We start from the raw sequence: 57,671 nt of genomic DNA on the forward strand, positions 1-57,671 counted from the left end.
GCAGTTCCCAGCGCTTGGGGTCGGCTTTGCGATTCCCGCTTTCATGGACGGCCAATACCCGTTTTCGGGCTATATGGTATTCAATCCGCATGGTGAGATCGGTCAACGAAACTTTGTAAGGATAGGCTTGGTCAAAATCAGCGCGCTCCCAATCAGGTATACCATCAAAAATGAAGTCATCGGTCGTGAATAACTCGAAGTCTTCGGCAGACTCGACCCCAAGCGCTTCTATTTGCTCTCCTAACCACTCTCGCGCTTCCACAGACTGTGCTGCACGAGTACAGACGTCAGCTTGGTATTTACCCAGAGCCAAGTACAAATTCCATTGATGGATATCCGCTGTAATTTTCTCGCCCAACCCCGGCAAGATTGAGTCGCCGAGAATCATATCGATAAATGTATCGTGAGCAGAGGCCCCTTCCGGTGCCACCCAGTCAGATTTAATCACGCGTCCGGCATATACCTGCTGTTTTTCAACCAGACAACCTTCATCCGACACACGCGTTTCGCCGAAGAGCGCTTCCCCCATATCGAGCTGATTCATCAAATCAAAAGTGATTGGTGCCATACATGTAGCCAATACCAAATTTTGTTTAACCCCTTTACCTGGCAACGCAAACTGGTCAAACACAATCGCAGCTTCGGCATTTTCAGGGAAGCGACTCTCACGACCTGTACTCACTTCACTAAAACCATTGCCTAATGCCTGCCGCCTTTTCTGACGACAGACAAAAACCAACTCAGGTGCAGCTTTCATCACTGCCATCAGCCATACATCTCTTTTTACCGAAGACGCCACTTCAAGTGCTGGCAATCCAAGGGCCTCACGCATCTGCTCAGATAGCATTCTCGCTTCAGCCAACACATCTTTGTCAAACGTTAGCCATTCCGGCTCACTACCGCGTAACAGCTTAATTAGCGCCATAGCATCACAATGCTTCGGCTCCCATTGCGTCAGTTTTTCTCGGGCTTCTTCACCCGACGGCATCTGCCAAATCCGCTGATATACACTCAACGAGGCAGCAAGATCAACCATGGCTTCACGGCTGGCTTTATCTGGCATCGCCGTGATCAAATGGGCAAACAGCGTATCAATGGGTAGTGGATATAAAATTTGACCATGCTCTGTGGCCGCCCCGTCATTATCTATTGCCTGCATCTGGATGAGTTTATCCTTAGCAAGCAATAAAGACTTTTCAGGCACCGTATCAACAAAACTCAGCGTCTCGAACGGGTAGCCACAGCAGGCAGCGGCTAGCATAGGTTCGACGAGCTCTTCACGTTGCATTTCTGGCGGTGTAATGAATTCAAGCGGTGCTGCCTTGCCATATAATCTGACACACGTACCGTCCGTCACACGCCCTGCCCGCCCTTTTCGCTGCTCGGCACTGGCCTTGGAAATCGCATGTAATCCGAGCACTGTTCGGCCATTGCGCTGGTGAGTCCGGCGCTCTAGACCTGTATCAATAATCAAGGTCACGCCGGGGATGGTCAGCGATGTCTCCGCTACATTGGTAGCCAGAATAATCCGCTGTTTATCACTTTCGGTCAGCGCGCGATGACGCTCATCATCACTGACCGAAGCATGCAAAGGAATGATGTCGAGCACACCCAATTCAATGTGATCTCGCAAAGCCTGCTTCAAAGTCGAAAGGCATTGAGCGATTTCTTTTCGGCCAGGTAAGAACACCAAGATATCTTGATGATCTTCATACCGGGTTACGACTGCTTCTTTAACCTTCTTTTCAACATGGCGGCTGTCTGGCATGTTGCGGCTATCGGTCGCGATATGTTCAACAGTTACCTGGAAATTTCGCCCTTCAGCCCGTAAACACTCACCTTGAAGGTAAGTCGCTAGTCGTTCGCTATCCAAGGTTGCTGAGGTCACGACCAATCGGTGATTGTCTTTCTGCTTGAGCATCGACAACAGCAAATCAGTATCCCAACGCCTTTCGTGGAATTCATCAATAATAACCGTGGTAAAACTTGCTAACCCATCTTCACTCAGCCAACGCAATGCGACGCCGGGTGTGACAAACACAACCTGCGTGTCATCGGAAAAATAATTCTCAAAGCGGATTGCATAACCCACTGACTCACCGATATTCTCAGTCTTTTCACCAGCCACAAATTCAGCCAATGATCGACAAGCGACTCTGCGGGGTTCAACCACTAAAACGCGTCCGCGTTCTGCTGCCCAAACAGGCAATCGAGTGGACTTACCCGAACCCGTTTCGGCAGAAACGACAAGATGGGATTGATCAAGACGTTCGAGAAAATCCGCTTTAAGCGAATCAATAGGTAATGAGATAGACATAGTAGAGGTTTTGCATCAACAAGATAGCCAATATTGTGGCAAGAATTGCACATCCTGTCATTAAACTAAGGGTTAAAAAGGCTATGACAAGTTCTTCGCCAGCTCTAAACAAAGCGTGCGGAGTGACTCAACATCATCCGGCAACATACTGGATTTGGCTTCAAGCTGCGCTTTGAGATCCTTGGCTTTATCACGCAGAGCAAGACCTTCATTCGTCAGAGAAATAACTTTCTTTCTCTCATCCTCAGCCGAGACTTTGCGAGTCAATAGCGCTTTCGCCTCAAGACGCTTCACTATCGGCGTTAATGTGCCCGAGTCTAACTGGGTACTGATAGAGACCTCTTTGAGGCTTACCCCATCGTTGTACCAGAGTGACTGCATCACAATGTATTGCGGATAGGTCAAATCAAATTCGTCCAGCAACGGACGATAGGCCCTGACCAACGCATTCGAGGCGGTATACAAGGCAAAACACACGTTGTCAGAGAGCTTCTGGGCCATACTAAGATCCGAGTTAATTTATCTGTAGTTATCAATTCAGTTTCGATGATAACAGAATCGCTGAGGAACAAAATACATTGCGCGCAAATTATTTTACCGCAAAGCTATTGCATCTTTCCACTTCTATCAGTAACGTTATAGGCAGATAGTTTGCGCGCAAACATTTATCGCGATAAGTATTTACCTTCATACACTGTATTAAACAGAGCTGATAAGGATTGAGAATGAACAGCCAACAAATCCATCTTGCATCCCGCCCAGAGGGCACGCCAACAACAGATAACTTTGAGCTAGTAACCATCCCCCACCAAGAACTTAAAGCCGGTGACGTGTTAGTTAAAAACACCTGGATGTCCGTCGACCCTTATATGCGTGGCCGTATGATTGACCGCAAAAGTTATGTACCCCCTTTCCAAATTGGTGAAGCTTTAGAAGGTGGTGCAATTGGTGAAGTCACCGAGTCCAACAACCCTGACTTCCCGGTAGGCAGCAAGGTAAGCAGCATGCTAGGCTGGCGCACCCATTTTATCAGCAACGGTGAAGGGTTAACGCGACTGCCTGAAACGTCACTACCCGATCAAAGCTTCCTTGGCATCATGGGTATGCCGGGTATGACAGCTTGGACTGGTCTATTCCGTATCGCAGAGCTAAAGCCAACCGACACAGTATTTATTTCAGCGGCGTCAGGTGCCGTGGGTAGTATTGCCTGTCAAATTGCCAAGATGCATGGCTGTACGGTGATTGGCTCAGTCGGTTCACAGGAGAAAGCTGATTACCTGCTTTCATTGGGCGTCGATGCGGTGATTAACTACAAAGAGGCTACCAACCTAACTCAAGCACTTGCTGAGGCTGCCCCTCAAGGCATCGATGTTTACTTTGAAAATGTTGGCGGAGAACACTTGGAAGCAGCCCTTAACAATATGAATGACTATGGTCGCATTGCGGTATGTGGTTTGATTTCTCAGTACAATGCAACAGAGCCACAACCAGGCCCTACTAATATGTCGATGCTTATCATCAAAAAGCTAACAATGCAGGGCTTCATTGTCTTTGATCATTGGGCACATTATGGCGAATTTGCCAAGCAGATGACCCAGTGGATCACCGAGGGCAAAATTAAATGGGATGAAACCGTGTTCGAGGGTATCGCTCAAGCCCCCAATGCTTTCATTGGCCTGTTTGAAGGTAAAAACAAAGGCAAGATGCTAGTTAAGCTTTAATTAAATTAAAGTGATTGATTCTGCCACCAACGATACCTGTGTAATGGTTGGTGGCTATTTTACGGATAGCTCGCAGTAAAACCATACACTGTTGATGGATAAACACCCCACCGCACCCAAAACCTTCGCCATCTGGTCACATTCTTTCATAAACCATTGACATTTAGCTGTAACTCCCTAGCTTATAGCACACTGAGCATAATCCTAATGAGGCAATCGTCATCATGACTCGCAAAGAGATTTTTAATCCAGAACTTTGGGAAGAAGTCCCGGGGTTCGATTTTGAAGATATCACTTATCACCGTGCCAAAGACCAAGGTACAGTCCGTGTTGCACTCAACCGCCCAGACTGCCTGAACGCCTTCCGACCTAAAACCGTAGACGAGCTTTACACGGCTCTTGACCATGCACGCCAATGGTCTGATGTTGGCTGTGTATTCATCACAGGTAACGGTCCTTCGGAGAAAGGCCAATGGTCATTCTCTTCAGGTGGCGATCAGCGCATTCGCGGTAAAGACGGTTACAAATACGAAGGTGAAGGTGAAGAAGCAGGCAAAGCCGACGTTGCTCGCATGGGTCGCCTTCACATTCTTGAAGTTCAGCGCTTAATCCGCTTTATGCCTAAAGTGGTTATCGCAGTCGTTCCTGGTTGGGCTGTTGGTGGTGGTCATAGCCTGCATGTGGTGTGTGATCTGACACTGGCGTCGAAAGAGCACGCTGTTTTCAAACAGACTGATCCAGATGTTGCTTCATTCGATTCAGGTTACGGCTCTGCTTACTTGGCCAAGATGATCGGCCAGAAACGTGCCCGTGAAATCTTCTTCTGTGGCTTCAACTACAGCGCTCAAGAAGCTTATGAAATGGGTATGGTAAACAAAGTTGTTGACCACTTTGAGCTCGAAGAAGAGGCACTTCGCTGGGCCAAAGAGATCAACAGCAAGTCGCCGACAGCCATGCGCATGCTGAAATATGGCTTCAACCTACCGGATGATGGCTTGGTCGGCCAGCAACTGTTTGCAGGCGAAGCCACTCGCCTAGCTTATGGTACCGATGAAGCACAAGAAGGTCGTGATGCTTTCCTTGAAAAGCGCGACCAAGACTTTAGTAAGTTCCCTTGGCACTACTAATAGCGACACCATAGAAATATACAGCGTCCTCGACTCTTTTAAGATTCGAGGGCGCGTTTTTATACATAACCCAAGTAACTTCAAGCGCCCTGGCTCAGCGAGATTCAACCCAGTAACCATTACGCCCGTTCGACTTTACTTGATACATACATGCATCAGCCTCATCAAGGTAATGCTCTGCCGAATGGTAATCCAAGCCGGCATGAATACCTCCAATACTGACACTCACGCATTCTCGTAAAGGGTGCTTCAATGCTAACGCCCTCACCGCAGCACACGCTTGCCTCGCCTTCTCTTCCAGATCGCGTTTGGTGATTTCTGTTAGCATCACGACAATTTCCTCACCGCCATAACGGGCAACCAAGTCCGTTTTTCGTTTGAAAACACACCGTAAAGCGTGTGATACCGCCTTCAAGTACTCATCACCTTTGGAATGACCATATACATCATTGACCTGCTTAAAATGATCGATATCAATAAGTAATACTCCAAATTGACGTTGATTACCCCCTTGATTCAAAAGCGTCATTTTTTTTTGTAAATACCTTCTATTATATAAACCAGTGACCTCGTCAATATATGCATGATAATTTAGCATGACATTTTTGGCCTTTATTTCCCTATTTAAAAGAACCGCTCTTGCCATCAATGATTTTTCTTTCTGCTCATGCAAATAATCATTAACAAAACTCTTATAGCTATTGATAGATAAATAGTTCAACCAAATATATGTTGCGGTCAATGAAAAATAATAGTTAGAATATAAGACAATATCAGTGTGAAAAATAACAACCATCATATTAGCTTGAAAAACATAGTTTGCATAAACCAACATTGAAAAAGCGGGTGGAAAAACCAATACTTTTGCTACCAATGTTATCAGTATCAAGCTAATTATTGAAATATCTGAAAACATGGATATAGATAAGGTATGTATCGTCGCGACAATACTCACAACAACCAAAATCGATATTTTCTGATAGATAACAGTTTGCCCAAAATAACGACCAGCAACAAGTAAACTGACACCAACGCACGGAATCCCAAAAAGAAACAACTGCTTTACATGCTCCTTTTCAATTTCGTTATCGATAATGAGACTCTCATCCAGCCATAAATAAGTCACTTGGGACAAAATCACCGATATAGATATGACAGCAACAATGACCTGAAAGATTGACTTTCCATTATGCTTCTTTATATGTAGTTCTAACTTCATCTTTTCCGTAAAACATAAATAAAAAAAGCCTTTACATCAAAAACATAAAGGCAAATCCCTAGCATATGGTTATTATTCACTGTCGATCAGAGAACAGATAAAAGCACATTATCACCTTCACCACTCAAACTGATGAAGTGATTATATCTACCTCATTCACTCTTTTTGGAATTACCGATATTCCAATTTGGTTAATTTTTTCAAAATATCAACGCCTAAAACAGCTTCAATTTCTTCTATGATTAGTAGATAATCAACACTATGGAAATTAAAAATTATTGATTTATGAATGATTTAAATGCGCTCCATGTGTTTCTTGCTTTAATGCAAACCAACTCTACGACTCGAGCTGCTCTAAAACTAGGCCGTTCTCAATCCTATGTCTCCAAAGTGCTTGCTCAATTGCGTGTAGAGCTAGATGATCAGCTTTTCATTCGAACGGCAGAAGGACTATCACCGACATCCTATGCAGTGAGTATTGAACCAAAGCTTCGTGCTGCTTTAGAGCAAGTCAACCAAGCCCTTGAGCCTGAGGAGTTTAACCCCAAATTTATCGATAAAATTACTTTACATATTGTCGAACCCTACCTCATTACCATTGGTAAAGATATCATTGATGCCATTCGCAAAGAATGTGATGCAGTCATTGATATTCGTCAGTGGAATGCACTTAGCGAAACAATGATCCAACAAGAAGTTGTAGACATCGGGATACATCTCTTAAGTAATAAAGCACAAACACTACATCAAAAACCACTTTTCAGAGGCTGTGCTTATTTTGAAGGAAACAAGAATGGAGATTATATAAAATATGTTATTTCAGGCGTCAATGAGTTTGTTAACCGCTATGAGATGATAGACCCCGCCATTGAGCCGAAAATATACACCGACAATCATATTCTTACGACTCAACTGATGGATCAGCACTATACCCTGCGCTATGCCCCAGACAGAGAGCAAAGCTTTGAGCATGACTTAGATCTTACCGTCGCAATCATTACCAAAGCCTCTCGCCGTCAGTCTGAAAAGATTCAATGGCTTACAAAACTGCTAGTACCCATTATTGAAACCTTCAAAGGCTACTAACTAAATAGACTATTCTTATGGGAATTTCGGATATCATCAATTCCACAATAATCACTTATATAATCCTTTTAAATTTTCAACCTTTTAGATAAGTGATGAATTATTCCCAACGAGTGAAGTTTTTAGCCCAGCAACACCTAAAAAAAGTGCGGGATTCAGTATTAACACAAAAATCAAATAGCAATAAAAAAGCCAAATCATGATGATTTGGCTTTTTTATGCGCTAACTCACGTCATTTAATACGTGAAGCTTACCCCCAAAAAGTGAATACGACCGTCAAACGTACCCGTTATGTCATTGAGCAGAGGGTTTTGAAACTGTCGGTTGATATCAACGTCACCCAAATCAGCGTACTCGTAGAACATATCAATAGTGACATCATTCCACTTGGTCGCTGCACCGACCGAATAACGATATTGCTCACCGACCGGGACATCTACCCATTGCTTGGTTGGATCATCTTGTGGTGACGTCTCGTAGGAGAAACCAGCCTTCAGCCGCCACTGGCTATTGAGCTGATAATCGGCCCCCAGCGCAAACTTCCACACATCATCCCAATCTCGATCAATCGTAGCCGTCCTCGTTTGGTCGGCAACAAGACCAAACTCCATCACCGAGTTATCCCACTCACTCCACTGGTGCCACTGCACAGAAGCCAGTAGGTCTAGCTTTGGGTTAACCGCATAACTGGCGCTGATGTCGGCAATAGCTGGAACAGTTATATCTGTACGCAGGCTACTGATAAGTGGGCCATTTAATGGCCCCGATACGCGGGTACCAAATTCATGCTCCAACTTGGTTCGGTAACTCGCCCCCAATGCCAATCGCTCATCGTGCTGATACATCACACCAAAGTTCGCACCAAACGCCCAATCAGTGTCTTTATCAATTTCAAGTAAACTTGTTGATTGCTCTAGCGAAGCCCAGCTTAGCTGAATCCCAGCGCCAAGCGACCATTGCGGGTTGATTTGGTAACTGATGGCAGGGTTGATCTGCATTGCCGTCAAAGTGATTTCATCGAGTGCTGCGCGCCCTGCCCACTCCGTTCCGTAAGAAAGGCTCGAACCACCCACAGCACCAAGCGCAATGCCGACATGGAGATCATCGGTAATTTGGCGAGCATGAAATGCCCCAGCCGATGGCAGTACAGAATGGGCTTTACCGTTGCCATTATCAGCGTTATCACGATATTTCATTTCGAGATCAAAGCCGAGCACGTTGAACGTGGTTAAGCTCTCCCCCATGCCACTCATTGTTGCGGGGTTTACCCACATCGCCGCTGCTGAACCGGTATAAACACCATCACCCGCACCCGCTGTACCTGCGTTTGCAGTTACCGCTTCCTGTAAGAAAATGCCACTCGCTTGAACAGGTAAAGACAATACCGACATCACTGCCAGTGTCGATTTTAATGGTCGCATTAGCTCCCTCATTATTTTTTTAATAGTAAAATGAGACCCGCTAGCCTCGTTTAGATTTTAGTTCGTCAATCACAAACTCAGGGGCAACTTTAGCTAATAATTCCAAGCATGAATCAGTATTAAGATGGCCATATCTCACGTAAATATCACACACAGCGTATAACTGCTCTGGTGCCCCAGAGATCTCATAAGCTTTTTCGAATGATGTCGTTGCGTCATCGACATTGAAAGCTTCTTGCAATACACCGTTCAAATACCAGAAATAGCTATTATCTGGTGCTAGCTCTGTCGCTAGCTTTATAGCCGCAGCTGCCTGCTTTTTCTCGTCGAGCCTTACCAAAGTTAGTGCTTGGGCGTAAAACAAGTTGGCCTCTTCAGGCAATATTTCTTGTGCTTGTTCCAGCACTATATTGGCTTGGAGGTCATCCCCTTGAGCACGGTAATTATCTGCTAGGCCCAACCATATTTGAGGGTTACGGGTTTCAATTTCCTGCAAAGCAGTATATATCTCGTGCGCTTCGTCAAAATCTTGATGCCAACGGTAAACATCGGCCAATAACAGTTGAGACGGCAGATCTTTCTTACCTTTGAGGTATGAGGTTAACTCTGCTGAGGGTGGGTCCACCAATGCTTTTTGCTCAGCGTCCATTTCCCCATAATTTCGAATTAGGTTCGTGGTAGCGGTCAAACGTACATTTGCCTCACTGTCTGTCAGCAACGGAGAAAGCAAGCGCCAGCGGTGAGCAAACTGATACGGCTCGGCACCAACAACGGCAGCCTCTCTGACAATCGGGTTTTCATCCTGTATCCCACGGGCAACCGCGACCAAGCTATTTTGGTTAGGGTAGCTTGCTAACTGCCTCAGCGCATCGGCACGCTTTTCATCATTTTGACGATGATCTTGTGCAATCATGACCCACTGCTGTATTTGTGTAGCTTGAGCATCCTGCGTGATTTGCTGTGCTGCCTGAGCACCTTCGTCTGTCAGATCAGAACGTCCCATCTCTGCGGCAAGTGTTAAAGGAGATACCAAAAAAGAGCACAGAAGCATCGTCGCAATAGTACGTTTCATTACCACTACCTCAGATTAAAATCGGGTTGGAAAATACGGCTGACGTGGCACGGCTTTAGGCATCGTACTTTTCATCACAGCATCAGAATACTTACCGTGCGCAACTGGATTGCCCGTCGCTCTTAATACCAAAGCAAACGCTTTATCTGCGTGAGAGAAGAACTTTTTCCAGCCAGCACATAAATAGTTCAGCCCCGGCTCTCCATCTTTGGTACGAATAAAGCGGTTTTTAGGACACTCACCAAAACACGCAAACTTGAAGTCACATTGCTGGCACTGGCTGGTCAGCGAACGTGACTTGGCAAAGCCAAATTTCTGCTGTGTCTCTGAGTAAGCCATCTCATCAATCTTTTGGTGGTGGATGTTTCCTACCTGGTAATCCGGATAAACATAATGGTCGCAGGTATAGACATCACCGTTTGGCTCCATGGCCAATCCTTTACCGCAGATTTCACCGAGTGTACAAAGCGGGTTTTTTCGCCCCATCCAAGTTTCAACGCTCGCTTCAAAATATTGAACAAATACTTTGCCAATATCGTTTTGAACCCACTCATCGAACACAGCAATCAAGAAATCTCCCCAACCTTCTGCCGACACACACCAAGGCTCAACAACTGATTTTTTATGCCAAGGGTTCAGCCGCTTATCACCTTGCCGTAGTTGCTCTTGAGGCTGCCATTTCTGAGGTGCCGTTGTTCTAAACGACTTTTGCTCAACGATAGGAATAAACTGAATCTGGGGCGATCTCACTTCATCTCTCAAGAAACGATAAACTTCAAGCGGGTTCTTGCTCGTCAGGTTATTAATGCAAGTCAGGGTGGCAAACTTCACCTGATGTTTATGGAGTAACTCAACCGCCGCCATTACCTGTTTAAAGGTACCGCGTCCTGCTCGGTTGGTACGGTAAGCGTTATGAAGCATCTCTGGGCCATCAATGCTCAAGCCAACAAGAAAGTTATTCTCGGCCAGGAACTCGCACCATTCATCGTTGAGCAATGTACCATTGGTTTGAAGATCGTTAGATATCACGATACCTTCAGGTTGGTACTTCTTCTGCAGTTCAACAACCTTGCGGAAGTAATCAACACCCAGCATGGTCGGTTCACCACCCTGCCAGGAAAAGATGATTTCAGGGGTGTTTTGGCCTTCGATATATTGACGTATATAGGTCTCGAGTGTGGCCTCATCCATCATTGGCGAGCAGCCCTTCTTGTACTCGAGTAAGTCCTGTTTACTCAGGTAATAGCAATAGGTGCAATCGATGTTGCACGCGGCACCAATAGGCTTTGCCATGACATGTAGTCGCTTTGATGCCTTGCCATTGAACTGCGGGCCCTGAGTAATCAGCATATTTCACCTACTTATTAACATTTACGTTGGTCAATTTTAATCCGTGCTACACACCGACGCTTGTTATACCCCTTATAACCTTTAGGCATGAGGATTTTCATTACAATGAGCCTCCTATTGAGCTGTTTGTTGATTTACGGAGACTTTCTATGCCCTCACCAACGCTTAAGCGAACAGTAATTATCACCTTATCAGGGTTCACATTGATCGCCGCTACGGCTTGGTTCAACACGGTTCTTTTTGCCAGCGAACCCCATCCAGTCATGAAGCAAATAGAAGCGGATATGGTGCTAGTCGAAGGTGGACAATTCGAAATGGGCTCCAACCTAACAGAAGCTAGCAAAGCAGAGACTCCCGCCAGAACGGTGTCGGTAGATAGCTTCTACATCTCCAAATATGAAGTGACTCAAGCACTATTTGAAAGCGTGATGGGCTCTTCGATGAGCTATTTCAGCGATCCCAACGTCCCAGTGAATAACTTGAGCTGGCAGCAGGCCAATTACTTTATCGAGCATCTCAATACCCTTACCGGCGCAAACTACCGTCTACCGACTGAAGCTGAATGGGAGTTTGCCGCCAAAGGTGGAAACCAAAGCCAAGGCTATACTTATAGCGGCTCAAACAATATCGATGATGTTGCCTGGTATTCCGGCAATGCCAATAACCGAGCCCACCCCGTCGGCCAGAAAAAACCGAACGAACTTGGACTCTATGATATGACAGGTAACGTGGGGGAATTTGTTATCGATGCCTATGACGAAGGCTTCTATCGCTACGGTCCAACCGATAACCCAAATAACGCACAAGATTCTAACGTTGGGCTTGCCCATAAATCTGTACGTGGTGGCAGTTTTTCTTACGACGACACGTTATCTGAAAACTTTCGACGTGATTTTGCCAGCCAAAATATCCTTATGGCTGATATGGGACTGAGACTGGTGCGCGACACCGAATAAGCACTTTGTGCAATAGCAACTTGATTAATAGCCATCTGCTTAATGTTGAGGACTTTCTCTTCTACACTTCAAGTGTTCTTTATCCATAAAACGGAGCTTCTATCAATGAAGATAGCAACAGTACCCCGCCTGTTATGTCTTAGCTTAAGTTTACTCGCCGCAAATACCGTTGCAGCACCACCAACAACGCCAAAACTGGTTTTGCAAATTACCGTCGACGGTCTGCGTGGTGATTTGCTAGAGCGCTATAAGCACAACTTCGGCGATAAAGGTTTCCGTTATTTAATGGATGAAGGTACTTATTACACCAATGCCCATTACCAGCATGGTAATACCGAAACGATTGTTGGTCATGTATCCCTCGCAACTGGCGCGCCACCGAGTGTGCACGGCATGGTCGGTAACGTTTGGTATGACCGCCAAAAGGAAAGACTAGTCTATAACGTCGAGGATGGTGACTATGCCATGCTGACCCAAGGCGCAGGTGTTAACCAATCCACAGAAATCGATCCGACTCAAAGGACCGCCAAGCTTGATGGCCGCTCACCGGTACCGATTCTATCAACCACCTTTAGTGACGAGCTAGCCGTTGCCAGTAATGGCGAAGCAAAAATCTTTTCTGTCTCGGTCAAAGATCGGGGGGCCATTTCGTTGGCTGGTCAGTCCGGCAAAGCCTTCTGGTTCTCTAAAGCCCAGTCGGAATTCGTTACCAGTAACTACTATTATCAGGAATACCCGGCTTGGGTTACCGCCTGGAATGCCGAGGATTACCCTTCCCGCTACAGCAAGCAGAGATGGGACCTCAGTTTAGAAAGGGATAATTACACCCTTAAAGAAGGCCCACAAGAACATAAGGTCGACCTTGCTGGGTTTAAGCGTAGTTTCCCTCACCCTTATGGTCCATCAAGCTTTCAGTACTTCAGCACGATGCTGACGCTAAGCCCAGCAGGAGATGAACTAACCGCTGACTTTGCTTCTGCACTTATTGAACAAGAAAAACTCGGCCAGAGTAAATTCACCGACTATCTAGCCGTCAGCTTCTCATCCAATGACTATGTGATTCACATGTACGGCCCATCCAGCTTAGAGGCTGAAGATAACTTGATCCGCTTAGATCAGACGCTGGCCAACCTCTTAGCCAATGTTGAAAAGCAAGTTGGTCTGGATAACACCCTTATCGTGTTATCAGCGGATCACGGCGTACCGGAAGCGGCACCTACCGTGAATGCGCTGGGTTACAACACCGCGAAGTACTTCAACAAAGATACGATTATCAGCGAGCAATTGCTCAGCCGTTTAAACAAAGAATTTGGCTTAAACAAAGATGCCATTCGCTTATATGCACAACCTTACATTTACCTCAATCATGACGTTATAAAAGCAAAGGGCGTCTCACTCGAAGCAGTACAACGTGTGGTTGCAGATGAGGCCGAGATAATCAAGGGAATTAATCATGCGGTCACCAGTACCGACATCATGCAAAACAATCTTCCAGATACCCGTTTGATGCAACTGGTGAAGAATAACCATCACCCGCAGCGATCTGGTGATATTTACTTGGTATTTGCGCCTCGTACTTATATTAATGATATGGATGGCCTAACCATCGCTTCGACTCATGGCTCACCATGGCGCTACGATACCCATGTGCCGGTTATTTTTGCCGGTAATGGGATTAAAGCCAATAAAGTCACACGAGACATTACTCCTTATGATATAGCCCCGACCTTATCGAATGCACTGGGTATCACCTTGCCAAGCGGAGCAACCGGGAAAGTGTTGGTAGAACTAGAGGGAAATCGTTAACACTACATAGTGATAATTTAGCCCCAGCGAATGGGGCTAAATTATAATCTCTACAAGCTTTTCGAGTCATATATGTTTCATAAAACACACATATAATCTACCAGTACTCATCCATTATTTTTTTATTCAACCAGGACATGAGCAGACAAGGCGATTATCTTTCGAGGTATTAAGTCATTGTATAACTCGAAAGCAATACCGAGAAAGATAAAATCGTAAATAACATTTTACTTTTCAAATGGGTCGCATCTTACAGCCCCCGCTACCTTCCCGCTAAGTGTTGCAATCTATATAAGGCTATATATAGCAGTAGGCCATCAGTAACGATGGCCTATAAATGAAGTGAAACCTAACTTTCTTTGACGACTTTAAACAATAATTGCCGCAGCCAACGGTGACCGGTTTCGGAGGTTCGGCTCGGGTGCCAAATAGCACACAGGTCATAAACATCTTGGCCAAATGGTAATGGCAACGCTTTGATCGCATATTGATCAGAAAAATCATTGATAGTGGATTTTGGCAAAATGCCAATCATGTTAGATCCAGCAATGATAGGCATCATTTCTACCGCACCAGGCGCACGGACAACGATATTTCGTTGATCAAGTTCAGGTATATCCTCGGCATTTAATAAACTGCCGCGCGCATGCCAGCGGGACACCACCACATGATCCTCATTAAGAAACTCTTCAACAGTGATCGAGTCGGTAAAACGAGGATGATGCTTACAGCACACCACACTGAGTTCCTCTGAATAAAGGACTTGAGATTTAAGCAGGCTACGCCCACGCGGCGGCAAATCTATGACTAAATCGTATCGCTGCAACCGTAAATCCGCCTCCATATCTTCGGTAAACAAAGGGTGGATCTCGAAAGCAATATTCGGCGCTTCCTTACGTACCTGCTCAATCAAAGCCGGGATAACGCTGTAACTCGCCACCGACACACAGGCGATAGAAAATATCCGCTTCGATGTTTTAGGATCAAACTCTCGTGATGCCGACAAGGTTGAACTGAAGTTCTTCAAAGAAGCAGCCAAAGCCGGATAGATATCGCTGGCAAACGCTGTCGGCTCTACCCCGCTTGCATTACGGTGAAACAGCGGGTCGTCATAAATGTCACGAAGGCGTTTTAGTCCCTTACTCACCGCAGGTTGGCTGACTTCCATCCGCACGGCGGCTTTAGATAGACTTTGCTCCTCAAACACAGCAACAAATATAGGTATGAGATTAAGGTCTGTACTTTTCATCTTTTGAGCCATTTCTTATTTTTATAGATCCAATAATAAGCATTATTTTCTTAATTAGTTAAAGGCCTATTTTTGTGACTTGTGAGCGTTATCTAGCTTAGATAGCGCTTTAGGAAACGTCAGCTTATCAAGTAATCTTTTATGGCCACTGATCAACCACCACATTTTCTTAAATATATTGCTATTTTCTTCGCCAGTTTGAATTTGACCACTTGTTTTCAACCAATTGCTATCACTAGCGACTTTATTCATTTCAAGTTTGTCAGTTGATTGGCGTAAATGGCGATAGAGCTGCGCCCTAGCCTGTGCCCAGTTGCCCCTACTGACGTCAAGCCAAAACAGAAGCCATGGTGGTTTAGGGTGCGTACGATAAAAACGTCGCCCAGCAAAGAAAACCATCAGCGCGACAACCGCTGCCACTACAACAGCAATCAAGGTATGTAGGTTAGCTTTCACAAAAGACGCTAAGGTATGACGTGCATGGAAATGTTGACCTTCAATGGTCACGGTTTCCAGTTGGTTATTTTGGGTATTCCACCACTGAAATTGATGTTCAGGCAGACTAAAATCTCCCCCTTGCTGAATCACATACACGGTTTCTTCAATCCTGCTAGATTGATAATCCCCTCTTGTTTGCGAGTCATCTAAACGATGCGGTTGAGAGTAAGCTTGAAAGTAAGGCGATGACTCGCTGCTCAGCAGCTTTGGCAATAATATCGACAGACTATCTTGTGCCTGAATAGTCACTTTACGGGTAATGGCATCACCAACTTTCAGCTCGTCACTCGATAACGTCCATTCTTGCTTCATATCCACATGTGATGCAGTAAACCAAGGGATTTGATCACTCACTAAACCTGAAGGTAGATTGACATTAAAGGCCATTGGCTCGGTATACAGAGTGCCTGATACATTTGTCCCGTCAGGTGCTGACACTTGCACATTCACCGCCAATGGTGGAATAGAGTATGAGCCCGATGTTACCGGGTACAAGGTGATTTCCCACCGTTGTCTAGACCAAGTAACGCCCTCTTTTCTCTCTGTGTAATTGGTCGCCAGCTGATTACGCTGCTTAGCGATGACATTCGGTATTTCTGCCGCCTCTATTCGAGTACCACCAGTGAACCAGCGCGGAGTGGCGACTTCAACATAAAGTATCACTTGCTGGTTAACACTATAGCTAGGCGTTTGGTTCTGATCTGTATCGGAACCGGTATTCGCCTCTGAGACACCCAACCAAGACTTCACCTCTACATCATTGCTGCGTTGTAAATCCGAAATAGTGACAGCGTAACTCAAATGACTGCTTGAACCAGCCCATATAACCAATAGGCACAGAGCGACATGAATACAGCGCTTGGGCCACGGCTTGAACATAATAAATGAAAAGAGTGACTTCATTGCTGCGCCTCTTCCACTTCGCTTGCACTATTCGACACAGTTGCATTATTTGACTCATTGAGCTGGATCTGGAACTTAGCGCGTAGAAAATATTTTGGATCCGCCTCGACCCGTTTCAACCACTTATCTGCCAGTTCATTGCTGCCCAAAATTTCATTGGCATTAAGAGTGTCCTTAATCATTAATTCTGCCGCTGTTTTTTCATCAGCCCCATCGGCCGTCCGTGGTTTGTCATCGCTTAATTCGAACGACTCTTCCGGGCCATCGGTGGTTCCAGCCTGGCTTTCACTGGTACGATTGATTTCTTCTACAACGCCCCCTATGACCTTGAGGTTGTGCTCAACATTGGGTCTCAAGTCCTCAGCAAGGGAGTCCTTATCCGCGAGTGACTGCAACAGGTCTCTGGCCGCTAGATACTCTCGCTGTCTCGCCAACGCGCTAGCGCCATTGTACAAACCAAAGTCGTTGTCCATTTGCAAAAAAGCGCGGTGAGCTTGCTGATACTCACTGGCATAGTAATAAGCCGTACCCTTTCTTAGGGGGTCGACAAAATGCTTTGCCGCTTCTAGGTACTCTCCTTGATTAAAGAGTCGCTGACCTTGCTGATCAGGCGTTAGCCATAAATCCCACCACCATTGAACAGCTCTGCTCCAGGTCGTCACTACTTCAGCAGGCTGAGAATTTTGCGCCTTTGTCTCGACGACGGTGTCAGCTTTTACCGTAGGCACGACTAACAAAGATCCTGTCAGGGTAAACACAACGCACCACTGCACCAGCCAGCCTTTACGAAACCAAAGCAACATCACAAGAGCAATAGGAAGCAATAGTTGATACCCCATGTCCTGCCAAGGCATGGCCGAGTCGCCGTTCAGCTGCATATTACGCTCAACAGAGCGGCTGAGTCGTTCTACATCGCTATTATCAACCGTTATTTCAATAAATCGCCCACTCACAACGCTTGCCAGCTGACGTAACGAGTCAAAGTTCGCAGGGGCATCACTGACAACATTGCGGTTACCCGCACCAAGTACTATTAACTGGTAGGGTTTATCCGCAAAATATGCCTTAAAAGCGGCAATCGTATTAGGGTTAGTCCCATCTGATACCAGTAATACCGTTGAACCCGGCCGCCCCTGAAGTTGCTGATCGATTAACGGCAAGGCTTGCTCTGCAAACTTGCCTTCAACCGGCATAACCTCGGGCGAGATCGCAGCTAAGATAGGCTCGAACACCTTAGTATCTTGGGTCATCGGCATCGCAACATGAGCTGAGCCGGCAAATACAACCAAACCGGTACTTCCCCCTTGCCGAAGCGCTAACAGCTCCCGCACTTTTTGTTTAGAGCGCTCTAAGCGACTCGGCGGCAAGTCTTGCTCCAGCATGGATTCACTACTATCAAAAAGGACCAGCATCGACGCCTTGTCCTCCCCAAATGGCGAAGCTTGTCGCTGCCACGTCGGCCCGGCACAAACCAAAATAGCAAGAGCAATCATCGCCATCAGCAACTTCAGAGGAAGTTGCCTGCTCCAACCTTTTTCGCCAATCGTCAACACCTTACGTAGATGTTCGGGTAACACATCCTTCCAACCCGCTTGGTTGGCTTCCCGCCAACGCAGCCAGAACAAGCCCCCCATAGGAATAAAAGCCAGTAACCACAACGGCCTAATAAAGTGAAACTGAGTGATAACCTGTTGCAGGCTAAGACTATCAAACATTGTTGCTCTCCAAGTCTTCGGCACCTGCACTGAGCTGCCTGCGACGAGCCAGAGTCGCCAGCGAAAAGGCAACAAGATACATCACAACCACAACAGCAATGAGATAATGATGAATACTTTGTTTAGGGCGATAAGTCGAACTTTCATAGAGTTGTGGCTCCAAGTTGCCGATTTCCTCATATGCATCCGAAAGTGCTTCACGATCGAGCGCAACAAAAGCCTGCCCTCCTGACTCTTTGGCTACACGGTTGATTGTTGTCATATCCAATGCTGTTTCGCCAACCGTCTGCGGGTCTCCCATCGCGATCATATGAATGCGTACTCCTTTGGCTTTGGCTACCTTGGCCGCTTCAATGGGTTCAACAAAGCTATCGGTATCGTTGCCATCGGTAAGTACGATTGCCACTTTCTCTCTATCCACTTCACCCTTTTCTTGATGACTTTGTTCAAACACTTTAATGGCCAATCCCATCGCATCACCAAGGTGAGTACTCTGTCCGGCCATACCGACATCGGTTTGATTAAGAAGCGCAAGCCACACCTCTTGATCGGCGGTAAACGGGGTCTGTAAAAAAGCCGCATCACCAAACAAAATAAGCCCTAATCGATCCCCTTGCCGTGTTGTAACAAAATCAGCCAGTACGCTTTTCACTGCCTCAAGACGAGACACTTTTTGCCCTGCCGAAGAGGTAAAGTCTTGCTCTGCCATAGAGCCTGATAGATCAACCAGCACCATGACATCCCGACCATAATTTTCTCGTACTTGCGGTGCGCCCAATATGGTCGGTTTTGCCAATGCTGTAATGATAAGCACCCAAGAAATCACCAGCGTCATGCGCTGCCACCAAGATGGTGCTAATTGATTTGCTCCTGTCGATGGGGTTTCCCCCAAGGCTTCAATCAGTTGGCTGAAAAATGGTACTTTAATCGCACTTTGCTTGGTGCGGTAAGCAGGAACGAAATAGAAGACAATCAGGGGGAAAGGTAAGGCGAAAAACCACCAAGGGTGTACAAACTCCAAATTGATCATCGAGATGTTAAACATGGTGATTATCCCCCTGTCCTTTGCCCGCGCTCGACTGTTTTGCAAAGCGCAAACTGACAGACGCTGACTTTATAGGCTTGCCTTGATGCGTTTTAACCCACAACAAAGCACGTTGACGTAAAACCTCACGTTCCCCGTCATCAAGGACAATGGCCGGATTCACCAAAGACTCAACCCACTTGTGGCTTAGTTCATCATTAAAAGAACAACGGCCTTTGCTTAGCCCATCGAGTTTTTGTAAAAATGGGGTACTGAATAGCTTGGCATTGGCGGGATCCAAGTACACCAGTACAATTTTCAGAACAGAAAACAAGGCATCTTCAAATTGAGGATATTCAACCGATAATGGGTTCAATGCCGCTATCGCCTCTGCTCGATAACGATTGTGCCACCAGCGCTGCAACCATCGGTAACAGACATACCCCGCGATAACAATCAATACGGCCAGCACGATTTTCCAACCAATGGTTTGTGGCACCCAACTGACGCTGCCGGGTACGGTAACATCATGAAGCTCACGCAGTATGTAGGTGCTCGGCGGTGAATGTTCTATGCTCATGGCAACGACCTCCCAACAAGCCGTTGAAACTGGGCGATGTGAGCCCCGGTGGTATCCAGCTCAATGAACGGTAGGCTCTTCAACGCCATTAAACGCGTCAATGATTGACGAGTCAGTAAACTGCGTTTTGCCATACTTGCGCTGGCCTGATCCACTTTTTCTGTGGTATCAAGGCTCAACTGGAACTGACCATCGCCCACTACCCAGTTTGACTTGGCCAATTCACGGGGTATGGTTTGCTCGAGCGGGTCATTAATATGCACGGCCAATATGTCATTATGTATTTGCAATTGCTTGAGCTGATCAAGATGGCGCTCCTCACAATCTCGCCAGTCTGTTATAAAGACGATAGTCGACTGAGATAGCTTCATACGTTGTATTTGATCCAGCCACAGTGAAAAGCTCACCCTGTCACTATTGACGGTTTCGACATTCAGTTGCTGATTGGCATGAGCTAATAACTTTAACTGGGACATAAAAGCATGCTGTGAGCGCTGGGATTTACTGTGATAGATTTTTTCAGCCGAGGCGATAACCAAGCCGACACGATCACCATCTTTTAGCACCCGCCAACCACACATGGCTGCAATTTCAGCTGCAATAACCGACTTCATCACGGCTGTTGATGAGAAAAACATTTGGCTACGCTGATCAACGCAAATAATCACATTTCGGTCTTTTTCTTCGGTATAGCTTCGCACATGGGGTTTGCCTGTGCGCAATGTGACCTTCCAGTCCAAATTACGAATATCATCACCCAGTTGGTAATGGCGTAATTCCTCAAAATTAAGGCCTCTTCCACGGAACAATGAGTTGTGCCTACCCGACAACACGCTGCCAGCCTTCAGATGAGGCAATAAGCTAAACACACCGATTTGAGATTGAAGACGCACCAAGCGCGAGTAATCACAGTAAATTCGGGCATCGAGCCCTGTGGAATGAGGTGCAATGTTTGGCTTTGCCATAAAGCCCCCAGTTATCCGATTTCTACATGGTCGAGCAGTTCTTCGACGATCCTTAAATGATTGATGCCATCAGCAAGGGCGTCATAGGTAAGCGTAAAACGGTGTCCTAACACCATTGGTGACATGGCGCGGACATCATCTGGAAGGACATGATCACGACCTTGCAGCCAAGCATAGGCGCGAGCACATTTATCCAGGGCAATAGACGCTCGTGGGCTTGAACCGACTTCAATCCAGTTTGCTAAATTTGAATCGGGATAACGCTCAGGCTTACGTGTAGCCATGACTAGCGCAACAATGTAGCGTTCGACCAAATCGGAAACGGTGACATTTGGCAGTTGGCGGCGAGCTTCCAGCACAATATCCGGCTCGATATTATCCAGCTCTTCATTTTGCCCATTCGTTGCATTCTGATCACTCACAGCCGCCCCTGGCTCTTCACTTCGAACTAAGCGGATGATATCCCGTTCGGCCTCATCCTCTGGGTACTCAACAGTCACTTTCATCATGAAGCGATCCATCTGCGCTTCCGGTAACGGGTAGGTTCCCTCTTGCTCTACTGGGTTCTGGGTCGCTAGCACCATAAACAACTCGGGCAGTTGGTGGGTGGTATCACCGACGGTGATTGTCCCTTCAGCCATTGCTTCGAGTAAAGCCGCCTGAACTTTCGCGGGCGCACGGTTTACTTCATCGGCAAGCACAATACTGTTAAAAATGGGACCTGGCTGGAAATGTAACTGAGGCTTACCATTGAGGTCTTGATAAATCTCCGTACCTGTAACATCAGAAGGTAAAAGATCAGGGGTAAACTGAATACGGCCAAAATCTGTACTCAACAAATTCGCCAATGATTTAACCGAACGTGTTTTCGCGGTACCCGGCAGCCCTTCCAACAGTATATGCCCATTAGCAAGCAAACCAATAACCAGCGCTTCCACGACATGGCGTTGGCCAATCACACTTTTCTCTGTTTGCTCTATAAGCCGATTAATAGCCTGCTGCGCTTGGTTCATGACTTACCCTCACCTCGTTGGAATTTTACAATTTCTTTAACTATCGTACCGAGAAGGCCGATAACTATTGGTTATAAAGACCATTACAAGTTGGAGCAAAAACTAGTTACTAACCTGTAATTTCAACTGGCTAATCACCTCAGACGGTACAATTTTTCCTAGCTGTTGGGTGCAGCGGTCGAAAGCATTAGCCACTTCACCACGCTGATAATTGCGCGCCAACACTTCACATTGGGCATACAGGTGTTGCGGGTTACCACTGATGAGAAATGCTGCAGACAATGCTTTGCTTGATGCCAGCACATCTATTTTTTCCAGCGCCAACCCATATACATACCAATAATGAGGGTTCTCGACAGCCATCTCAGCCGCTTGCTTCAAATAGCGATTGGCTTGTTGCATCTCGCCAGCACGTAAATAGGCCAAACCGGCACTATAAGGCAGTGCGCTGTTATTCGGTTGGGCTTTCATTCCCTGCTGTAGTACTTGCAGCGCGCGTTTTTCGTTGTTTTGACTACGGTAAAGATCGGCTAAATTAACGTAGCTGTTGGCGAAATAAGGTTCAATCTCGATCGCGCCTTGGTACCATGCAATCGCTTCATCCATTTCTCCCATCGCACGGTAAACATTACCAAGGTTGCTTCGGCCAAAGCCTCGGTCTGCATTAAATTGCTGTATTTCGATATACTCTCGAAGAGGCTTATTGAGTCTATCTCTTTGCAGCAAACTCATCTGCGGCCAGTAAACGACTAATACACTGGCCGTTTCTGTCCTCACCGACAAGACAGGATCATTCAGCAGCGGAGATAAGATTTGCCAACGTTCTGGCCAGCCGTATCCCGATGACCCCTCAATGGCACCCAGCCTCATCAATTCGCTGTCATGCTTTACCGCTCTGGCTAGAGCAACCAAGGTATTCTGAGTCGTATTGCCAGCCATTCGGGTCAGTGCCGACGCACGTATAATATCGCTTAAACTCGCATCCTGAGCAGTATACGACAGCGCATCTGGTGCCGCTTTATGACCAATGCTATCGGCATAGAACGCCACACCGAAGTGCTGTTGGCGATAGGTAGAATCGGGGAAACGCTTCGTTAACACCTCGTGCGCCCACTGAGCCGTTTTATCTTCGTGACATCCGGTGCAAACATTGGGTGTTTTAATATGCTGACTTAAATCAGGGCGTGGCACATGCCAGCTATGATCGCGCCTTGGGTCAATTTGCATGTAGGTCGTTTCGGGCATGTGACAAGAGGTACACTTGGCCGCCTCTGTATCTACCTCATGAAGTGTATGCTGACTCGATGCATACTCAGGAGAGACGTGGCACTGACTACAAACGGCTTCTTCTGGGATCGTCAGCTTGGCCGAATGGGGGTCATGACAATTGGTACACGTCACCCCTTTCTCTGCCATTCGAGATTGCAAAAACGATCCATAAACATAACCTTCATCATAGATTTGACCGTCATGGTAATAAAGCTCTGGCGTGATCAGGCTCAGGCGGTATTTATCTAAAAAGGCCCCTTTAACATGATCTTTCGATTCATTGAGCTGTGTTCGCCGACTATGACACTGAGCACAGGTTTGCAGCTGGTCAGTAGGCTGTATCGATTTCGGTTTTAGGGTTTTATGGCCGTCAAGGGCAATCCATTCTTTCACCGCAACGCGGAGATCACGGTCAAAGCCCATTAACGTATTTGTATGAATCTCGTCATTCAATTCCGTCGTGGTGTGTTTATTACTGGCTTTCACAACATATTCTAGGTGAGCACTTGCCGGACCATGGCAGGCTTCGCAGCCTACGTTGATTTCAGACCAAGTGGTATTGTATGTATCAGACTTTGCGTCATAATTTTTGGTGAGATTGGTTGAATGGCAGTCGGCACACATGAAATTCCAATTCTGACCGGCGTTGGTCCAATAGAACTCATCAACTGACGTGGTTTCTGGATAGAGATTAAACCAGCGCTGGCCGCCCTGCTCTGGCGGGCGAGAATCCCATGCATAAGGGATTAACTGGACCCGGCCATCGGGGAATTCAACCATGTACTGCTGGAGGGGATATACACCAAAGGTATAGCTGATTTTAAAATCCGAGAATATTTGATCAGCTCCCGCGATATTGACCCAGAATTCATCACCTTTTTTGAAGAAGCGACTGGCCTTCCCCTCCGGCTTCCTATCAAGTGGCAACGTTTGATCAGAAAAATTGCCCAAGACCGATTGCGGTGTAGCATGCTTCATTGCCATTTCATGGTGCGAGCCTCGCCAAGCTTCAACTTGTTGGGCATGACACTCCGCACAGGTTTCACTCCCCACATAAACCGAAGTCTGTCCCATTACTGGCTGGTTCACCAATACAAGGATTAACAAGCCAAATAATAAGCTCATACTCCAGCCAGACTGAATCAATCGTGCCATAGTCATCCTTGAAGAATTAAGTCCTTGAAATAAAGATAGAGTACAAAAGACAAAAAGGGCTCAGAAGAGCCCTATATATACAAGCAATATCCAAGTGATATCAAAATTCTCGCTAAAACTAGCCTCTTAATGCCACTTGGATACACCTACCTCTTATTTGTTTTGTGGTTGCTGGAGCTTTTCCATTACCTGATCAAGCGAGAAACTTGCCGCTTTTTGTCTTGGCGGGAATTCCTTGAATGTTTCAAGGAACTTACCAACGTAGGCTTGGGCTGGCACGAGCATAAAGGCACGGTCTAACATCCAGTCGTAATAGGTATTTGAGGTAATGTCAGCCACCTCATAAGGGTCCATTCTTAAGTTAAATATCTTCGGTACGCGAAGCGGAATAAAGGGTTCAGCCCAGATTTGTAATGTCCCTTTGGCACGCTGCTCCAAGAACACAATCTTCCAATTATGGTAACGCAGTGAACTCAGGTCACCATCATCGGTAAAGTAGAAAATTTCCTCACGAGGGCCGACATCGACTTCACCAGTTAGATAAGGCAAGAAATTGTAACCATCTAGGTGAACTTTAAATTTCTTGTCGCCAGCTTGATAGCCCTCTAACAACTTCTCTTTGATCTGATCATCACCAGCGGCAGCGACCAGCGTTGGCATCCAGTCCATATGATGCATGATTTCATTTGACACACTGCCCGGTTTGATTTTACCCGGCCAGCGCACCATTGCAGGTACACGGTACGCCCCTTCCCAGTTGGTGTTCTTCTCACCACGGAAAGGTGTTAACCCAGCATCAGGCCAAGAATTCATGTGCGGGCCATTGTCGGTGGAATAAAACACAATGGTGTTGTCCTTGATACCAAGATCGTCCACCTTCTTCAATAATGCTCCGACATGGTTATCATGCTCAACCATACCGTCGGCGTAAAAGCTAATGCCTGTCTTACCCGAATTCTCTTCTTTAACATGGGTACGAAAGTGCATACGGGTTGCGTTCCACCACACAAAGAATGGTTTCTCGGCTTTTACAGCGCGATCCATGAAGTCGAGCGCAGCTTCAAGGGTTTCATCATCTACCGTTTCCATACGCTTACGAGTGAGCGGACCGGTGTCTTCAATCTTGCCGTCTGCGTATGATTTGATCACACCACGAGGACCGAACTTCTTGCGGAACTCTGGATCTTTAGGGTAATCGACATTTTCAGGCTCTTCCTCGGCATTGAGGTGATAGAGGTTGCCGAAGAACTCGTCAAAACCATGGTTCGTGGGTAAGTGTTCGTCTTTATCACCTAGGTGATTTTTACCAAACTGCCCTGTCATATAACCGAGGGGCTTGAGCATTTCCGCAATAGTCGCATCTTCCGCCTGAAGGCCTAAATCAGCACCGGGCAAACCGACTTTACTCAACCCTGTTCTTAACACCGTTTGTCCGGTAATGAATGTCGAACGACCAGCAGTACAGGATTGTTCGGCGTAATAATCCGTAAACATCATCCCTTCTTTGGCAATGCTATCTATATTCGGTGTGTGATAGCCCACCAGCCCAAATGTGTAGGCACTGACATTGGTTTGCCCGATGTCGTCCCCCCAAATAACCAGAATATTGGGCTTCTCTGCTGCGATACTATTACTTGCAACACTGGCTAGCAGTGTTGCAAGTAACATTATTCGACTTCTAAAGCCTTTTTTCGCTGTCATATAAACCTCAGTTACTAAGAATAAATGGCGTCCTGCAACAAAAATTAATAGCTCACGATGGAGAGTTCCGCGACTTTTACAGGCTGGATTTAGGTACTTTTTTGCGCATTCAAACATTCAAATCGAAAAATAAACGCCGAACCCTGGCGTGAAGCAGATCACACCCTCATCCTATAAAGCCTCATTGCAAAAGGAAAATAGTTAATATAAAACAACAAACTAGAGACCATATTTAACCAAAGGTTATAACCGCTATAAAGCGACAAACTACTTGCTTTACCCGAAACTTAGCCATTAACAAACAAATAAGCACGCTATGTGCTGAGTAAAAAACTCTCTAAATTAGAATGGAGTTACTATGGCAAACCAAGTAAGTAAGCTGGCTGTCGGCTTCGGGGTACTTGCAACCTCCGGCGCTGCTGTAGCAGCGGACCAGCCAAATATCCTCGCGATTTTCGGTGATGATGTCGGTTATTGGAATATCAGTGCGTACAACCAAGGTATGATGGGTTACGAAACGCCGAATATCGACCGTATCGCTAATGAAGGTGCTCTATTTACCGACCACTACGGTCAGCAGTCTTGTACCGCAGGCCGCGCATCGTTTATTACCGGTCAAGAACCGTTTCGCACAGGCTTATTGACCATTGGTATGCCAGGCTCCACACATGGTATCCCTGATTGGGCACCAACAGTGGCTGATCTACTAAAAGAACAAGGTTACATGACCGCCCAATTTGGTAAAAACCACTTGGGAGACCAAGATCAGCATTTACCGACTGCCCATGGCTTTGATGAATTCTTCGGTAACCTCTACCACCTTAACGCTGAAGAAGAGCCTGAAACCTACTACTACCCGAAAGATCCAGAGTTCCGCAAAAAATACGGCCCTCGCGGTGTGATCAAATCGTACGCAGATGGCAAAATTGAAGACACCGGCCCAATGACCCGTAAACGCATGGAACATGCTGATGAAGAGTTCCTAGAAGCATCGCTGGCCTTCATGGAAAAGGCAGTAAAAGCAGACAAGCCTTTCTTCATCTGGCACAACACCACGCGTATGCACGTATGGACGCGCCTTCAAGACAAATACCAAGGTAAATCAGGGATCAGTATCTACGCTGATGGCATGCTAGAACATGATGACCACGTCGGTATTTTGCTCGATAAGCTGGATGAACTGAAGATTGCCGATAACACCATTGTTATCTACACAACCGATAACGGTGCAGAAACTGCAACTTGGCCAGATGGCGGTGCAACACCATTCCATGGCGAGAAAGGAACAACATGGGAAGGCGGTATGCGTGTTCCCCAGTTAGTTCGTTGGCCAGGTGTTATTGAGTCAGGCTCTCGCATCAATGAAATGATGGCTCACCAAGACTGGTTGCCGACTCTTATGGCAGCAGCCGGTGTGCCAGAAGTGAAAGAAAAACTGGCTGACGGCTATAGCGCTAACGGTAAAGAGTGGAAAGTGCACATTGATGGCTACAACTTCAAGCCTTACTTTGAAGGTAAAGAGGAAAAAGGCCCTCGTGAGTCCCTGCTTTACTTCTCGGCCAACGGTGAGTTGAATGCGGTACGCTGGCACGACTGGAAGCTAAACTTCGCGGTAATGGAAGGTAATATTGCTGACGCCATTCGCTTCGAACAAAACTGGCCGCAAATTATTCACCTGCGTGCAGACCCATTTGAGAAGGCACCGCACGAATCGGGGATGTACTTACGCTGGATGGCCGACAACATGTGGTTGTTTGTTCCAGTCCAAGACGTCATCGGTGATTTCTTCAAAACCCTACCGGATTACCCAATGCAGCAAGGCCAATTGATGAACCCGGCTTCGATTAACTACCAATCTATGGGTTTACAAGGCAAGATGCAGCAACTTGATGCACTGCAGCAAAAAGTTGAGACGATGAAGTAATTATCCTTCCTTTTGGATAAAACCAAAACGCCCACCATTTTATGAATGCGGGCGTTTTTTTTTATTTTTGGGTGGAGGTTTACAGTGTTCATGGTTAACACTTTCTAAAAACCTGTCCCTTACATTACTAAGATGACTGGCACTTTTCCGTGATATGAGTTCTCGAATCCTTTTCTTGTCCAAGCTCAGAGCTTGAACACCTTGTTACAGCAGGTGCAACGGAAAATCTGGCTAAAGAACAGTCGCTGCCACCAGCTTCTCTTTACCCTGACTACTATCTTATGTTTACAGTCATCATTCATTGCTTTCAATCACCCGAAACCATCATAAAAGTGTCATAAAACGAGCGGGAGTATATGGCGTTATCACCAGCCAATAAACAAGCAAAATTAAAACGTATCGTTCCAATATTCAGAACGATCACTTTGTGGTTGTTTGATAAACTAGATCTAGAAGCAACGAAATAAACCAAAAACGAAATGAAGACTGAAGACATCAAACTGTTTCACAAAGTAGCTGAGTTTAACTCGCTAACAGAAACGGCCAAGTGGATGGATTTACCTAAATCCAACATCAGCCGCCGCATTAAGCAATTGGAGAGTGATCTGCAAATCAAACTCTTTCACCGCCATAGCCGCCATATTACGCTTACCGCAGCCGGATATGACTTTTATAAGTCATCCACCAAGTTCATTAATGAACTGAATCAAACAATTAGCAAGCTACAACGCCCAAATAAAGAACTAGATGGTCGGTTAAAAGTCATGATATCGCCAGTCATGATGAATATTGGAAAGTTGGTCCTGGAGTTCATGCAATTGCACCCCGCCATCAATGTTGAAATCATCAGCTCCAACGATGAACAGGATCTCATTAAGAATGACATTGATATCGCATTTAGGGTTGTGAATACTCCAACAGAAGAAAATCTGATTGCACACAAAATTCGCGAAGAACCATACGGGTTATATGCTTCACCTCAGTACTTATCGAACAACGGTACTCCAGACGCCTTGGATAAACTCGCTGAACATAATTTCATCACGTTTCGTTTTAGTAATGGTGAAGTATTTAATAAGCTGACACTGGAAGAGGGTCAAACACTCCATCTCACAAGTAACTTAACAGTTAACAGTGTCCCTCTGCTCATCGAAAGCGCTATCCAAGGCCATGGTCTGATATTGATTTCGCAAAGAGTAGGGAATTTATTCGCACAAAAAAAACTACTCGAACAAGTCATCCATAGCTACTCACCAAACTATAATTTCGGCTGGTTTGTACATCCGCCCCGCCAATACTTATCTTTAGTCACTCAAGAATTTATCAACTTTGTTCTAGATCGGATCAAACAGTTGGGCTACGACGATAATGACGCCATGAATGTTTTTAGGCTGCCTTTTTCATCACCAACCAAGCAAAACAACAAGAAAACAAACAAACACCAATCCGGCAGCGACGATGATACATTTACCGCAACATAGATACATAAATAACATAATGGCATCATTATAATATGTGTAAATGTAACATAGGTATAAGCCGTCATTTCGAGCAACAAAACAACATACAAAAGGAACACAAGAATAACCACCGGAACACACAGGCACCACCCGCGTAACAAATTATTTTTTACCGTGTTAATGACTGTAAAAAACCCCTCAAAAACTTGATCTAGCCCTCGAAATTTCTTCGCTTTCCCTTTGAATAATCAGCAAGGTAGATCTACGATTAGCGCCTAAATGGAAAATCACACGATAGCCCATTCCTTTACTACCAATGAAACAGAGTCTACTGCATGAATAACGATAAACGCCCTCTCTATATCCCTTACGCTGGCCCTGCGTTACTTGAAACTCCCCTGCTGAACAAAGGTAGTGCATTCTCTGTCGAAGAGCGCATGTTCTTCAACCTGGAAGGCTTACTTCCAGAAGCTATCGAAACCATTGAAGAACAAACAGAGCGTGCTTATAAGCAGTTTTTGAAATTCGAAAACGACATGGATAAGCACATCTACTTGCGCAACATCCAAGATACTAACGAAACCCTATTCTATCGTTTGGTCGAAAACCACATTACCGAGATGATGCCGATCATCTACACCCCGACTGTTGGTGCGGCTTGTGAAGATTTCTCAAACATCTACCGCCGTGGTCGTGGTCTTTTTATCTCATATCCTAACCGTGACCGCATTGAGGACATGCTAAACAATGCATCACGCCACAACGTAAAAGTTATCGTCGTAACAGACGGTGAGCGAATTCTTGGTTTGGGCGACCAGGGTATCGGTGGTATGGGTATTCCTATTGGTAAATTGTCGCTGTACACCGCGTGTGGTGGTATCAGCCCAGCATATACTCTACCGGTTGTTCTTGATGTGGGCACGAACAACCCTCAGCGTCTGTCTGATCCTATGTACATGGGCTGGCGTCATCCGCGTATTTCAGGCCAGGAATACGACAACTTTGTTGACGAGTTCATCCAAGCCGTTAAACAGCGCTGGCCTGATGCACTTATCCAATTTGAAGACTTCGCCCAGAAAAACGCCATGCCGCTACTTGAGCGCTACAAAAACAAGGTCTGCTGCTTCAACGATGATATCCAAGGTACGGCAGCCGTTACTGTCGGTTCACTATTGGCAGCATGTAAAGCGGCCGGCAGCAAGCTGTCTGAGCAGCGCGTAACATTCCTTGGTGCAGGCTCTGCAGGTTGCGGTATTGCAGAAGCAATTATCGCCCAGATGGTATCAGAAGGTATTTCTGATCAGCAGGCGCGTAGCCAAGTTTTCATGGTTGACCGTTGGGGCCTACTTGTTGATGACATGCCGAACCTGATTAACTTCCAGAAGAAGCTGGTTCAGACACGCTCAACAATCAATGAATGGGATACCGAAGATAACAACATCTCTCTACTGGATGTAATGCGCAATGCCAAACCAACGGTTTTGATTGGTGTTTCTGGCGTACCGGGTCTATTTAGTGAAGAAGTGATTCGTGAAATGCATGCACACTGCGAACGCCCAATCATCTTCCCACTCTCTAACCCAACCAGTCGTGTTGAAGCAACACCTGCTGATATTATCCGCTGGACAGACGGCAACGCGCTGGTAGCCACAGGCTCTCCGTTCGAACCTGTGATTCACAACGGCAAGACATACCCAATTGCTCAGTGTAATAACAGCTATATCTTCCCAGGTATCGGGCTAGGCGTTCTGGCTGTTGGTGCCCGTCGCGTGACTGATGAAATGCTAATGGAAAGTAGCCGTGCATTGGCCGAGTGCTCTCCACTGGCGATTGACGGTAACGGTGCACTGCTTCCACCATTGGAAGAAATCCAAGATGTTTCTCGTCACATCGCTTTTGCTGTCGCTAAGAAGGCCGTAGAGCAGCGTAAAGCGCCAAAGAATACCGATGACCGTATTAAAGAGAAAATCAACGACAACTTCTGGGATGCCGAATACCGTCGTTACAAGCGTACATCTTTCTAATACTGACTCGAATAAAATGGGTTACAATTGATAAAACCCGCCATAAGGCGGGTTTTTTTCACCCTATTTTTATGTCCTTATACAATATTTTTTGTATTTGCAAACTTGCCTTACTGCAATATTCTTTATTTTAGTGTTTCCTCTAAAATATTCATTAAGTTGATACTCAATAAATCAGAGTACAATTACTATAATCAGGTAACTCTGGAACAACCAGGTTACTGTCTGTATTCATAAATAGAGGTATTGGAAACAGTATGCAGGATCTGCCAATTTGCTCTCAGTGTGGCCAGGATGAAGAGTTTCTGGTTTCAGAGACTGGACATTATTTATGTATCTGCGGTCACCAATTGGAAATGGTAACGCCCGATGCAAATAAGGACAAAAGCAAACATTCTAACTATATAGAAGCGAACCAGTCCTCTTGCCCAGAGCCTAACCCGCACCACTCACCATCCACAACACTTCATTAAGTCACTCTGCGACATATGATTTAATTGGTTAAAACCGCTTTTAAAGAGCGGTTTTTAATTAACTAAATCATGAAATATTATTCATCTCCTCATTAAAAAACCTTCACAGCCATTCTCAAATGTTAAGAATTATTGAAATTCGCCCCTCTATCAACGGTTAAAAGTTCTGTGCTTTTTCGTTAAAGCAGAGTAAAAAACAAAAATAGCATCAATTCAACACCGTTCAATAAGCCGCTCACTAAGAACCAACAACAACACTTCAAGATGTTGATTATATATAGATTTTTATACAGAATGGCACACTGCAAGTTATTTTGGAGCCATTCTCATTCAAAAAGCGTGATCAGTATCACACTGAATTCATCGAATTTCATGCTAACTTACCGCCCCGTCTACAGATGAAACACCTGATTCTATGTTTCACATTTGTAACTTCAACAAGTTACACATGGCTGGGTTCTACCAGCAAATAACAAATATAAATTCAGAATCATATTCATGAACTGTCATGTAAATGGACGTTTCAGTTTACTCAATCGACCACTGATTGGTTGAGTGTCATATACAGGAAATTAGTATGAGTGTTACAAACGAAACTTGGTTGACTTCGCTTAACGATGGTTTAGAGACTATCATTGGCGCAATTAACGGTGTACTTTGGGGCCAACTCCTTGTTTACCTACTGGTAGCAGTCGGTATTTACTTCACTTTACGCCTCGGCTTTATCCAAATTCGCCAATTCCGCCATTCTATTGATGTCCTAAAAAGCGGTAAAGATGTTGATAACGGTATCAGCTCTTACCAGGTGTTCTGTACATCAATGGCAGCCCGTGTAGGTACAGGTAACATGGCCGGTGTTGCAGTTGCACTGACCGTTGGTGGCCCTGGCGCTATCTTTTGGATGTGGGTGATTGCACTATTCGGTATGTCTACTGCTTTCATCGAATCAACACTGGCGCAAATTTACAAAACTAAAGATGTTGATGGTCAATACCGTGGTGGTCCAGCCTACTACATGGAAAAAGGCTTGGGCATGCGTTGGATGGGTTCCCTATTCTCTGTATTCCTAATCATCGCATTCGGCCTTGTGTTTAATGCCGTACAAGCGAACACAATCACAGATGCACTAAGCCACTCTTTCGGCTTTGACGAAACCATCATGGGTGTTGTGATTGTTGCGTGTTCTGCGTTCTTTATCATGGGCGGTCTACGTAAGATTGCAGTAGCGTCTGCGAAGATTGTTCCAGTCATGGCTATTGGCTATCTAGCAATCGCTATGATCATCGTAATCATGAACATCACAGAGCTTCCTGCAGTGCTTACGCTTATTGTTAAGAGTGCGTTCGGCTGGCAAGAAGCAGCAGCAGGTGGTGTGGCTTATACGATTGCTCAAGCAATGCAAAGCGGTATCGCTCGTGGTCTATTCTCGAACGAAGCGGGTATGGGCTCTGCGGCTAACGTTGCAGCAAGTGCAACACCTAACCCGAACCACCCTGCTTCACAGGGTTTTGTTCAGATGCTAGGTGTATTTGTAGATACTATCGTTATCTGTTCAGCATCTGCCGCAATGATCATGCTAAGTGGTGTGATGGATCAGCCAAACGCAGCAACCGGTATCAGCCTACTGCAGCAAGCGCTAACAAGCGAGCTAGGTAGCTGGACAACATACTTCATGGCTGCCGCGATTCTACTGTTCTGTTTCTCATCTATCATTGCGAACTACAGCTACGCTGAAACCAACGTAATGTTCCTGAACGGTAACACGAAGAAAGGCCTATTTGCCTTCCGCCTGTGTGTACTAATGATGGTTATGTTCGGCTCTGTTGCATCGCTTCCAGTTGTTTGGAACCTGGCTGATGCTTCTATGGGTATGATGGCGCTAATCAACATCGTTGCTCTAGTGATGCTGTCTAAGCTGGCTATCAAGGTTATCAAAGACTACGAAACACAGCTTAAAGCCGGTAAAACGCCTGAGTTCGACCGCTCTAAGTTCCCTGAGCTTGATGATCTAGACGGCGCATGGCACCCAGAAGGCACTGAGCCAGTAGCTGCCACCGTCAAATAATCTTTTATAAGATGACAAAAAGAGCCAGCATTTATGCTGGCTCTTTTCATTTATATAAATACTACAAAACCGGTTTTACATCGAAAGCAGCTCTACTTGGCCAGTTTCTCAACCGTAATGCGGATCACATCAACCACAACATCACTGGCTGCTTGTAGCGAGTCAACCGGCAGGTATTCGTAGATGGAATGGAAATTATGCGCCCCGGTAAAGATATTCGGGCATGGCAAGCCTTTCTGCGACAACACCGCACCATCATACCCACCGCGCATAGGTATCGCTTTCATCTCGATTCCGTTGCGCAAATAAGCCTCCTTAGCGATATCAATCGGGAACCCTGCCTCCCCTTCCAAACTATTGGCGACGTTCTCATAGCGGTCTGAGAGCTCGATATTGATATGGCCTTGCCCCCAAAGCGTCTGACAGCTGTCAGCAAGTTGTTGTAAGAACGTCATACGCTGCGCATAACCCTGCTGGGTAAAATCACGGATATCCATTTTCAGAACCGTTTTCGCGCTGTTACCCGCCAGCTCTTTAACCCAGTAGTAACCTTCCCTGCCATCGGTGTATTCAGGCGCCTCTCCCGGTGGCAACATGGCAATGAACTTATGGGCCATCAATAGTGAGTTTTTCAACTTACCTTTCGCCGACATCGGGTGAGCAGACTGGCCGGTAAAAGTAACGACCGCATTACCTGCGTTCCAATTTTCATGAACAAACTCACCAATACCGCAACAATCGAGGGTATAGCCAAAGTCAGCGCCAAAACTTTCAACATCAAACGCTTTCGCGCCGCGCAAACCTTGCTCTTCATCAGGGAGAAAAGCGACCTTCACTGGGCCGTGCTCAATGTCAGGGTTGTTTGTTAATACCTGCAGCGCATGCATAATGGCTGCGATAGCGGCTTTATCGTCCGCACCTAACAAACTCGTTCCGTCGGTAACAATGATCTCCTGCCCCTGATACTGGGCGATCTCAGGAAAATCTGCTTCTTGCAACACAATGTCTAATGCTTCATTCAGCACGATATCCCCACCGTTGTACTGCACAATTTTTGCTTGGGTATCGTTCGTTTGCTCAGCGCTGGTATCAAGGTGAGCGAAGAAGGAAACAGTGGGTAAATCTTTATTAATATTGGCAGGCAACGTCGCGGTAAGAATGGCTGAATCTCGTAGCATGATCTCTTCCATGCCTAGCGCTTCCAGCTCAGCCTTTAGAAGAATCGCCAGCTCCATCTGCCCTTGGGAAGAAGGCATGATGCCTGCTGCACCTTTTTCACGGCTGGTCGTGGTATTGATGCGGGTATAATTGATAAATCTTTCGACAATGTTCATATTCAGCTCCGATTAGAATCGAAAATACGGCAGAGATAATGCCTGCCGTATACTTATTATTTGTTTTCGTTGTTAGCCCTGCTTACACAATAAGTTGCGAGCAAATCATCACCGTTAGCAAACCGCCAAGCATTGGGATTGCAGTGCGTTTTGCCAGTTCAATAGGTGAAACATTAGCAACTGCTGCACAAGCAATCACAACACCGGCTACCGGTGAGGCTGAGCGCATCAGACCTGCTGACAACTGCATTGGCAGTGCTACGTGTGCGGCAGCGGTACCGACCTGAGACGCCACGTCTGGGGCGAGGTTAGAGAAACTGAAGAACGCTGCGTTACCCGAGCCCGATAGCATGGTGATAGTAATGATAATACCCACCAGCATCACAACCATCGCTGAATAGCCAAGGCCCATATTCGCAGCCGAGTTAAGTAGTAAATCGATAAAGCCTATCGCACTAAGACCAACAACAAACACTTGAGCGGCAATGATCAGTGTGACAACACCAGCAAACACGCCGCCCATGCCTTCCAGATAGACTTTAAGAGATGCGGCTACCGTTTTACCGTCGCGGGTATAGAGGAAATCACACACCATAGAGACAAACAGGGCAATGAACATCGCCGTGACCACATCCATTTTAATAGACGTGATAGCAAACTTACTGAACGTCAACAACAGCATCAAAGGAAGAACAGGCAGGATAGCAAACCACTTCGGTGCTTCACGCTGATCTTTTGAATCAAGGTTGAACTCATGAACCACCCCATTCTCCTGATCTTTACGATCAAAGTAACGCTGGCAGAAGAAGTGAAGTACCGCAATCACAACCATCGCAGCGATTGATACAGGCAGCTGGTAGCTTGCAAAATACGTGGCAACATCAATGCCTGAGACTTCTGCAGCTTTGTTAGCAGCAGAAGAGGCAGGACCAAGATCCAAACACCCGGTGGTTGCAACAACAGCTGCCGCCGCCGCTGGGTTACAGCCCACACCGACAAGTACTGGGTACATGGCTACCAATAGCAACAGCGCTAAACCTGTCGCACTTGGAATAAAGATGTTGATCAACTGGCCAATGATATACGCCATTGCCAGAACCAAATACGGATTTTTCACATATGAGAGCGGCTTAGTCGCAATCTGCACCATGGCATTTGCCGCACCGATATGGCCCATGTACTTTGAGAAGCCTCCCACAGCCATAATAATCAGACCCAGTTTGGCTAGCGTCGTTGATGAAATGACTTTTATCACTTCAAAGAAATCGACGACAACAGAACCAGTATGTGTCCCACCTTTTGGCATAAAGTCGGTATTACCGCTTATCACCCCTAATGCAATCATCGACAGACCTGCCAAAAATAATACCGCCTGGGTATTATATTTTTTGACAATAAAATATCCGACACAAAATATTGATGGTAGAGCTAAGTATGTAATCATTAAAAACCCCTTCAATGGAGAAATTGAATTATATTTATTTAAAATGGTTTTATGTTTAAAGCGTATTAATACATCGAGAGCCTATTACATAGAGCCCACTCAGTATCTCGCCACAGTTTGAAGCGTTGTTAAAATCAACATTATTTCAAAATATAAATTTGAAGATTAATATTCAGTTAAAGAGAATTAGTTTTTAAACACACTGAATTCGTCAAATAGTCCTTCTATTCGTTTAAATCTATTATCTTTGTCTTGATGCTGTGAAAGACCTTTAATCAATGCCTCTATCAGTGCAAAACCGGCAGCACGGTTATTGAAATACCCTCGTCCCGCACTTTCAACGATAAACTGCACATCACAATACGAAACAAATGGGTTCACCGGTTGATCTGTCACTAATATGTTATGGCCGCCGCACTCATGGAACCAGCGAACGAGTTTAATCGTAATAGAAGAATAACGGTGATAAGAAATGGCCAATAATACGTCGTCTTCACACACATCTACCAATTGATGCGGTAAGGTTGAGATATCCGCTTTGAGCAGTACGACATCTTTACGTAAGTACCTTGCAAGCAGGTAGAAATACGTAGCCAGGGCTTCCGAAGAGGCACTCCCCATTACATACAGCTTCCCTTTCGAATGTCGCATCAACGCCATGGCGGATTCAAAGTCTTGCTCTGACAAGCTAATGAATGTCTTATCTAAATTATCGATAGTTTCTTGATAATGATTGGCTAACAAACCTTCTGTCGTATCTTGCGATTGTTCATGCGCATGATATTCATAACGTTCGATAGGTATTGTTAAGGTTTGTGCCAAATCATCTGACACTTCTTTTTTAAATTGAATAAAACCGCTAAAACCTAAACGCTGTAAAAAACGACCCAGCGTTGCCTTTCCTACCCCGATTTGTCTACAGAGTTCATCTATTTTTGCAAAAGGCAGCATGGTGTAGTGATCCATAAAGTAAGCCGCAATACGTTTTTCTGCCGCTGTATATGAATCAAATCTATTCACCGTATTAATGAACTCTTGCTTATTCATGGGTTTTATTTCCCGCTTTTCTTTTTCTGTGGGAAATTTTTCCACTCACAGCAAAAATAGGCAAGGGAATATGATTTTCCCAGCTAAAATTTGTGATCACCCGCTTAAGCAACACACATCCGTGTCAAACGTTAAATGTTTATCAATTATTCCGTCACACAAAATTAACAGTGGATAGCCCTACAGAATGCATTTTCCTTTTTCTGAACGCTTTTATTCATACTTCTTAAGGTCAGCTCTTTAGAGGTATGTAATATACCTCTACTATTTTGCGCTACATCAATTTAGCTATCATCGATGATTTCCCTCATGGGATATTTTTCCCAGAGCTGTTATCCGGTAATTCAACGGCTATAAGTGCTTATATAATCATCAACTGATTTATCAGTACACTTCGTTACAAGTTTATACATACAGGAAAATTTTAAGCAGCGTTTTAATCCCCCTTTTCATTCAATAACATGCAAAGTCATCGCCTAATCGTTTGGGATGCTGTGAATTGATGACATTTTCTGCCATCTTTTTGCAATTGCCCCTCCATTTCATCTCGTATATAGTGCGTACGCCTTGATTACAAAGGCTTTTCACTATCTATAAATAGGTTATCAAATGAAGTTTACTAGGCCTTTCATTGCGCTTTCTGTCACAGCTGCGCTGGCTGGTTGTGCTCAGCCCACTTTAGAAAATAACGACTCCTTTACCCTGACCGTCGCGCACATCAACGATACGCATTCCAATTTCGACCCGGTCAAATCAAGCTTCAAGGCCAATGACACCCTGGTCTACAATGAGTTCGGAGGATTCCCTCGTTTGCAGACTATGGCAGACGAATACAAGAAAGCAGCAGAAGACAATAACCAAAGCTTCTTGTTCCTCCACGGTGGTGATGCATGGCAAGGCAGTGCGTACTTCAAACTGAACGAAGGGGCAATGAATGCTGAGCTGCTGAGCCGCTTAGGTCTAGACGCAATGGCACTTGGTAACCACGAGTTCGACCTTACCAATGCTAAGCTTAACCAATTCATCAGCGATATTAACTTCCCCGTCCTCGCTGCAAATGTCGACACCAGCAACGATCCTGACCTAAAAGATCAAACCAACCTCAAGCCTTTCGTTGTTTTCGCTTTTGACGGCAACCAAAAAACAAAAATCACCGACCTAAACAACCTACCTGCAGACAAAGACATTGTTGCCGTATTCGGTATCGCACTCGATGACATGCCGAACATTGCGCCTAACACTGGCCAAGTCGAATTCCACAACATGGTGGAATCTTCACAGGCAACGGTTGATATACTGCAAGCTAAAGGCATCACCAACATTATTGCCCTAACCCATATCGGTAACGCCGTTGACGTAGCGGTTGCTTCTCAGGTTAACGGTATCGACCTGATCGTTGGTGGTCACTCGCACACCCTTTTGGGCGACTTTACCAACATCGGTCATGACCACGGCGGCGAGTATGCCCAAATGGTTCAAAACCCTAACAACCAAAGCCAGACCTGTGTCGTACAAGCCGGTCAATATGCCCAAGCTATCGGCCAGCTAGACGTTACATTTGATGCCAACGGCCAAATCACCAACTGTGCTGGTTTGAATGTACTACTAAGTAACGATGAATACTTCCATTCCCCTATGCGTGAGTCTGGAAGTGAATTCAATGCTGTTGAAACGGCTTCGGTCATTAACTTCATTGAACGTGAAGACAACATCACCATTACTGAAGAAGAAGCAGTAATGCGTCAAATCATCGACACCAAATACAAGCCAGCTGTTGATGAAGCCTACGGTAAAGTGATTGCGCAGGTACCGACAGAAATCAACCACGAGCGTCGCCCTGGTGACGGTGGTACCGATGTTCACGGCTCTGATGTTGCCCCTATCTTGGCGGCTGGTCAGTACTACTGGGCTAACTCGCCAGAAGTTGTCGCTGTAACCGGTATGAACGTTGACTTCTCTTTGATTGGTGCAGGCGGGATCCGTACCAACATTGAAGCCGGTGAATACCGTGAAGGTAACATTTCACTAGAGCTACTGCCGTTCTCTAACTTCATGTCGGTTGTACCAGTACAAGGTAAAGACATCAAAGAGCTGATCGACAGTACAGTTTCTGCCACTTTACCTGAAGGTGCTCACGCGGGTAAATTCCCATACGGTGGCCACATCCGTTACCAATACACCGAAACCACCCCTTACCAGAGCGGTAAGCTGGACTACGTTGAAGTGATGACCGGTAATGCTGATGCGCCAGTATGGACTCCGATTGAAGACAATAAAACCTACAATGTTGCCATTAACAACTATAACGCAACCGGTAACGATGGCTGGACTCCGCTATTTACCGCCCAGCAGAAATCGTCAGATCGTGTTGACCTCGCTTACGTTGACGGCAAACTGACCGGCTTCAAGGTGAAGAACATCGAAGAAGTCGGTGGTAGGTTTAAAGTTCGCTACGAAGGCGAAGCGCCAAACTGTAAGGCTGACAACGTGCGTTGTAACACTGATGCACAAGCAGTGATCGATTACATTGCAGAAAACATGCCTACGCTTAAACCGCTTGACTACAACGTTGTAACGCTTAACCGCGCCAACTAATACTTGTATTCACGGCTTTAATTAAATGAAGGGCCTACGGGCCCTTTTTTATTGCCCCCCTTTTTCATTGTCTATAGCGCCGTTCTCAACCAGCACTGAACGTATCTGGCTACTTTACTGGTTACTGCCGTGGTATTACATCAACGATTTATATCAAATGGCGCTACATGGTAAGAATCGTGTTAAGCCATTAAATACACTCCCCGACTCTAATAATAAATACCATTATCTATTTCACAGGAAGCAAGATGAAAAACGTCGTATTAAAATTTGCAGGAATAGCTATATTAGCAACAACAATGACAGGGTGTGTGGGCAGTAATGCGGTCACAGGTAAGGTTATGAAATTTAATGTCGAAACCGTTGATAATCGATACGCACGTGCCGGTGTTAACTTTCTTTTGGCACCTGTTTATGGCGTCACTAGTGCGGCAGACTACGCCGTCTTCAATTCATTAGAATTCTGGACGGGTAAAAACCCAATCACTGATTCTCCGCATATCTTTGACAGTAAAGTTGAGACCCATATCAAGGTTAATGATGACCTTGATCCAAGCTTGAAAGAAGCGCCAATAAGCCCGATTTAAAGCAATCAAAACTTATTGGGTGTAAACCACATAGCAACGACTTTGAAAACGCCTGAGACCAAGCAGTTCAGGCGTTTTATATAATGGCGAATCAGTGCCGAGTTTGGACAGAATAAAGCAACACTAGTTTCTAACTGCAAACACTAGCGCAATGCCCCCCAATATAAGTAATGTCGCGATCCCAGTTGAAATCGTAATCGCTTCCCTGAGTACTGTCCACCCTCCAATACTTGCCAATGCTGGCACCGAAAGCTGAACAACAGATGCCCGCAATATAGATAGTGTTGGTAACACCGCATACCAAATTGCATAACCGATCCCTGAAGCCACCGCCCCTGAAAGCACCGCCAACAGAGCACCACGATAAGTGATGTGTTCGATTTCCATTGATAAAGGGACGAGCACGACAACTAACACAGCGAGCAGGGATGCCAACAAGAAGTTTATAGACATGGTCAGTATTGAAGGTCGCTCGGTTGATTGCTTGCCCAGTATGGTAAAGGCCGCCCAACACATGCCCGCGATGATCATAAGTAATGCGGCGAGCACATCAGGGCGAGTCGCAGTGGGAAGTAGTAGATAACCAAAGCCAATAAGGGAAACGCCAACGCCACCCCACTCCCAAAGTTGCATTCTATTGCCACTGAAAAGATGAAAGCCAATCATACTAAACTGGACTGAAGCAAAGAGGATCAAGGCCCCTGTCCCGGTAGCTATATTCACGTATGAGAAAGAAAAAGTCGTGGCATAGCCAAACAGCATCATCGCACCGACTATATCTGACTTCTTCCAGTTAACGGGTAAATAAGATGCCTTTGAGTGCATGGCTAATGTTAAAACCACCAGCGTTATTGCGCCAGAGATTAAACGGATTAGAGTGAAACTGCCTGCATCAATAGAACCTTCTACCAACGCCAGTCGGCATAATAGGGAATTGCCTGCAAACGCCAACATGGCGCTTATCACGAAGAGCGCATTTATTACCGGTGAGCTTGACCGTGAAGAGCTGTGCAATGGTAATTTTGGCAATGAGGGCGGCCTATTGAGTGTTATAACAGCTTATCGAAGATGAAAAGTAATAATAGTTCAATCCCGTTTCATCTATGTGCATAAACTCGACTTGTAGGGCATGGCGTAACTGACCTCTTGTCTCACCTAGCTCAGAGGCTACTCACAATACCTGAGAATGGGATTTTGCAAACAGAATGATACCGCTCCTCCCCAAATGGCGATACCGCTAATTCAATTTCGCCGTGATTTGTATAAGTATCGAAACGTTCGTTATCACCTGAGATCTTCTCAACATGCTCTGCGACTTTTTTACCTTGTTCTGCACAATGACCTTTTTGTCCCTTTTCAAAGGCTAAGTACATTTCGTTAACGGACATGACAGTCAAGGCACAGTGTGTTTCTTCATGCCTATAGAGTTGCTTTATATATTCTCGATATAACTCTGTGATTTCAGGTGATACTGCTGACTTTTTTAATTGAGGTAGTTTGTAAGTGATATCTAAGCTAAACGCCTTAATTTCACAGGTATCATCATCAGTCCAATAGTCATACCTCCAGCCAGTATATCCATCCGCTTCCCGCACCTTAAGAAACAGCGGTTTTTCATCTTCGAATGATTTCTCAATGTCAGCTACCGTATCACCTTCAACTGAATATACTTCATACTGAGTTGTGAATGAAAAAGGCAATGGTGTATCAATAGCCAGCCCTCTTAGTGGCAAAAACACCAAGAAACCGATTTGTATTTTCAATAGCTTTCCTCGCCATACCCCAAGAAATAGGTGCATATTTGAACAACTAAACGTTACTTAAACCTGAGGCGTTAAACGAATACATCCGTACTTCGTCACGAGGAAACCAGCCGAGCTTTTCATAAAAGCGTTGTGCATTGAGGTTTTCATTTGCCACAAATAAGTGGGTCTTTGGTATTCCCTGCTCATTCAACGCATCAATTGCGCATGATATAAGCTGTATGCCAATGCCCTGCCCTCGGCGCGTAGCGCAAACCGCAAGATGCTGGATATAACCTCGTCTTCCATCTGTACCCACTAGGATTGCCCCTACGGTACTGGTTCCATCCATTGCAACGAAACTCAAGCCGGAGTTGCGGTTTAGATACTTAGCAATATTCTGTTGTGAGTCAGCATCCCGAAGTAGCATGGCTTCGGTTTCAGACCAAAGTTTGATGACCTGTGGGTAGTCAGAGATATCCATTTCTCGTATCAGCGTCATTCTTTTCCCTGCATGTTCTGTCTTACATGAAATAAACCATCCTACACCCAATAATAATGATTATTTCAATCTGGTCAAAAAAACAACCGGCAGATCGCCGGTTGTTTTTTGCTTTTCAAGAGACGTTATTTTTTACCGTTCTTGTGTTTGTATTCCAGTGTCACAATGATTGGATCGTGATCAGACGATGAATAGATATTGTCTGACTTCTCCAAATCGCCGGTGTGCTTGCTGCCGTATTCAAACATATCACTTTCTGCAGCATTGATGTGCCAAGCCTCCACCGCTGCGACCTTACCCACCAGTGATGGTGAAGCCAACGCATGATCCAAGCTGCCTAGCTCACCTTCAAAGCTATAGCTGTAATCCGTCTTGTGTTTCAGATTAACCAGACCATAACCTTTCTCAACCAACTGGCCCTCTTGCTCGAATACTTTGCCATCAAGCGTTGTATGCGAAGCGGTGAAGATCTTGCCACCGCGATCCACATCATCAAATGCAGTCAGCGTCAGAATAGGATCTTCCATACCGTACGAGTTCAAGTCGCCCATCACCAGCACATCACCTTTAATGTCCTGAACCGCTTCACCCAAGACTTTGGCAGCAGACACACGGAAATTGTTACAGCTACCCTGAACATCTTCGTTGTCACCGAAGATGACATCATCTTCCCAGCACGATGAGCCTTTAGACTTAAAGTGATTCACAATAATCGTTAGATCATCTTTTGCACCAGGGATGTTGAACTTCTGCATCATAGCATGGCGCTGGTAAGCACTTTTTACGCCACCGTTATCAAGCGGTGCATGCTGCTCTGGCAGCATAATTTGACGCGCTTTATTTTTCGCTTTTACTTTATGGTGACGATAAATAATCCCCACTGTAATCGCATCGGTACCAAAGTATTCAACACCTTCAAAACCGGCTTCATCTTTGAAAGTCAGATCTGATTTGTGTACCTTCACAGCACGGTAATGATCTTTTTTGTTCGATTGAGCATCGTTTAACGCATCCAGTAGTGATGCCAAGGCGCTGTTGCTGTCAAAGCCGTTATTTTCCAGCTCCATTAACGTGACAATATCAGCATCCATCGCCACAATTGCATTGACCAGTTTGGCCTGCTGGAGTGCAAATTCATCCGTTGACGGTGCGCCACGGTAGCACTTATCGCTAGGGCTTACGGATACCTCTGAACACATGTAATTTGGATTGCCAGATTCAGCGTATGAGGTGAAATAGTTAAGCACATTAAAGCCTGCGACTTTCAGCCCATTTTCATCAGCTGTTAGTGGCTCATCAGCCCTTTCATTTTCAGGTAAGCGCAACAAATCACCGCTGCCTATGGTATTTGTGGTTACCAAACGGTATTCGCCGTAGCTGTAGCCAACCATTGCAGTCAGACCAGTTAACTGATCCCCCATGCGGAGATAACCATCAACCGGGTTAAAGTTATCGAACCACGGTAGTTCACCGTTTTTGGCTTTATAATCAGATTCAACATAAACACGGCTGATTGCATTTTCTGCAGCTTGTACTTTCGCAGCTTCTGTTTCTGCTGCATATAAATGCGTTGGGTTATACAAAGGTGCGTTATGTGCCAATACCAGGTTATTTCGGTAAGACGCATAGTCAAAACTGAAGTTACGGGTGATCACCAACGGGCTATCAGCATCCAGCAACACCTGCATGCCTTCATGTCGTTCAAGAGCCGCATGAAGATCTTCCCCCTCTTGCACACGGAAACGCGTTGGGGCCGGAATGGGATTGTCTGTACTCAATACCTTGAAGGCATTATTACGAACATCGAGCTGTGTATTGCCATAATACTCTTTCACCGTCGCCTCAACACAGACTTCTGCACCCGGCTGAATTTCCTTGGATGGCGCACCGCCGCCTAAGTGAACAAAGACACCGTCAGAGGTATTTTCGTTGCCGTCCCCATATGGGTCTTGCAAGTAAAAGCCTTTATATAGACTCTCGCCTCTGGCCGTGACAACGCCACGCACAAAGTACTTGTCAGGGCTCTCGAAACTGCCATCAGGTACAAGTGGGCTGCGGTTGCCATCACCCTGCACATCGTATATAGGAACAAGATTGTCGGTATCACAGACAAACGGGTTTGGTGGCGGTGTTGAACCATCACACGCTTCAAGGCCGCTGCAGCCTAAGCCGTCAAAAGTGTCTGTTGGGAAAGTGACCCACTGTAGATCGACGTCAAAATCATTTTCAACATCTGTTCTTCCCGAAGTGATTGATGGATCTCGGCGCAGCGTCACGTCCTTGGCAAAATCTTCACGCACGCCAAGTTGGCCTAAGCTATCAATGATCTCTTCACCTTCAAACAAAACAACAACATCATCACCATTAAAGCTCAAGCTGCCAGATGACTGATCACCGACATCTTTGATGTCTTGCGCGGCTGAACTATGGTGAAGCACATAACTCTCACCGCCAGCTAAATTGACATCATTCAAACCAATCGTGGTGCCGAATGAGTTTGCACCATTCATCGCCAGGCGAATACTATATTCTGAGAGGTTAATTCCAGATTCAGATAGGTTTGTCACTTCTACCGCTTTATTATTACTGGTTCCTTCAACATATTCCGTTATTAATAGCTGTGCTGAAACAGAAGATGACATCAACGCCAATGCAATCGCACTGGACAATGTTTTTATGTGTGTCATATGTAAACTCCGATATAAATAAAACCTAAGCACTGCTCGCACCCAGGCTTCCAACTGATATTATTTTTATGCTCAGTGATTAATTATTTATTAAAGACAGCTTTGATTTAATATCAAAAACATCATTACGAGCAGGCTCTATTCTCATATACCAATGTTACAAATATCAATTCAAAATGAGATGAAACGGAGTTTTTATTCAACTTCTGACTCAAGCGCACAAGGTTACATATCAATACAACACTAACTCACAATTACACAACTAACACGTTGAAATAAAAAGCCAAAAATGCAAGCAGTTAGCTACTTACCCAACAAGACCAGTAAAACTGCCCACAGCTCTTCATGTGGGGACCGTGAAGATTGATAGAGGCGCATGGAATATACGCTTTAGGGTTATTGCAATGCTTTTTCTATCGCGCCTAACATTGCTGGTTCTGTGGGGTTTGTTTGACTAGAGAATACAGCTACAACATCACCTTTACGGTTAATAATATATTTATAAAAGTTCCAATTCGGCGATAAGCCTGATTGCTTTGATAAATGCTGAAACACTGGATTTACTTTTTCACCTATTACAGATGTCCGTTCCATCATAGGAAAAGTTACCCCGTAATCTAGATAACAAACTTTCGCCGTATTCTCTTCACTGCCTCTGTCTTGGTTGAAGTCATTTGAAGGGAAACCAATAACAGAAAACCCCTGGTCTTTATATTGCTGATAGACAGCTTCAAGCTGTTCAAACTGGGGGGTGAAACCACATTGGCTAGCGGTATTGACGACCACTAACACCTGGCCGGCGAATTGCTCACATAACTGGACTGAATCCGTTGAGTTGAGCTTATTAAATGAGTGATTCATCCACCCCTTACACTCTGCCGGTTTTTCCGCTTTAGCTTCAGGTATAGCCAATATCACTGCCACCATACAAGCGCCAAGCATGCTAGCGGCTAATGCTAAGCGACGTAACCGATCATTTTTTGGGCTTTGACGTAGGTGAAGAGATCTAACCCGCTGTTGATCCTTATCGAAGTGTTGATTCATGATTGACTCCTATTGCCAGTGAGACAGCAAAATTGCGGATGTAAAACATACATTTGTGTACGCATTTTCCCGGTGAACTGATCACAACATGCTCGTTAATTAAGCATATACCGTCCTATCCCTTTAACCCTATCGCCACCTCCATTACACTTAGCCAGTTAAAATCGCAGTATCACGCCGAAGGACAGTTCGAATGCCACAAGTAAACATTATTCCAAACCCTCAAATCGCCATTATCTTCAAAGGTTGGGCTGAAGATTGGGCCAAAGAAGGTCAGACTAACCAAAAGGACATGGCCAACAAGTTCCACACCGTATACCGAATTGCGGCTGATATGTTTATCAAAGGCGGTGAAATCGATATGGAATTTCTAACGGCTTTGTTTGAGGACTGTAAGCAGAAGCTTGAAAATGCCCATGCGATGAATGAAAAAGTGAAGCAGATGTTTAAAGAAAACGATGAGCGCGCCGATGCGATCATCGCTAAAATCAACACCACAGCGCAAGATGCCGCGCATGTGGTTCGCTACTTAGGCCAGTTACTAAAACCTGCGAACTAAACCAAGCCAACAAAAAGGCTCTAGCCATTTCTTGGCTGAGAGAATGTTGGTGAAGTGGAAGAGATGACAGCCCGCCTTAAAGCGCATCTCTCCACTCTACCAACGCGCGAATGTGTTCCGCCCCATTCCGCCGTCAAGTATGGTTAGTTTCTTCATGGTAGGCCTATACAACATTGCTACTGGTTGTATTGAACCATATTGCCAATAAATTCACCGAATAAACATTCAATACGGCTTGATACTGATACTGGGATAGCACGTCACCTGTCACATTTTCATTTGTTAAAATCGAAATTTCACCTTTGCCTTAATGCCAATTGTGATGGCTTTATCGATATTAAATATCCAGCGCTACTACATCGAAAATAACGTTTTATTCCACCGATTATTTCTATACCCTTGTGCCGATTTTGAATATAAAGGCTATAAGTGCATGAAAAAGCTATATTTTACTGCCATCACACTCGCTATTACTTTGTCTTCCCAAGTCAGCGCAAACGATGAAAACCGCCACCGTTTGGGTGTTGGTTATAGCACGACGGATGCTGAGGTGATGGGCCTAAGCTTTGGTTACGGGGACGGTATCAAACTTGAGTATGGATATGATGCAAACAAATACCTTAGCGCTCATATTTCATACGAGAAAAATGATGAAGGACTTCTGAGAGGCGATACAATGAAGCTAGGTGGCGATGCCGGCTATACATTCTACGGAGAAAATGTCTCGATAAAGCCTTTCATTTCAGGTGGTATCTATCTCTATGAAGAGAATTTTTATGATGACAGCGGCATATATTTCGGCTTTGGTGCACGCGCGTCTTATAAAAACTTCTATGCTGATGTGAGACAAGAATTCTTTGACATGAAAGATCAGGGCGTTAGCGTTGATATTGACCAGTTTTCCTTTACTATCGGCCTTAAAATCTGACAGTAAGGGTTGCCACATTTAAGGCAAGGAAAAACTTTCTGTCGTAATACCCGTCACAGATATAAAAAAAGCGCTACCTGCGTAGCGCCTTTGATTGACAATCATAACTCTTAAGCCATTATTTTGATTGACAAAGCTTAACCGCGTTACCCAATACATTCAGGCAAGTCAAGCGGCCGACCCCACCCGGAACCGGTGTAATCGCAGCGTCTGATAGATGGCCATCTTGATGTTTGATGTCACCAACCAGTTTGCCGTCGATGCGGTTAATACCAACATCAATAATCAGCTGGCCTTCAATGAACTGAGTGTTGTCCAGTGTGCCGTGATAACCCGTAGCCACCACAATCACATCAAATTGATTCCAATCTACAATCGCGAGATCAGAACGACTATTGAAGCTAGATACCGTACTTTGGCGGTTAATGAGTTCAATCGCTAACGGCTTACCCACGATATTACTACGACCAAGAATAGCGACTTTCAAACCGGGAAAGCTGAACTCTCCACAGTGAAGTTCAATAATATCAATGGCGGCTTGTACTGTGCACGGCAATACTGGATTTTGCCCCAATACCAGTTGGCCCAGAGCTTCTGAACCAAAACCGTCAACATCAACCGCTGCCGCTAAGTCTGGTGCTTCCAATCCATTGGGTAGAGGCAGTTGGAATAAAATTGGATGATCCGCATTGTCAGCTAAACCATCGAGATCTGCCTGTGTTGTCCCTTCTTCTGGCAGGATAATGTGATGGCAAGGAAGTTCAAGCGCCTCAAAAAGGCGAATCTTGTTTCTCACATATACCTTACTAGCAGGATCATCACCGACAGTAACAATAGTCAGTTGAACGGGAACGCTGCCGGCGTCGATTTTATCTTTAAGCTCAGCCAATTTGGCTTCATAAAGTGTATTAATTACTGATTTCATACTACTTACTGTTTGTGACGAATCTATTGTTTATAACCAACTGATTCTACTTCAACATTGAGATAGGACAATTAAAATGTGTTTGTTGTCACAAATTTGCCCTATCTCTACAGATTATGCAGTAACGGGTGTCGCTTCAACCGCTTCTTGTTCTTTAGCACGTAGTACTTTAGCCACGTGCACTTTCATCACAACAGAAATCGCCAAGGCTACCGTCAAGATCCCCACGAAGATGTACATAGTCATGGTGTAGCTACCGGTAAGATTACGTACGAAAGCCGCTAGTGATGAGCCAGACAGACCTGCAAGTGCCCATGCTGTCAGTACGTAACCGTGGATTGCACCCAACTGCTTGGTACCGAACAAGTCACCGATATAAGCAGGTAGTGTAGAGAAACCGCCACCGTAACAGGTCATGATAACGAAGACTACAATCTGGAATGCAATTGCGTTCGAAAGTGAAGGCAGCATAAAGAAAGCGCCAATTTGGATAACAAAGAACAGCATGAAAGTGTTCGGACGCGTTAGGTAGTCAGATGCCGCAGACCATAGTAGACGCCCCAAACCATTTAGTAGGCCCATGACACCAACCATCGTTGCTGCTTCCATTGCTGTCAGACCAGCAATTTCCTGCGCCATAGGCGATGCAGCAGAGATAATCGCGATACCACAAGTGATGTTAATGAAAATCATCACCCAAAGGCCCCAGAATGTTGGTGTACGTACTGCATCGTTAGCACTTGATTGGTTCAAGTCACCCGCTGGTTTCTTAGCAGCAGCACCGTTTTCTTTGGTTTCAACCATAGAATCTGGCTTCCAACCTTCTGGTGGGCGCTCTAAGTAAAGCGATGCAGAAAGCATAACAACAAAGTATGTCGCACCCATGATGTAGAAAGTAGAAGACAAGCCAACAGCACTGATCAGTGCCTGTATTACTGGGCTTGCAATCATAGATGCAAAACCAAAGCCCATAATTGCCAAGCCAGTTGCTAGACCACGACGGTCTGGGAACCACTTAATAAGCGTCGAAACCGGCGTGACATAACCCATACCAAGACCGATACCCGCCAAGACACCATAGCTGAAATACAGCATGTACAAACTTTCCATCGCAACAGCGACACCTGCACCAGCAATACCTATACCGAAGAAGGTTGCAGCAATCATCCCGGTGAAGCGTGGACCTTTTTTCTCAACCACGTGGCCCATAACAGCTGCCGAAGCGCCAAGAAAGAAAATAGCGATACCAAAGGTCAGCGAGATCTGTTGTAAATCCCAACCAAAAGCCTCATGAAGAGGATTGGAGAATACACTCCACGCATAAACTGAACCAATGGAAATATGAATACCTACCGCAGCGAGAGCTATTAACCAGCGGTTTTTCACTTGTGCTGTTTTCATTTTTGAGTTACCTAAAATTCGAAGACAGCAATACCCTATATGAAATTAATTACGATAAAAACAAAGGCATAATTTCGCCATCATTACCAAAAGTTAATGCTGAAATAAACATTTTCAATGGTATACAAAATGAAATCATGCATATTTTTAAGATTAAAGAAAAGACAAAAACAGACCACATAAGAGCTTGATAACACTCAAATTTACCCTCAAATTCATTATTTAACACACTCAAAACAACTCGGTTAAACCGCAGTGTTTAATCGCCCACACCTACATAGTGCAATCTAACTTTTCATTCTTGGTAAGAAATAGTTTGAAGAACACACGTAAGTTTGTCTAATTATTAATCAACAATATTTATCCATAAAGATCTAAGTAAAAAATAAATTGATAGTAAATTGACAATCCTCTGAAAAACAACGGCTCATTTGCTGGTTAAATATTTCTATACAACAGTAAAAGCAGAATAATGAGGGCAATATGGATCAGGCAGAAGGCTTACGCAGCATTTTTAAGCGTCAGCAATGTATTCAACAAGTTCGTCACTACCATAAGCAAATAAGAGAGGCGGTTGCTCATGGTAAAATCCAGCAAGTCAGCCAGTTGTTAAATCTATTAGAAGCGGCCCAGCGTCAGCTAGAAGCAACCTATGACAAATCGTCTATTTGGGTACATTGATATTGGGCGCGCTAATGTTTAACCCGCTCACATTGGCAAGCTTAATACAGCCGATGCTATGGATTAATTCCCTTAGGGAATAGCTCTAAGTAGGGACAAAACTGTGCTCTTGTTCACCTTCCCTATTAATAGCTTCATATATGATTAGGCTCTTTACCCAAACAAGAGAATATATGATGGATCTCTTACTATTAAGTAATGGCAAAATCGCTGGCAACACCAAGGTGATGGAATTCGCCCTACCCGCGATCACAGAAGTATTTACCCGTAAGCACGTTAAAAACGTATTGGTTATCCCTTACGCCGTGATCCGCAGTAGCCACGACGACCGTACCGCAATGGTTGCAGAATCTCTAAGCCACCTTGATGTCAATGTTACCGGTCTTCACCGTGCAGAAGATCCTGTAGAAGCCATTCGCCAAGCAGATGCCTTTGTTTGTAGCGGCGGTAACACTTGGGTATTGAATAAGACACTACATGATCTTGGCCTTATCGGCCCTATCCAACAGGCTGTGACTCAGCGTGGTGTCCCTTATGTGGGTTGGAGTGCAGGTGCTGTGATCAGTGCGCCCACTATCCGCACAACCAATGATATGTGCATTGTGTCTGCAGCAATCACCCCTTCCCTAAGCTTTGTGCCATTCCAAATCAATGCTCATTACATTGATGCGACTATCGAAGGCCATATGGGTGAAACACGCGACGAGCGTATCGAAGAATTCCTAGTGGTAAATCCTCACCAATCTGTTATTGGTATCCCAGAAGGCTCATGGCTTGCCGTATCAGGCGACACCATGACCTATGAAGCTGCAAACGGAAAACCACTGCACTGGTTCAGGCTGAATCAAGAACGCCAAAAGATCCAAGCTGGTTCGGATGTCACCGAGCTGATGGGCCTAGACGGCTAATCAATAGCCCCTCATTTATTGATAGCAATAAAAAAGAAAAAAACCGTGGTTTTTGCTAACCACGGTTTTGAATATAATGAAGGTTTAATTTTTATGAAGGCTGACTTTTCTGTTTCTCTTACTCTTCATCAAGCTTTACAAACAGCGTCGTTAAAACGAAAGACAGTACAAACACACCACATACACCTAGCAGGGCCTGAATGAAGTTCTGTGTGCCTGCAGACAAGTAAGCAGGAAGACTGAATACTGAAGACAGAATGTAGCTAGTTAGGTGCGTATCAAGGGTTACAGAGATTGCACCAAACACACCCGCCGCCAAGCTCGCCGTGAACATGGCCTTGGTGTACTTAGTCAGAACACCGAACAACGCAGGCTCTGTAATACCCAAGATTGCCGTTACCCCAGAGCCTGCAGTAATAGACGACTGCTCTTTCGATACGGTTTTGCGCTGCTTATACCAGATAGCCAATGTTGCACCCGCAATCGCCAAGTTACCCAGGCACATAATCGGCATTAGCAAATCCTTGCCGTACAGCGCGAAGTTGTTAAGGCTAATAGGTGTCATGCTGTGGTGAATACCAAACACGATGGTGATTGGACGCGTTAGACCAAATACAAAGCCAGTCAGTGTTGGAGAAATCTCAAGCAGAGCGCTAACCACCCAACCAGCACCATTACTTAGCCACATGCCCAAAGGACCAACGACCGACAATGTCGCTGTCGCTGTTACAGCAAAAGCAAGTAGAGGAGTGAACACCGGTTTGGCAACCGTTGGGACGATGCTATCAACCAAAGGCGTTACTTTAGACAGTAACCATACAGCAAGGATTGCCGGTACGATTGCGCCGCCATAGTTCATTAGCTCAATTGGCACGACACCCAGCACCGTCAGCTCAGCCGCATCGCTAACGGCTTTAAGCGCGGCAGCTTTGTCTGCAAGCTGGGGCGAAAGCATCGCTGCTGCAACAGCAAGAGCGATATATTCGTTCACGCGGAACATCTTCGCTGCCGAGAATGACACCAGCATTGGCAAGAAGAAGAAAACAGCAACTGAAATTGAGCGGAAGAAATACACCGTATCCGATGTTTCAGAAATCACGTTGGTCGCGATAAGGCCTGATAGCAAGCCCATTAACATACCGGCACCAGCGATAGCAGGTACAACAGGGCCAAAGATACCGGCCACGATACGCATCACGTTTTGGAACAGCTTACCGTCGTTTTTATCCTTTGCCTTATCTTCATCATTTGTAGCAACAGTGCCGCTGTCGTTCATAATAACCTGAAGTGCCTTGTGCCACGTCTCGACATCCACACCAATGATGATTTGAATTTGGCCTTGTGCAAATACGACGCCCTGAACGCCTTTGATCGCTTTCAGCGTCTCCTCTGACGCCAAAGATTGATCACTGATTTTCAGTCTCAATCGGGTCATACAATGTGTTGCATCAGTAATATTGCTGATGCCACCCAATGCATCAATCATTTGCAATAACTTGTCTGTCATTGCGTTTTGCTTAGATGATGCTGATGTCTTTTTCCCAAAACCACCCATCGACTCACTAATTTGCATATTTAAATAACTCTCTTTAAGAAAAGAAATCTAGTGGAATAGCTACCGTTTGTAAAATGGTAATAAAATTGATCACTTATGATTTCATTTAATTTGAGTGAATAACTCGCCTTTGAATATCACGCCGTACGAATTTATTTTCTTTTCCTTCAAGCCCTGAGACGTTGCATCGACTTGCACACTAGAAACGCTATTCAATGCCTGAAGTTCCATTTGATGAAACAAATGATATAGAACCAAACCAAAAAACCAACGGACGAAACTGAGAGTTAAATCACGAAAATTAGGACGTTTGTGGCTAAAACAATTAATTTTCTATGATTGGTCTGTTTTTTTAGCCTCTTTTGCTAACTTACCGTACCAATTAAATTTAATGAAAAAATAGGCTTGAAATACCCGTTTTCCAATTGGTATATATAAAAATAGATTCCGGCTCAGATGAGATTTTCATTGTGAAAAAAACACTAATCACAGATGTTGAATGCATTATTACAAAACCTGATCGTCATAATTTAATTACTGTTATCGTCCATACCGATCAAGACGTTACTGGCTATGGCTGCGCCACGTTCCAGCAGCGTCCGTTAGCCGTCAAAACCATGGTTGATGAGTATTTAAAACCGCTTCTTATTGGCAAAGACGCTAATAACATTGAAGATTTATGGCAGATGATGATGGTCAATGCCTATTGGCGCAATGGTCCGGTTATCAACAATGCGGTATCCGGTGTGGATATGGCACTGTGGGACATCAAAGCGAAACTAGCCCAAATGCCGTTGCATCAATTGTTTGGTGGTAAATCTCGTGACGCGATTCCTGTATACACCCACGCGACAAGTGACACAATGGAAGGGATCTACGAGCTTGTTGATGGCTTCCTAGAACAAGGTTATAAACACATTCGTTGCCAACTTGGTTTTTATGGCGGCGTGCCTGAAAACATTCACACAACGGTCAATCCGACCGAAGGCTCTTACTTCGACCAGGATCAGTACACTGAAAACACCCTGATCATGTTTAAATTACTGCGTGAGAAATACGGTAACCAATTCCATATTCTTCATGACGTTCATGAGCGTTTGTTCCCCAATCAAGCGATTCAGTTTGCTAAAGACGTCGAGCAATACAAGCCTTACTTTATTGAAGACATTCTACCGCCAAGCCAAACAGAATGGCTGGATAACATTCGCAGCCAAACCTCGGTTTCATTGGGCTTGGGTGAATTGTTCAACAATCCAGAAGAGTGGAAAGCGCTGATCATCAACCGTCGCATCGACTTCATTCGTTGTCATGTTTCGCAAATTGGTGGTATCACCCCTGCCCTGAAGCTGGGCCACCTATGCCAGACATTCGGCGTACGTCTGGCATGGCACTGCCCACCAGACATGACTCCGATTGGTGCTGCTGTGAATACCCATATGAATGTTCACCTGCACAACGCCGCCATTCAAGAGCATGTGGAATACAAAGAAAACACCCACCGCGTCTTCCCTAACGCACAAGAGCCGCGCAATGGCTATCTGTATGCGTCAGAAGCGATTGGTATCGGGGTAGAAATGGATGTGCAAGCCGCCGCTGATTTCCCAGTCACCTACCGCCCGCATGAGTGGACACAAAGCCGCCTGCCTGACGGGACGATCCATACACCTTAAATGGGCTATGGGCTATGGGCTATGGGCTATGGGCTATGGGCTATGGGCTATGGGCTAAAACATAAGTGCCAAAACTGAAAAAAGGATAGCTGCGTTGTTTCTTCGCGAAATAGCCAGCTATTCTTTCTTTCCTCGAAACTTAATATTTTCGCGATTAAATGGGATCACATAGGTACATTGGTAGTCAATATCAATAACCTCGCTCACAATAAACACTTCCCCTGTTGATAAAAAACCCCGATTGGTAATTTTCATTGCCGCGATACCTTTTTTACAGCCTAATAACTCTGCTTCTTCTTTTGAAACATTAATCGCTTTATAGCTGGTTAAATACCTATCTATTTGCAGCCCTAGATCGAGGGTATGATTTTGTAATGAGCTCTCGATAATTTCATCATTCATTTTTGTGAATAGTTTTACAGGCAGTTTTGTACTTTCTAACTGTACAATTTTCCCATTTACCAAACGCAGCCGTTTTATACACCAGATATAATCATTTTCATCAATCAAGAAAGAGTTTTTATCGTGGGAGTCCGTCAGCTTTTTGTGCAAGCTCACTTTTTTATAGGACATTTCCTCGAAGCTATTTTCAGTGATCGAGTTATAAACCAAAGGGTTATTACTGTTTGAGTCTTTCACAAAGTGACCCGCACCTTGCCTAACAAAAACCGCACCAATTGCCTCAAGCTTGTTCAGTGCTTTGCGAACAGTAAAACGGGATACCGCGTAGTTTTCAGCCAACTCACGCTCGGCAGGTAATTTATCGGTGATCACACCTTGGTAAATCTTGCTCAGGATATCTTGAACAACGAACTCGAATTTCTTCATAAATGAAATAGCTTATTTTGGAAAGCGTGAAGAGGACTTCTGTCTATTTTATTCAAAGCCATTCGACTATTCAATTTAGTGATAACAATATTACCTCTTTGGCGTACGAAAAAAAGACAAACAAAAAAGGCCTCAAACAGTGTTTGAGGCCTTTTTCATTACAAGCTGAATCTAGTAAAGCGCACGTTCGGTTCGTAGACCTTTAACCAAGCTCACGCACATCAGCAGCAAGACAAAACTAAATGGCAAGGCTGTTGCAACAACGCCAGACTGGAATGCTTGCAATGCTTCTGAACCACCAATCCATAGCATGGCTGCCGCAATGGCCCCTTCGACTGTCGCCCAGAAGATACGTTGAGGTACTGGTGCATCGACTTTACCGCCCGCGGTAATGCTATCGATAACCAATGAACCTGAGTCTGACGAGGTAATGAAGAAGATCAACACCAAGGCAATAGACAATACTGAAATCACCGAACTAAACGGCAGTGCATCGTATACATGGAACAGAGTTAGCGAGATATCATTCAGACCATTCGCACCAAGCTCGCCCACCTTGTTGACGACCTGATCAATCGCGATACCACCAAAAATCGACATCCAGATAATCGTCATCAGTGTTGGTACAAAGATCACCGCGAACAAGAACTCACGTACAGTACGGCCTTTAGAGATACGCGCAATGAACATACCAACAAATGGTGACCATGAAATCCACCACGCCCAATAGAACACAGTCCAACCCTGCATCCAGGTGGTATCATCACGGCCATGCGGGTTACTCAGCTCAACAATATTACCAAAGTAAGCCATGAAGGTTTCTGGCAGAGCGACTTTCACCACATCAAAGCCAACGTATGCCACAAACACCAACAGTACAAAAGCAAACACCATATTGATGCTGCTCAGTAGTTTTACCCCGCCATCAATACCGCGGATAACAGAGAAGATCGCAATCGCAGTAACAAAAGCTATCACCCCCATCTGCATACCAATACCACCTTCAGTACCGAACACATGGTTGATACCGCTGGTTGCCTGCTGTGCACCTAAGCCAAGTGACGTCGCCAAGCCAAACAATGTCGCCAATACCGCTAAGATATCGATAACGTGGCCCAGCCAACCCCATGCCCTGTCACC

Annotated in this window: 42 protein-coding genes and 2 pseudogenes (2 of these 44 running past the window's edge); 16 read left to right on the forward strand and 28 right to left on the reverse strand. The window is 45.3% G+C overall.

Features of this window, described 5'->3' with window-relative positions; all coding sequences use genetic code 11:
- A protein-coding gene (locus tag C9I99_RS06655) for a helicase-related protein (protein ID WP_107348093.1) crosses the window boundary here: on the reverse strand, positions 1-2,317 show its 5' portion. It extends 62 nt beyond the left edge of the window; 2,317 of the gene's 2,379 nt are visible here — the first part of the coding sequence; it begins with the start codon at positions 2,315-2,317; its stop codon lies beyond the left edge, outside the window.
- Between the two features lie 81 nt (positions 2,318-2,398).
- Positions 2,399-2,818: a MarR family winged helix-turn-helix transcriptional regulator gene (locus C9I99_RS06660; RefSeq protein WP_107348094.1), complete on the reverse strand. Its 420-nt coding sequence runs from the start codon at positions 2,816-2,818 to the stop codon at positions 2,399-2,401.
- A 224-nt stretch (positions 2,819-3,042) separates the two neighbouring features.
- Between C9I99_RS06660 and C9I99_RS06665 the strand changes: the two genes are divergently transcribed.
- Positions 3,043-4,038 carry an NADP-dependent oxidoreductase gene (locus tag C9I99_RS06665; RefSeq protein ID WP_107348095.1) on the forward strand — a complete coding sequence of 332 codons (996 nt, stop codon included), beginning with the start codon at positions 3,043-3,045 and terminating at the stop codon, positions 4,036-4,038.
- A 224-nt stretch (positions 4,039-4,262) separates the two neighbouring features.
- Entirely contained in the window at positions 4,263-5,165 is a 903-nt protein-coding gene (locus C9I99_RS06670) for a 1,4-dihydroxy-2-naphthoyl-CoA synthase (RefSeq protein ID WP_107348096.1), read from the forward strand.
- Between the two features lie 94 nt (positions 5,166-5,259).
- Here C9I99_RS06670 and C9I99_RS06675 read toward each other — a convergent pair whose 3' ends face one another.
- Entirely contained in the window at positions 5,260-6,384 is a 1,125-nt protein-coding gene (locus C9I99_RS06675; protein WP_107348097.1) for a GGDEF domain-containing protein, read from the reverse strand.
- A gap of 285 nt (positions 6,385-6,669) precedes the next feature.
- Here C9I99_RS06675 and C9I99_RS06680 point away from each other — a divergent pair, with 285 nt between their 5' ends.
- On the forward strand, positions 6,670-7,470 hold the full coding sequence (locus C9I99_RS06680; RefSeq protein WP_107348098.1) for a LysR family transcriptional regulator: 801 nt from the start codon (positions 6,670-6,672) through the stop codon (positions 7,468-7,470).
- A 237-nt stretch (positions 7,471-7,707) separates the two neighbouring features.
- Here C9I99_RS06680 and C9I99_RS06685 read toward each other — a convergent pair whose 3' ends face one another.
- The 3 genes from C9I99_RS06685 to C9I99_RS06695 are packed head-to-tail and all read right to left on the reverse strand — an operon-like array spanning position 7,708 to position 11,314.
- Positions 7,708-8,892: an OmpP1/FadL family transporter gene (locus tag C9I99_RS06685; RefSeq protein ID WP_107348099.1), complete on the reverse strand. Its 1,185-nt coding sequence runs from the start codon at positions 8,890-8,892 to the stop codon at positions 7,708-7,710.
- A gap of 40 nt (positions 8,893-8,932) precedes the next feature.
- Positions 8,933-9,964 carry a tetratricopeptide repeat protein gene (locus C9I99_RS06690; protein WP_107348100.1) on the reverse strand — a complete coding sequence of 344 codons (1,032 nt, stop codon included), beginning with the start codon at positions 9,962-9,964 and terminating at the stop codon, positions 8,933-8,935.
- Positions 9,965-9,979: 15 nt separating this feature from the next.
- Entirely contained in the window at positions 9,980-11,314 is a 1,335-nt protein-coding gene (locus tag C9I99_RS06695) for an anaerobic sulfatase maturase (RefSeq protein ID WP_107348101.1), read from the reverse strand.
- Positions 11,315-11,568: 254 nt separating this feature from the next.
- Between C9I99_RS06695 and C9I99_RS06700 the strand changes: the two are divergent.
- A pseudogene (locus C9I99_RS06700) lies at positions 11,569-12,270 on the forward strand (formylglycine-generating enzyme family protein); the annotation flags it as partial.
- Positions 12,271-12,375: 105 nt separating this feature from the next.
- Positions 12,376-14,076: an alkaline phosphatase family protein gene (locus C9I99_RS06705; RefSeq protein ID WP_107348103.1), complete on the forward strand. Its 1,701-nt coding sequence runs from the start codon at positions 12,376-12,378 to the stop codon at positions 14,074-14,076.
- Positions 14,077-14,425: 349 nt separating this feature from the next.
- On the opposite strand, the gene C9I99_RS06710 is transcribed toward C9I99_RS06705, so the two are convergent.
- From C9I99_RS06710 to C9I99_RS06750, 9 genes are all read right to left on the reverse strand, one after another.
- Positions 14,426-15,325 carry a LysR family transcriptional regulator gene (locus C9I99_RS06710; protein ID WP_107348104.1) on the reverse strand — a complete coding sequence of 300 codons (900 nt, stop codon included), beginning with the start codon at positions 15,323-15,325 and terminating at the stop codon, positions 14,426-14,428.
- A 66-nt stretch (positions 15,326-15,391) separates the two neighbouring features.
- Positions 15,392-16,702, reverse strand: coding sequence for a BatD family protein (locus C9I99_RS06715; protein ID WP_107348521.1), 1,311 nt, complete (start codon positions 16,700-16,702; stop codon positions 15,392-15,394).
- 20 nt (positions 16,703-16,722) lie between these two features.
- Positions 16,723-18,441: a vWA domain-containing protein gene (locus C9I99_RS06720; protein WP_107348105.1), complete on the reverse strand. Its 1,719-nt coding sequence runs from the start codon at positions 18,439-18,441 to the stop codon at positions 16,723-16,725.
- Positions 18,434-19,486, reverse strand: coding sequence for a vWA domain-containing protein (locus C9I99_RS06725; RefSeq protein ID WP_107348106.1), 1,053 nt, complete (start codon positions 19,484-19,486; stop codon positions 18,434-18,436). Before C9I99_RS06725 ends, C9I99_RS06720 begins: the two co-directional genes overlap by 8 nt.
- On the reverse strand, positions 19,479-20,045 hold the full coding sequence (locus tag C9I99_RS06730) for a DUF4381 domain-containing protein (RefSeq protein WP_107348107.1): 567 nt from the start codon (positions 20,043-20,045) through the stop codon (positions 19,479-19,481). The genes C9I99_RS06725 and C9I99_RS06730 overlap by 8 nt, the downstream gene beginning before the upstream one ends.
- Positions 20,042-21,010, reverse strand: a complete 969-nt coding sequence (locus tag C9I99_RS06735; RefSeq protein ID WP_107348108.1) for a DUF58 domain-containing protein — start codon at positions 21,008-21,010, stop codon at positions 20,042-20,044. The genes C9I99_RS06730 and C9I99_RS06735 overlap by 4 nt, the downstream gene beginning before the upstream one ends.
- A gap of 11 nt (positions 21,011-21,021) precedes the next feature.
- Positions 21,022-22,023, reverse strand: coding sequence for an AAA family ATPase (locus C9I99_RS06740; protein ID WP_107348109.1), 1,002 nt, complete (start codon positions 22,021-22,023; stop codon positions 21,022-21,024).
- Positions 22,024-22,125: 102 nt separating this feature from the next.
- Positions 22,126-24,366, reverse strand: coding sequence for a tetratricopeptide repeat protein (locus C9I99_RS06745; protein ID WP_420849223.1), 2,241 nt, complete (start codon positions 24,364-24,366; stop codon positions 22,126-22,128).
- 234 nt (positions 24,367-24,600) lie between these two features.
- Positions 24,601-26,148, reverse strand: coding sequence for an arylsulfatase (locus C9I99_RS06750; protein WP_107348111.1), 1,548 nt, complete (start codon positions 26,146-26,148; stop codon positions 24,601-24,603).
- Between the two features lie 358 nt (positions 26,149-26,506).
- Here C9I99_RS06750 and C9I99_RS06755 point away from each other — a divergent pair, with 358 nt between their 5' ends.
- From C9I99_RS06755 to C9I99_RS06770, 4 genes are all read left to right on the forward strand, one after another.
- Complete coding sequence (locus tag C9I99_RS06755) at positions 26,507-28,072, forward strand: arylsulfatase (protein ID WP_107348112.1); 1,566 nt, start codon at positions 26,507-26,509, stop codon at positions 28,070-28,072.
- Positions 28,073-28,551: 479 nt separating this feature from the next.
- Positions 28,552-29,553 (forward strand): LysR family transcriptional regulator, encoded by a 1,002-nt coding sequence (locus C9I99_RS06760; RefSeq protein WP_107348113.1) that lies wholly within the window; start codon positions 28,552-28,554, stop codon positions 29,551-29,553.
- A gap of 314 nt (positions 29,554-29,867) precedes the next feature.
- Positions 29,868-31,556, forward strand: a complete 1,689-nt coding sequence (locus C9I99_RS06765) for an NAD-dependent malic enzyme (protein WP_107348114.1) — start codon at positions 29,868-29,870, stop codon at positions 31,554-31,556.
- A 1,050-nt stretch (positions 31,557-32,606) separates the two neighbouring features.
- Positions 32,607-34,094, forward strand: a complete 1,488-nt coding sequence (locus C9I99_RS06770; protein ID WP_107348115.1) for an alanine/glycine:cation symporter family protein — start codon at positions 32,607-32,609, stop codon at positions 34,092-34,094.
- A gap of 92 nt (positions 34,095-34,186) precedes the next feature.
- Here the strand turns inward: C9I99_RS06770 and pepT are convergent, their stop codons facing one another.
- The 3 genes from pepT to C9I99_RS06785 form a co-directional block, all read right to left on the reverse strand.
- Positions 34,187-35,428, reverse strand: a complete 1,242-nt coding sequence (gene pepT, locus C9I99_RS06775) for a peptidase T (RefSeq protein ID WP_107348116.1) — start codon at positions 35,426-35,428, stop codon at positions 34,187-34,189.
- A gap of 82 nt (positions 35,429-35,510) precedes the next feature.
- On the reverse strand, positions 35,511-36,872 hold the full coding sequence (dcuC, locus tag C9I99_RS06780) for a C4-dicarboxylate transporter DcuC (protein ID WP_107348117.1): 1,362 nt from the start codon (positions 36,870-36,872) through the stop codon (positions 35,511-35,513).
- Between the two features lie 186 nt (positions 36,873-37,058).
- Positions 37,059-37,919 (reverse strand): MurR/RpiR family transcriptional regulator, encoded by an 861-nt coding sequence (locus C9I99_RS06785; protein ID WP_107348118.1) that lies wholly within the window; start codon positions 37,917-37,919, stop codon positions 37,059-37,061.
- Positions 37,920-38,528: 609 nt separating this feature from the next.
- Between C9I99_RS06785 and C9I99_RS06790 the strand changes: the two genes are divergently transcribed.
- A complete protein-coding gene (locus C9I99_RS06790; protein ID WP_107348119.1) occupies positions 38,529-40,514 on the forward strand; it encodes a bifunctional metallophosphatase/5'-nucleotidase in 1,986 nt (661 codons plus the stop codon).
- A gap of 248 nt (positions 40,515-40,762) precedes the next feature.
- Positions 40,763-41,098, forward strand: a pseudogene (locus C9I99_RS06795) (DUF3332 family protein); the annotation flags it as partial.
- A 126-nt stretch (positions 41,099-41,224) separates the two neighbouring features.
- Here C9I99_RS06795 and C9I99_RS06800 read toward each other — a convergent pair.
- The 5 genes from C9I99_RS06800 to C9I99_RS06820 form a co-directional block, all read right to left on the reverse strand.
- Positions 41,225-42,055, reverse strand: a complete 831-nt coding sequence (locus C9I99_RS06800) for a DMT family transporter (RefSeq protein WP_107348121.1) — start codon at positions 42,053-42,055, stop codon at positions 41,225-41,227.
- A gap of 206 nt (positions 42,056-42,261) precedes the next feature.
- The gene (locus C9I99_RS06805) at positions 42,262-42,864 is read right to left on the reverse strand and encodes a DUF922 domain-containing protein (protein ID WP_166645369.1); all 603 of its coding nucleotides are present in this window, start codon (positions 42,862-42,864) and stop codon (positions 42,262-42,264) included.
- Positions 42,865-42,910: 46 nt separating this feature from the next.
- The gene (locus C9I99_RS06810; RefSeq protein WP_166645370.1) at positions 42,911-43,345 is read right to left on the reverse strand and encodes a GNAT family N-acetyltransferase; all 435 of its coding nucleotides are present in this window, start codon (positions 43,343-43,345) and stop codon (positions 42,911-42,913) included.
- Between the two features lie 125 nt (positions 43,346-43,470).
- Complete coding sequence (locus C9I99_RS06815; RefSeq protein ID WP_107348123.1) at positions 43,471-46,032, reverse strand: ExeM/NucH family extracellular endonuclease; 2,562 nt, start codon at positions 46,030-46,032, stop codon at positions 43,471-43,473.
- A gap of 396 nt (positions 46,033-46,428) precedes the next feature.
- Positions 46,429-46,959 carry a glutathione peroxidase gene (locus C9I99_RS06820; RefSeq protein ID WP_107348523.1) on the reverse strand — a complete coding sequence of 177 codons (531 nt, stop codon included), beginning with the start codon at positions 46,957-46,959 and terminating at the stop codon, positions 46,429-46,431.
- A 310-nt stretch (positions 46,960-47,269) separates the two neighbouring features.
- On the opposite strand from C9I99_RS06820, the gene C9I99_RS06825 reads away from it, so the two are divergent.
- Both C9I99_RS06825 and C9I99_RS06830 read left to right on the forward strand, forming a co-directional pair.
- Positions 47,270-47,635, forward strand: a complete 366-nt coding sequence (locus tag C9I99_RS06825) for a hypothetical protein (protein WP_107348124.1) — start codon at positions 47,270-47,272, stop codon at positions 47,633-47,635.
- 433 nt (positions 47,636-48,068) lie between these two features.
- Positions 48,069-48,563: an outer membrane beta-barrel protein gene (locus C9I99_RS06830; RefSeq protein WP_166645371.1), complete on the forward strand. Its 495-nt coding sequence runs from the start codon at positions 48,069-48,071 to the stop codon at positions 48,561-48,563.
- Between the two features lie 118 nt (positions 48,564-48,681).
- On the opposite strand, the gene C9I99_RS06835 is transcribed toward C9I99_RS06830, so the two are convergent.
- The gene (locus C9I99_RS06835) at positions 48,682-49,488 is read right to left on the reverse strand and encodes a bifunctional 5,10-methylenetetrahydrofolate dehydrogenase/5,10-methenyltetrahydrofolate cyclohydrolase (RefSeq protein WP_107348126.1); all 807 of its coding nucleotides are present in this window, start codon (positions 49,486-49,488) and stop codon (positions 48,682-48,684) included.
- A 114-nt stretch (positions 49,489-49,602) separates the two neighbouring features.
- On the reverse strand, positions 49,603-50,889 hold the full coding sequence (locus C9I99_RS06840) for an L-lactate MFS transporter (protein ID WP_107348127.1): 1,287 nt from the start codon (positions 50,887-50,889) through the stop codon (positions 49,603-49,605).
- Positions 50,890-51,372: 483 nt separating this feature from the next.
- Here C9I99_RS06840 and C9I99_RS06845 point away from each other — a divergent pair, with 483 nt between their 5' ends.
- Positions 51,373-51,570, forward strand: a complete 198-nt coding sequence (locus C9I99_RS06845; RefSeq protein ID WP_107348128.1) for a hypothetical protein — start codon at positions 51,373-51,375, stop codon at positions 51,568-51,570.
- A 176-nt stretch (positions 51,571-51,746) separates the two neighbouring features.
- The gene (gene pepE / locus C9I99_RS06850; protein WP_107348524.1) at positions 51,747-52,478 is read left to right on the forward strand and encodes a dipeptidase PepE; all 732 of its coding nucleotides are present in this window, start codon (positions 51,747-51,749) and stop codon (positions 52,476-52,478) included.
- 118 nt (positions 52,479-52,596) lie between these two features.
- Here pepE and C9I99_RS06855 read toward each other — a convergent pair whose 3' ends face one another.
- Positions 52,597-53,985, reverse strand: a complete 1,389-nt coding sequence (locus C9I99_RS06855) for a PTS transporter subunit EIIC (protein ID WP_420849224.1) — start codon at positions 53,983-53,985, stop codon at positions 52,597-52,599.
- Between the two features lie 518 nt (positions 53,986-54,503).
- Here C9I99_RS06855 and C9I99_RS06860 point away from each other — a divergent pair.
- The gene (locus C9I99_RS06860; RefSeq protein ID WP_107348130.1) at positions 54,504-55,703 is read left to right on the forward strand and encodes an enolase C-terminal domain-like protein; all 1,200 of its coding nucleotides are present in this window, start codon (positions 54,504-54,506) and stop codon (positions 55,701-55,703) included.
- Between the two features lie 117 nt (positions 55,704-55,820).
- Here the strand turns inward: C9I99_RS06860 and C9I99_RS06865 are convergent, their stop codons facing one another.
- Together C9I99_RS06865 and C9I99_RS06870 are read right to left on the reverse strand one after the other, a co-directional pair.
- A complete protein-coding gene (locus C9I99_RS06865; RefSeq protein ID WP_107348131.1) occupies positions 55,821-56,531 on the reverse strand; it encodes a GntR family transcriptional regulator in 711 nt (236 codons plus the stop codon).
- 171 nt (positions 56,532-56,702) lie between these two features.
- Positions 56,703-57,671, reverse strand: partial view of a BCCT family transporter gene (locus C9I99_RS06870; protein WP_107348525.1) — the 3' portion only. It continues 609 nt past the right edge of the window; 969 of the gene's 1,578 nt are visible here — the last part of the coding sequence; its start codon lies beyond the right edge, outside the window; its stop codon occupies positions 56,703-56,705.

The sequence above is a fragment of the Photobacterium lutimaris genome, from assembly GCF_003025555.1.
Taxonomy (GTDB): Bacteria; Pseudomonadota; Gammaproteobacteria; order Enterobacterales; family Vibrionaceae; genus Photobacterium; species Photobacterium lutimaris.

Excerpts from the sequence above, each read along its gene's own strand:
- C9I99_RS06760 (WP_107348113.1), top strand. The coding sequence starts at position 28,552 with ATGAAGACTGAAGACATCAAACTGTTTCACAAAGTAGCTGAGTTTAAC.
- C9I99_RS06820 (WP_107348523.1), bottom strand. The coding sequence starts at position 46,959 with ATGGTGGCAGTGATATTGGCTATACCTGAAGCTAAAGCGGAAAAACCG.
- C9I99_RS06830 (WP_166645371.1), top strand. The coding sequence starts at position 48,069 with ATGAAAAAGCTATATTTTACTGCCATCACACTCGCTATTACTTTGTCT.
- C9I99_RS06740 (WP_107348109.1), bottom strand. The coding sequence starts at position 22,023 with ATGAACCAAGCGCAGCAGGCTATTAATCGGCTTATAGAGCAAACAGAG.
- C9I99_RS06840 (WP_107348127.1), bottom strand. The coding sequence starts at position 50,889 with ATGAAAACAGCACAAGTGAAAAACCGCTGGTTAATAGCTCTCGCTGCG.
- C9I99_RS06765 (WP_107348114.1), top strand. The coding sequence starts at position 29,868 with ATGAATAACGATAAACGCCCTCTCTATATCCCTTACGCTGGCCCTGCG.
- C9I99_RS06695 (WP_107348101.1), bottom strand. The coding sequence starts at position 11,314 with ATGCTGATTACTCAGGGCCCGCAGTTCAATGGCAAGGCATCAAAGCGA.
- C9I99_RS06825 (WP_107348124.1), top strand. The coding sequence starts at position 47,270 with ATGCCACAAGTAAACATTATTCCAAACCCTCAAATCGCCATTATCTTC.
- C9I99_RS06685 (WP_107348099.1), bottom strand. The coding sequence starts at position 8,892 with ATGCGACCATTAAAATCGACACTGGCAGTGATGTCGGTATTGTCTTTA.
- C9I99_RS06665 (WP_107348095.1), top strand. The coding sequence starts at position 3,043 with ATGAACAGCCAACAAATCCATCTTGCATCCCGCCCAGAGGGCACGCCA.
- C9I99_RS06855 (WP_420849224.1), bottom strand. The coding sequence starts at position 53,985 with ATGACAGACAAGTTATTGCAAATGATTGATGCATTGGGTGGCATCAGC.
- C9I99_RS06660 (WP_107348094.1), bottom strand. The coding sequence starts at position 2,818 with ATGGCCCAGAAGCTCTCTGACAACGTGTGTTTTGCCTTGTATACCGCC.
- C9I99_RS06770 (WP_107348115.1), top strand. The coding sequence starts at position 32,607 with ATGAGTGTTACAAACGAAACTTGGTTGACTTCGCTTAACGATGGTTTA.
- C9I99_RS06680 (WP_107348098.1), top strand. The coding sequence starts at position 6,670 with ATGAATGATTTAAATGCGCTCCATGTGTTTCTTGCTTTAATGCAAACC.
- C9I99_RS06835 (WP_107348126.1), bottom strand. The coding sequence starts at position 49,488 with ATGAAATCAGTAATTAATACACTTTATGAAGCCAAATTGGCTGAGCTT.
- C9I99_RS06790 (WP_107348119.1), top strand. The coding sequence starts at position 38,529 with ATGAAGTTTACTAGGCCTTTCATTGCGCTTTCTGTCACAGCTGCGCTG.
- C9I99_RS06865 (WP_107348131.1), bottom strand. The coding sequence starts at position 56,531 with ATGAAGAAATTCGAGTTCGTTGTTCAAGATATCCTGAGCAAGATTTAC.
- C9I99_RS06705 (WP_107348103.1), top strand. The coding sequence starts at position 12,376 with ATGAAGATAGCAACAGTACCCCGCCTGTTATGTCTTAGCTTAAGTTTA.
- C9I99_RS06735 (WP_107348108.1), bottom strand. The coding sequence starts at position 21,010 with ATGGCAAAGCCAAACATTGCACCTCATTCCACAGGGCTCGATGCCCGA.
- C9I99_RS06730 (WP_107348107.1), bottom strand. The coding sequence starts at position 20,045 with ATGAGCATAGAACATTCACCGCCGAGCACCTACATACTGCGTGAGCTT.
- C9I99_RS06690 (WP_107348100.1), bottom strand. The coding sequence starts at position 9,964 with ATGAAACGTACTATTGCGACGATGCTTCTGTGCTCTTTTTTGGTATCT.
- C9I99_RS06725 (WP_107348106.1), bottom strand. The coding sequence starts at position 19,486 with ATGTTTAACATCTCGATGATCAATTTGGAGTTTGTACACCCTTGGTGG.
- C9I99_RS06710 (WP_107348104.1), bottom strand. The coding sequence starts at position 15,325 with ATGAAAAGTACAGACCTTAATCTCATACCTATATTTGTTGCTGTGTTT.
- C9I99_RS06810 (WP_166645370.1), bottom strand. The coding sequence starts at position 43,345 with ATGACGCTGATACGAGAAATGGATATCTCTGACTACCCACAGGTCATC.
- C9I99_RS06815 (WP_107348123.1), bottom strand. The coding sequence starts at position 46,032 with ATGACACACATAAAAACATTGTCCAGTGCGATTGCATTGGCGTTGATG.
- C9I99_RS06845 (WP_107348128.1), top strand. The coding sequence starts at position 51,373 with ATGGATCAGGCAGAAGGCTTACGCAGCATTTTTAAGCGTCAGCAATGT.
- C9I99_RS06720 (WP_107348105.1), bottom strand. The coding sequence starts at position 18,441 with ATGTTTGATAGTCTTAGCCTGCAACAGGTTATCACTCAGTTTCACTTT.
- pepT (WP_107348116.1), bottom strand. The coding sequence starts at position 35,428 with ATGAACATTGTCGAAAGATTTATCAATTATACCCGCATCAATACCACG.
- C9I99_RS06745 (WP_420849223.1), bottom strand. The coding sequence starts at position 24,366 with ATGGGACAGACTTCGGTTTATGTGGGGAGTGAAACCTGTGCGGAGTGT.
- C9I99_RS06755 (WP_107348112.1), top strand. The coding sequence starts at position 26,507 with ATGGCAAACCAAGTAAGTAAGCTGGCTGTCGGCTTCGGGGTACTTGCA.
- C9I99_RS06675 (WP_107348097.1), bottom strand. The coding sequence starts at position 6,384 with ATGAAGTTAGAACTACATATAAAGAAGCATAATGGAAAGTCAATCTTT.
- C9I99_RS06750 (WP_107348111.1), bottom strand. The coding sequence starts at position 26,148 with ATGACAGCGAAAAAAGGCTTTAGAAGTCGAATAATGTTACTTGCAACA.
- C9I99_RS06785 (WP_107348118.1), bottom strand. The coding sequence starts at position 37,919 with ATGAATAAGCAAGAGTTCATTAATACGGTGAATAGATTTGATTCATAT.
- pepE (WP_107348524.1), top strand. The coding sequence starts at position 51,747 with ATGGATCTCTTACTATTAAGTAATGGCAAAATCGCTGGCAACACCAAG.
- C9I99_RS06800 (WP_107348121.1), bottom strand. The coding sequence starts at position 42,055 with ATGTTGGCGTTTGCAGGCAATTCCCTATTATGCCGACTGGCGTTGGTA.
- C9I99_RS06670 (WP_107348096.1), top strand. The coding sequence starts at position 4,263 with ATGACTCGCAAAGAGATTTTTAATCCAGAACTTTGGGAAGAAGTCCCG.
- C9I99_RS06715 (WP_107348521.1), bottom strand. The coding sequence starts at position 16,702 with ATGTTCAAGCCGTGGCCCAAGCGCTGTATTCATGTCGCTCTGTGCCTA.
- dcuC (WP_107348117.1), bottom strand. The coding sequence starts at position 36,872 with ATGATTACATACTTAGCTCTACCATCAATATTTTGTGTCGGATATTTT.